The 57,671-nt window shown below is 44.5% G+C and carries 54 protein-coding genes (1 of these 54 running past the window's edge); 28 read left to right on the forward strand and 26 right to left on the reverse strand.

The window, feature by feature from the left end:
* The first annotated feature begins 22 nt into the window (after nucleotides 1-22).
* The 4 genes from JHD44_RS11995 (at nucleotide 23) to JHD44_RS12010 (ending at nucleotide 2,547) form a co-directional block, all read left to right on the forward strand.
* Nucleotides 23-868: a hypothetical protein gene (locus JHD44_RS11995; RefSeq protein WP_199462987.1), complete on the forward strand. Its 846-nt coding sequence runs from the start codon at nucleotides 23-25 to the stop codon at nucleotides 866-868.
* Nucleotides 869-889: 21 nt separating this feature from the next.
* Entirely contained in the window at nucleotides 890-1,525 is a 636-nt protein-coding gene (locus JHD44_RS12000; protein ID WP_199462988.1) for a hypothetical protein, read from the forward strand.
* Nucleotides 1,526-1,551: 26 nt separating this feature from the next.
* Complete coding sequence (locus JHD44_RS12005) at nucleotides 1,552-2,124, forward strand: NADPH-dependent FMN reductase (protein WP_233402079.1); 573 nt, start codon at nucleotides 1,552-1,554, stop codon at nucleotides 2,122-2,124.
* 147 nt (nucleotides 2,125-2,271) lie between these two features.
* On the forward strand, nucleotides 2,272-2,547 hold the full coding sequence (locus JHD44_RS12010; protein ID WP_325097096.1) for a DUF6500 family protein: 276 nt from the start codon (nucleotides 2,272-2,274) through the stop codon (nucleotides 2,545-2,547).
* A 178-nt stretch (nucleotides 2,548-2,725) separates the two neighbouring features.
* Here the strand turns inward: JHD44_RS12010 and secB are convergent, their stop codons facing one another.
* From secB to JHD44_RS12025, 3 genes are read right to left on the reverse strand one after another with little or no spacing between them, the layout of a single operon-like run.
* A complete protein-coding gene (secB, locus tag JHD44_RS12015; RefSeq protein ID WP_133561989.1) occupies nucleotides 2,726-3,187 on the reverse strand; it encodes a protein-export chaperone SecB in 462 nt (153 codons plus the stop codon).
* 17 nt (nucleotides 3,188-3,204) lie between these two features.
* Nucleotides 3,205-3,462 (reverse strand): glutaredoxin 3, encoded by a 258-nt coding sequence (gene grxC / locus JHD44_RS12020; RefSeq protein WP_199462989.1) that lies wholly within the window; start codon nucleotides 3,460-3,462, stop codon nucleotides 3,205-3,207.
* A gap of 15 nt (nucleotides 3,463-3,477) precedes the next feature.
* Nucleotides 3,478-3,894, reverse strand: coding sequence for a rhodanese-like domain-containing protein (locus tag JHD44_RS12025; RefSeq protein ID WP_199462990.1), 417 nt, complete (start codon nucleotides 3,892-3,894; stop codon nucleotides 3,478-3,480).
* 101 nt (nucleotides 3,895-3,995) lie between these two features.
* Between JHD44_RS12025 and JHD44_RS12030 the strand changes: the two genes are divergently transcribed.
* Nucleotides 3,996-4,670: a hypothetical protein gene (locus tag JHD44_RS12030; RefSeq protein WP_199462991.1), complete on the forward strand. Its 675-nt coding sequence runs from the start codon at nucleotides 3,996-3,998 to the stop codon at nucleotides 4,668-4,670.
* A 57-nt stretch (nucleotides 4,671-4,727) separates the two neighbouring features.
* On the opposite strand, the gene JHD44_RS12035 is transcribed toward JHD44_RS12030, so the two are convergent.
* Both JHD44_RS12035 and JHD44_RS12040 read right to left on the reverse strand, forming a co-directional pair.
* The gene (locus tag JHD44_RS12035; protein WP_199462992.1) at nucleotides 4,728-5,531 is read right to left on the reverse strand and encodes a DUF1338 domain-containing protein; all 804 of its coding nucleotides are present in this window, start codon (nucleotides 5,529-5,531) and stop codon (nucleotides 4,728-4,730) included.
* Nucleotides 5,532-5,683: 152 nt separating this feature from the next.
* The gene (locus JHD44_RS12040) at nucleotides 5,684-6,532 is read right to left on the reverse strand and encodes a LysR family transcriptional regulator (RefSeq protein WP_199462993.1); all 849 of its coding nucleotides are present in this window, start codon (nucleotides 6,530-6,532) and stop codon (nucleotides 5,684-5,686) included.
* Nucleotides 6,533-6,687: 155 nt separating this feature from the next.
* On the opposite strand from JHD44_RS12040, the gene JHD44_RS12045 reads away from it, so the two are divergent.
* The 12 genes from JHD44_RS12045 to JHD44_RS12100 all read left to right on the forward strand — a co-directional run bounded on the left by JHD44_RS12045 (nucleotide 6,688) and on the right by JHD44_RS12100 (nucleotide 20,986).
* Nucleotides 6,688-8,232: an aldehyde dehydrogenase family protein gene (locus JHD44_RS12045; RefSeq protein ID WP_199462994.1), complete on the forward strand. Its 1,545-nt coding sequence runs from the start codon at nucleotides 6,688-6,690 to the stop codon at nucleotides 8,230-8,232.
* Nucleotides 8,233-8,327: 95 nt separating this feature from the next.
* Complete coding sequence (locus tag JHD44_RS12050) at nucleotides 8,328-9,599, forward strand: NAD(P)/FAD-dependent oxidoreductase (protein WP_199462995.1); 1,272 nt, start codon at nucleotides 8,328-8,330, stop codon at nucleotides 9,597-9,599.
* A gap of 141 nt (nucleotides 9,600-9,740) precedes the next feature.
* Nucleotides 9,741-10,643, forward strand: coding sequence for a LysR substrate-binding domain-containing protein (locus tag JHD44_RS12055; RefSeq protein WP_199462996.1), 903 nt, complete (start codon nucleotides 9,741-9,743; stop codon nucleotides 10,641-10,643).
* Between the two features lie 92 nt (nucleotides 10,644-10,735).
* The gene (gpmI, locus tag JHD44_RS12060) at nucleotides 10,736-12,265 is read left to right on the forward strand and encodes a 2,3-bisphosphoglycerate-independent phosphoglycerate mutase (protein WP_199462997.1); all 1,530 of its coding nucleotides are present in this window, start codon (nucleotides 10,736-10,738) and stop codon (nucleotides 12,263-12,265) included.
* Nucleotides 12,266-12,286: 21 nt separating this feature from the next.
* Entirely contained in the window at nucleotides 12,287-13,420 is a 1,134-nt protein-coding gene (locus tag JHD44_RS12065; protein ID WP_199462998.1) for a murein hydrolase activator EnvC family protein, read from the forward strand.
* A 24-nt stretch (nucleotides 13,421-13,444) separates the two neighbouring features.
* On the forward strand, nucleotides 13,445-14,719 hold the full coding sequence (locus JHD44_RS12070; protein ID WP_199462999.1) for a S41 family peptidase: 1,275 nt from the start codon (nucleotides 13,445-13,447) through the stop codon (nucleotides 14,717-14,719).
* A complete protein-coding gene (locus tag JHD44_RS12075; RefSeq protein WP_199463000.1) occupies nucleotides 14,719-15,672 on the forward strand; it encodes a divergent polysaccharide deacetylase family protein in 954 nt (317 codons plus the stop codon). The genes JHD44_RS12070 and JHD44_RS12075 overlap by 1 nt, the downstream gene beginning before the upstream one ends.
* Nucleotides 15,673-16,012: 340 nt before the next feature.
* The gene (locus tag JHD44_RS12080) at nucleotides 16,013-17,128 is read left to right on the forward strand and encodes a branched-chain amino acid ABC transporter substrate-binding protein (RefSeq protein ID WP_199463001.1); all 1,116 of its coding nucleotides are present in this window, start codon (nucleotides 16,013-16,015) and stop codon (nucleotides 17,126-17,128) included.
* 81 nt (nucleotides 17,129-17,209) lie between these two features.
* Complete coding sequence (locus JHD44_RS12085) at nucleotides 17,210-18,121, forward strand: ABC transporter permease subunit (protein ID WP_199463002.1); 912 nt, start codon at nucleotides 17,210-17,212, stop codon at nucleotides 18,119-18,121.
* Nucleotides 18,121-19,398, forward strand: a complete 1,278-nt coding sequence (gene livM, locus JHD44_RS12090; protein ID WP_199463003.1) for a high-affinity branched-chain amino acid ABC transporter permease LivM — start codon at nucleotides 18,121-18,123, stop codon at nucleotides 19,396-19,398. Before JHD44_RS12085 ends, livM begins: the two co-directional genes overlap by 1 nt.
* Nucleotides 19,395-20,276, forward strand: coding sequence for an ABC transporter ATP-binding protein (locus JHD44_RS12095; protein WP_199463004.1), 882 nt, complete (start codon nucleotides 19,395-19,397; stop codon nucleotides 20,274-20,276). Before livM ends, JHD44_RS12095 begins: the two co-directional genes overlap by 4 nt.
* Nucleotides 20,273-20,986, forward strand: a complete 714-nt coding sequence (locus tag JHD44_RS12100; protein ID WP_199463005.1) for an ABC transporter ATP-binding protein — start codon at nucleotides 20,273-20,275, stop codon at nucleotides 20,984-20,986. The genes JHD44_RS12095 and JHD44_RS12100 overlap by 4 nt, the downstream gene beginning before the upstream one ends.
* Nucleotides 20,987-21,059: 73 nt before the next feature.
* On the opposite strand, the gene JHD44_RS12105 is transcribed toward JHD44_RS12100, so the two are convergent.
* The 5 genes from JHD44_RS12105 to glnA form a co-directional block, all read right to left on the reverse strand.
* On the reverse strand, nucleotides 21,060-21,617 hold the full coding sequence (locus JHD44_RS12105; protein ID WP_199463006.1) for an L-threonylcarbamoyladenylate synthase: 558 nt from the start codon (nucleotides 21,615-21,617) through the stop codon (nucleotides 21,060-21,062).
* 83 nt (nucleotides 21,618-21,700) lie between these two features.
* Nucleotides 21,701-22,081 (reverse strand): DUF3461 family protein, encoded by a 381-nt coding sequence (locus JHD44_RS12110; RefSeq protein WP_199463007.1) that lies wholly within the window; start codon nucleotides 22,079-22,081, stop codon nucleotides 21,701-21,703.
* A gap of 175 nt (nucleotides 22,082-22,256) precedes the next feature.
* Nucleotides 22,257-23,690, reverse strand: a complete 1,434-nt coding sequence (gene ntrC, locus JHD44_RS12115) for a nitrogen regulation protein NR(I) (protein WP_199463008.1) — start codon at nucleotides 23,688-23,690, stop codon at nucleotides 22,257-22,259.
* Nucleotides 23,691-23,699: 9 nt separating this feature from the next.
* Nucleotides 23,700-24,770, reverse strand: a complete 1,071-nt coding sequence (gene glnL, locus JHD44_RS12120) for a nitrogen regulation protein NR(II) (protein ID WP_199463009.1) — start codon at nucleotides 24,768-24,770, stop codon at nucleotides 23,700-23,702.
* 269 nt (nucleotides 24,771-25,039) lie between these two features.
* Entirely contained in the window at nucleotides 25,040-26,446 is a 1,407-nt protein-coding gene (glnA, locus tag JHD44_RS12125) for a glutamate--ammonia ligase (protein ID WP_199463010.1), read from the reverse strand.
* Between the two features lie 332 nt (nucleotides 26,447-26,778).
* Here glnA and thiI point away from each other — a divergent pair, with 332 nt between their 5' ends.
* The gene (gene thiI / locus JHD44_RS12130) at nucleotides 26,779-28,230 is read left to right on the forward strand and encodes a tRNA uracil 4-sulfurtransferase ThiI (RefSeq protein WP_199463011.1); all 1,452 of its coding nucleotides are present in this window, start codon (nucleotides 26,779-26,781) and stop codon (nucleotides 28,228-28,230) included.
* A gap of 60 nt (nucleotides 28,231-28,290) precedes the next feature.
* On the opposite strand, the gene JHD44_RS12135 is transcribed toward thiI, so the two are convergent.
* A complete protein-coding gene (locus JHD44_RS12135; protein WP_199463012.1) occupies nucleotides 28,291-29,694 on the reverse strand; it encodes a hypothetical protein in 1,404 nt (467 codons plus the stop codon).
* A gap of 25 nt (nucleotides 29,695-29,719) precedes the next feature.
* On the reverse strand, nucleotides 29,720-34,657 hold the full coding sequence (locus JHD44_RS12140) for a diguanylate cyclase (RefSeq protein ID WP_199463013.1): 4,938 nt from the start codon (nucleotides 34,655-34,657) through the stop codon (nucleotides 29,720-29,722).
* A gap of 237 nt (nucleotides 34,658-34,894) precedes the next feature.
* Between JHD44_RS12140 and JHD44_RS12145 the strand changes: the two genes are divergently transcribed.
* From JHD44_RS12145 to dtd, 3 genes are all read left to right on the forward strand, one after another.
* On the forward strand, nucleotides 34,895-36,481 hold the full coding sequence (locus tag JHD44_RS12145) for a PAS domain-containing methyl-accepting chemotaxis protein (RefSeq protein WP_199463014.1): 1,587 nt from the start codon (nucleotides 34,895-34,897) through the stop codon (nucleotides 36,479-36,481).
* Nucleotides 36,482-36,679: 198 nt separating this feature from the next.
* Complete coding sequence (typA, locus tag JHD44_RS12150; RefSeq protein ID WP_133562038.1) at nucleotides 36,680-38,497, forward strand: translational GTPase TypA; 1,818 nt, start codon at nucleotides 36,680-36,682, stop codon at nucleotides 38,495-38,497.
* 126 nt (nucleotides 38,498-38,623) lie between these two features.
* Nucleotides 38,624-39,058 (forward strand): D-aminoacyl-tRNA deacylase, encoded by a 435-nt coding sequence (dtd, locus tag JHD44_RS12155; RefSeq protein ID WP_199463015.1) that lies wholly within the window; start codon nucleotides 38,624-38,626, stop codon nucleotides 39,056-39,058.
* Nucleotides 39,059-39,176: 118 nt separating this feature from the next.
* Here the strand turns inward: dtd and tatC are convergent, their stop codons facing one another.
* The 9 genes from tatC to JHD44_RS12200 form a co-directional block, all read right to left on the reverse strand.
* Complete coding sequence (tatC, locus tag JHD44_RS12160) at nucleotides 39,177-39,935, reverse strand: twin-arginine translocase subunit TatC (protein WP_199463016.1); 759 nt, start codon at nucleotides 39,933-39,935, stop codon at nucleotides 39,177-39,179.
* A 21-nt stretch (nucleotides 39,936-39,956) separates the two neighbouring features.
* The gene (gene tatB, locus JHD44_RS12165) at nucleotides 39,957-40,328 is read right to left on the reverse strand and encodes a Sec-independent protein translocase protein TatB (RefSeq protein ID WP_199463017.1); all 372 of its coding nucleotides are present in this window, start codon (nucleotides 40,326-40,328) and stop codon (nucleotides 39,957-39,959) included.
* Nucleotides 40,329-40,331: 3 nt separating this feature from the next.
* On the reverse strand, nucleotides 40,332-40,544 hold the full coding sequence (gene tatA / locus JHD44_RS12170; protein ID WP_199463018.1) for a Sec-independent protein translocase subunit TatA: 213 nt from the start codon (nucleotides 40,542-40,544) through the stop codon (nucleotides 40,332-40,334).
* 11 nt (nucleotides 40,545-40,555) lie between these two features.
* Nucleotides 40,556-40,888, reverse strand: a complete 333-nt coding sequence (locus JHD44_RS12175; RefSeq protein ID WP_199463019.1) for a phosphoribosyl-ATP diphosphatase — start codon at nucleotides 40,886-40,888, stop codon at nucleotides 40,556-40,558.
* A gap of 16 nt (nucleotides 40,889-40,904) precedes the next feature.
* The gene (gene ubiB, locus JHD44_RS12180) at nucleotides 40,905-42,548 is read right to left on the reverse strand and encodes a ubiquinone biosynthesis regulatory protein kinase UbiB (RefSeq protein ID WP_199463020.1); all 1,644 of its coding nucleotides are present in this window, start codon (nucleotides 42,546-42,548) and stop codon (nucleotides 40,905-40,907) included.
* A 2-nt stretch (nucleotides 42,549-42,550) separates the two neighbouring features.
* Nucleotides 42,551-43,303, reverse strand: a complete 753-nt coding sequence (ubiE, locus tag JHD44_RS12185) for a bifunctional demethylmenaquinone methyltransferase/2-methoxy-6-polyprenyl-1,4-benzoquinol methylase UbiE (protein WP_199463021.1) — start codon at nucleotides 43,301-43,303, stop codon at nucleotides 42,551-42,553.
* Nucleotides 43,304-43,401: 98 nt separating this feature from the next.
* The gene (locus JHD44_RS12190; protein ID WP_199463022.1) at nucleotides 43,402-44,928 is read right to left on the reverse strand and encodes a GGDEF domain-containing protein; all 1,527 of its coding nucleotides are present in this window, start codon (nucleotides 44,926-44,928) and stop codon (nucleotides 43,402-43,404) included.
* Nucleotides 44,929-44,948: 20 nt separating this feature from the next.
* The gene (locus tag JHD44_RS12195) at nucleotides 44,949-45,578 is read right to left on the reverse strand and encodes a thiol:disulfide interchange protein DsbA/DsbL (protein ID WP_199463023.1); all 630 of its coding nucleotides are present in this window, start codon (nucleotides 45,576-45,578) and stop codon (nucleotides 44,949-44,951) included.
* Nucleotides 45,579-45,753: 175 nt separating this feature from the next.
* A complete protein-coding gene (locus JHD44_RS12200; RefSeq protein WP_199463024.1) occupies nucleotides 45,754-46,356 on the reverse strand; it encodes a c-type cytochrome in 603 nt (200 codons plus the stop codon).
* 197 nt (nucleotides 46,357-46,553) lie between these two features.
* Here JHD44_RS12200 and yihA point away from each other — a divergent pair, with 197 nt between their 5' ends.
* A complete protein-coding gene (gene yihA / locus JHD44_RS12205) occupies nucleotides 46,554-47,192 on the forward strand; it encodes a ribosome biogenesis GTP-binding protein YihA/YsxC (RefSeq protein ID WP_199463025.1) in 639 nt (212 codons plus the stop codon).
* Between the two features lie 109 nt (nucleotides 47,193-47,301).
* Here the strand turns inward: yihA and gshA are convergent, their stop codons facing one another.
* Nucleotides 47,302-48,897, reverse strand: coding sequence for a glutamate--cysteine ligase (gene gshA / locus JHD44_RS12210; RefSeq protein ID WP_233402081.1), 1,596 nt, complete (start codon nucleotides 48,895-48,897; stop codon nucleotides 47,302-47,304).
* A gap of 153 nt (nucleotides 48,898-49,050) precedes the next feature.
* Between gshA and JHD44_RS12215 the strand changes: the two genes are divergently transcribed.
* Both JHD44_RS12215 and JHD44_RS12220 read left to right on the forward strand, forming a co-directional pair.
* On the forward strand, nucleotides 49,051-49,494 hold the full coding sequence (locus JHD44_RS12215; protein WP_199463026.1) for a hypothetical protein: 444 nt from the start codon (nucleotides 49,051-49,053) through the stop codon (nucleotides 49,492-49,494).
* Between the two features lie 9 nt (nucleotides 49,495-49,503).
* Nucleotides 49,504-50,085, forward strand: a complete 582-nt coding sequence (locus JHD44_RS12220; protein ID WP_133562063.1) for an SCO family protein — start codon at nucleotides 49,504-49,506, stop codon at nucleotides 50,083-50,085.
* A gap of 185 nt (nucleotides 50,086-50,270) precedes the next feature.
* On the opposite strand, the gene hisF is transcribed toward JHD44_RS12220, so the two are convergent.
* The 3 genes from hisF to hisB are packed head-to-tail and all read right to left on the reverse strand — an operon-like array spanning nucleotide 50,271 to nucleotide 52,338.
* On the reverse strand, nucleotides 50,271-51,044 hold the full coding sequence (gene hisF / locus JHD44_RS12225; RefSeq protein ID WP_199463027.1) for an imidazole glycerol phosphate synthase subunit HisF: 774 nt from the start codon (nucleotides 51,042-51,044) through the stop codon (nucleotides 50,271-50,273).
* A gap of 21 nt (nucleotides 51,045-51,065) precedes the next feature.
* On the reverse strand, nucleotides 51,066-51,728 hold the full coding sequence (gene hisH / locus JHD44_RS12230) for an imidazole glycerol phosphate synthase subunit HisH (RefSeq protein ID WP_199463028.1): 663 nt from the start codon (nucleotides 51,726-51,728) through the stop codon (nucleotides 51,066-51,068).
* A gap of 16 nt (nucleotides 51,729-51,744) precedes the next feature.
* Nucleotides 51,745-52,338, reverse strand: a complete 594-nt coding sequence (gene hisB / locus JHD44_RS12235) for an imidazoleglycerol-phosphate dehydratase HisB (protein ID WP_199463029.1) — start codon at nucleotides 52,336-52,338, stop codon at nucleotides 51,745-51,747.
* A gap of 185 nt (nucleotides 52,339-52,523) precedes the next feature.
* On the opposite strand from hisB, the gene JHD44_RS12240 reads away from it, so the two are divergent.
* The 4 genes from JHD44_RS12240 to JHD44_RS12255 all read left to right on the forward strand — a co-directional run bounded on the left by JHD44_RS12240 (nucleotide 52,524) and on the right by JHD44_RS12255 (nucleotide 57,362).
* The gene (locus JHD44_RS12240; RefSeq protein ID WP_199463030.1) at nucleotides 52,524-54,731 is read left to right on the forward strand and encodes an AsmA family protein; all 2,208 of its coding nucleotides are present in this window, start codon (nucleotides 52,524-52,526) and stop codon (nucleotides 54,729-54,731) included.
* A 9-nt stretch (nucleotides 54,732-54,740) separates the two neighbouring features.
* Nucleotides 54,741-55,805, forward strand: a complete 1,065-nt coding sequence (mutY, locus tag JHD44_RS12245; protein WP_199463031.1) for an A/G-specific adenine glycosylase — start codon at nucleotides 54,741-54,743, stop codon at nucleotides 55,803-55,805.
* A gap of 44 nt (nucleotides 55,806-55,849) precedes the next feature.
* The gene (gene chrA, locus JHD44_RS12250; protein ID WP_199463032.1) at nucleotides 55,850-57,004 is read left to right on the forward strand and encodes a chromate efflux transporter; all 1,155 of its coding nucleotides are present in this window, start codon (nucleotides 55,850-55,852) and stop codon (nucleotides 57,002-57,004) included.
* Nucleotides 57,005-57,077: 73 nt separating this feature from the next.
* Nucleotides 57,078-57,362: an oxidative damage protection protein gene (locus tag JHD44_RS12255; RefSeq protein WP_199463033.1), complete on the forward strand. Its 285-nt coding sequence runs from the start codon at nucleotides 57,078-57,080 to the stop codon at nucleotides 57,360-57,362.
* Nucleotides 57,363-57,438: 76 nt separating this feature from the next.
* Here the strand turns inward: JHD44_RS12255 and JHD44_RS12260 are convergent, their stop codons facing one another.
* Nucleotides 57,439-57,671 carry the 3' portion of a flagellar basal body-associated FliL family protein gene (locus tag JHD44_RS12260; RefSeq protein WP_199463034.1) on the reverse strand. 193 nt of this gene lie beyond the right edge of the window, so only the last 233 of its 426 coding nucleotides appear in the window; its start codon lies off the right edge, out of view; its stop codon occupies nucleotides 57,439-57,441.

The following is a 57,671-nucleotide window of genomic DNA, read 5'->3' on the forward strand; positions in this document are numbered from 1 at the left end:
TGCGTGAGCTAAGGAGAAGCAATTGCTGAAAAATTTAGTTTCAAAGTGGCTCCTTCCGAAAGTGATTTCAAGGTCATGCGAATCTCGAATCCCAAGGTCGGGAGAAGAAGGTGAAAAAGTAAACTGCTTTGTTTTAGCGTTAGATCGCGACAACGAGCCTTTTTTTGTTGCCACCGGATTTGAAAAAGGTCTTCTGACTGGATTGAGGTGGAATGGCGAACGATATGCCGAAGAGCATACCGTTTCAATTGATGACCTTAATGATGGCAACTTAAGAATAACTCACTATTACGGTCTTTCTGAAGTTATCTACTCTAGCGTATATGATTTGGCTTGGAATTATCTGTCAAAAGCCGTTTATCTAAGAATACATCTTTACCGCTACATTAGCTCCGCTCATCAGTATTTCTTTAACAAGAAGAAACTCGTTACTAAAAAGCGAATGGAGCTGATTCAATTTATGATGAATGATCAATTAGATCGCGAATATAACGGAATTGGTGTCATCGATTTGATGACCAAGCTGTATTCTATTAAGTGGGTTTTGCATCCATCAGCCGATGAGCAACAGAACAGGCTAGAGCTATATCTTGACTCTCTGGTTGAGTCCGGTGAACTGAGAAAAGTAAACACAGAGTACGTGGTTACTGGTAAAGCCATAAGTACGATTGAAAAGTACGAAGAAGAAGAGAGAAGGCATACAGAAGCTGTAAAACTACAAAAGAAGATGGTGTCACTTACTATACTTATAGCTTTTGTGGCGATTGTTCAATCTGGAATAATTAAACTACCGGTGCTGCTAGATTTAGCACCAAGCAACGAATCGCATAACAATCAAATTCAGCCGACGCAAAAAACGCGCGGCTGATTTGGGCGTTAGGTGTATTAAATGATTACCAAGCTTCTACTTATTATCTCTCTGCAAATACTAGTTACCTCTTCATTTGCACACGATTTTCATGCTGGCAAGAAGCCAAAACAGTATAATTTTTCAAAAAACAGCAGTATTGAAAAATATTTTTATACAATTCCTGACAAATATCACTCCAGTTATCACGATGGTGATAGTAGTTTTACATTTTTTTTAAATTTTCCGAATAAAGGTTTCCACCTGACCAAAGTGGGCCCAACGCCTAGTAATTCTTTGCGTATTAGAGTCATCCATGAAAAACACCGCGCTGAATATACAGCCAAAAATATTTTAAGAGATGGTGAGCTCATCAGAAAAGATGGGTTTTTTAATGTCTATAAAGAATATATTGGTAAAAATGGCCGTACTGAAGTGACTAGCTATTTAACCGAACTTCACGGAAATCAAATTACTATTCGACAGGCTGGGGAGCTTAACTTACGTGTATACAGAAATGCTGGAGCTGATAGAGAAATAGACTACGTCTATTCAAAAGAAGTATCTATACAAGAATGGCTTGAGTTAGATAGCTACATTATGAAAATACTAGCCTCCTTTTCTACAAATCCACCTAACAAGTCAATTCAGCCGACCGCTAACGCGTCGGCTGATTGAAGCGTTAGGCTGTAAAAGAGAACAATATGAAAATATTAGCCGTTTCGGGCAGCTCACGCGAAGCATCCACAAATACAGCTTTGCTGAACGCCATGAAAAATTTTGCCCCCGAAGGCGTCGAGTTGGTGGTTATTCATAACCTAAGTTCACTTCCTGTTTTTTCGCCAGATTTTGAAGGAGAGTCAACACCACTTGCAGTGAACAAATTCCTAAAATCAGTCTCTGAAAGTGATGGGATCATAATTTCAAGCCCTGAATATGTTCGCGCCATCCCCGGTGGCCTCAAAAATGCAATTGACTGGATGGTCTCTCGCTTTGAAATAATAGGTAAACCCATCACTTTGGTACATGCATCTCACCGAGGTGATGATATGCTGACTTCTCTTAGGCTGGTCCTTTCGACAGTAAGTAACAATTTTCTTGAGCATCTGTTTTTGCGTATTCCTCTCATTGGAAAGTCGCCGAATGAAGTTGAAACATTGCTAACTCTTTCAGAGCATGAGTCAAAAATTAGGTCGTTCTTACTTAATTTTTCAAATGAAATTCAGCAATGCAACGAGGATAAACCTAACAATCCATTGCAACGGACAAGCCGGTGAGCGCGGCATTAGCAACCAATAAATAACTTCACATACCATCGAAGAACATAAGCACGGATATACGTCCTGGGCTGTCAGCAGGGCGTCGAGTGTAAAAGGTTGTCATTTTTTAGTCTTGCAAGGAAAAATACCACTGGAAGAGCAGGAATGAATTCTTTTGTGCATTTCAACCATAAGAAAACCACTAATTCACTAACAAAAAACACCATGACCCCAATCTTAAAATCTAAAATCATTGAAGTCTGCGACAAGAAAATCGCTACCAAAGGCGAGGGCGTTGGCATTTCGTTCTATGCATTCTTCAAAAATAAGAACGACGATCCTGAGTTACTGATGGAAGCCGCGGAGTGGTGGATTAGAACACATCAGTTAGACCATTTTGAAAAGGCTATGAAGGTTAAGGCGCTGGCGCATTCGAGCTGAGAAGCCGTTCCCGCGCGCAGCGCGGTCGTACAAGGGACGCAGTAACATCGATGCCTCAAGACAGATAGGCAGCTTCCTCGATCGGAGTCGGGTCGTACAGCCCCTAACAAACACCCACAAAAAAATCCGATTGAGTCGCCTCAATCGGATTTTTTATTAAACCTTAAAGCAGTAGCGATTACTGAGCGGTTTCAGTCGCTTGCTGTTGTTGCTGTAGGTTTTCTAGGTAAAGTGCATCGAAATTGATCGGTGCAAGCATCACTGGGTTGAAGCTGCCTTTTGCGATCACAGAGTCGATTGCTTCACGAGCGTATGGGAACAATGTGCCTGGGCAGAATGCACCCAGTGCATGGTGAAGTTGACGCTCTTCAAAACCAGCGATGGTGAATAGACCACCTTGCTGAACTTGAACTAGGTAAGCTGGCTCGTCGTTGTTTTTAACGTTAACAGTGATGTCTAGAACCACTTCGTATAGGTTCTCACCAACTTGACGGCTTTTAGTGTTTAGCTCAAGGCCTACTTCTGGCTTCCACTCTTCTTGGAAGATAAGAGGAGAACGTGGCGATTCGAAAGACACGTCTTTTAGGAAGATACGTTGAATTTGTAGTTGTGGTTGAGCTTGGTTGTTTTCTTCAGCCATGATAGTTCCTTGGTGTTTTAATTAGAGGCAAGCAGAGCATCAAGCTCGCCTGCACTTTCGAGCGCAAATAGGTCGTCACAACCACCTACATGACGGTCTCCAATCCAGATTTGCGGTACTGTGTGACGGCCGCTTTTTTGCATCATTTCTTGACGTAAAGAATGATTGCCGTCAACTAGAATCTCATTAAAGTCCGCTTGTTTGTGCTGTAACAACTGTTTTGCGCGAACACAAAAAGGACAGTAGTTACTTGAATAGATGGTTACATTCGCCATTGCGGACCCCTTAAATTATTTTTTAACCAGTGGCAGACCAGCATTTTGCCATTCGGTGATGCCGCCTTGCAGCTTGTACACATCAAACCCTGACTTAATAAGCTCTTTCGCACTAGAGCCTGCCGTCATACCAGTTTTACAAACTAAGATAATGGGGGATGATTTGTATTTTTCTAGGGTGCCAGCAGAATCTTTTAATTTCGCTGATGGGATGTTGACCGATCCTGTTAAGTGGCCAGTGCGGAATTCATTCGCTGGACGGATATCGATTACCACAGCATCTTTGTCATTAATTAAGTTTGTTGCAGAGGCCGTCGTAAGGCTGCGAGCGCCGCCACGAGTCTCAACAAAGATCAATGTCGCTGCGATGACAACAAATACCGCGACCATTTCCCAATGGTTAATAGAAAATTCAATTAGTTGGTTCATCATTTGTAATTAAGCCTTTAAAAAAACTGCAAAGCATTATACACGGTGCGTGTATTGGGTACATACTAAAGCCATTTCTAGCTACGATCAGGGTAAGTTTTGAGATGCGTTTATCATTGCTTGTTAATCGATTTCATTGGGGTCGTTACTTCTTAGCAAAGAGTTTAAAAAAGGTTTGTTGCATTCTTTTGATGGGAGCGCTGACTGCTTGTCAAACATTGCCAACACAGGAGCCATTTAAAAAGCTCCGTGAGCAGCAGCAATTAGAATTAGCAGAGCTCTTAGACCAGCTTTGGTTGCGAGCACATATTCTTCCTCAACTTGCGCAAGGCGCACCACTTGTTAGTACGGCAAGAGCAGGACAAGAGGCTATTTCTCAGCAGAATATCAGTAATATTCAGCGAGCACGTGCTTTGCTCGACGAGTTAGATACACGAGTATCAGAACGAAAGCTAATGCCGCAAACAGGAGATGTTGTAGAGCTGACACTTTCTGACATCACTGATAATCAGCATCAAAAGTATAAAGCTTCTAGGATTACGTTGTTTAGGGCTGAGCAGAAGGAGTGGTTGCTGGAAGCCGTTACTGGCGAAGTAGTGCCTTTGACCGTTATTTGGAATGAGACGGGAGCGCTTTATATAGAAGGGCAAGAGGTTGCTCTGCTTTCTTCTACTTCTTCAGAAATTCCGAGTGTCGTTGAAATTTTCTATTATGGCGATCAAGTGTTAGCGCAGGCTTCATTTGCTTTTACCTTGCAAGTCACGGTCCCTCGCTTATAAAAAAATACGACCCGTTTGGGTCGTATTAAGGGAGGCTAAAATACGGAGTAACGTATTTTATTTAGCGTTAGTTGAGTCAAAGATTTTGTCAGCATTACCTTCGATAAAGCTGTCAAACAATGTGCCATCAGGTTGTTTATGACGTAAAGCGAATTCATAGAAACAGCTTGGAATAGTGCGTGTTTCACCACCCGCAAACGTCACATCAATCTTATCTGCCATAGTAGAAGACTGTTGCAGGAACAACTCTGGTGAGCCTTTAATTAGGCCGCCTGTGTTGTTTAGAGTGTAACCTTCGTCTTGAAGCAATTGGTTTACTTCTTCAATGGTTGGGAACTTTTTCAGGTGGTTGATGCTGACCGTGAAATGGTTTGCCTGCATGCCCATTGTGCTTAACCAAGCTGCGTATTCACTGTGTTCAACAAGTGTCATGTAGTCTTCTAGTGAAGGTACATCCCATAGACGCTTCTTCCAGAATACTGCTGGGTCAGATGCAGCATCTTCTGGGATTTGCGCAACCAGTTTGGCGATGATGTCTTGGCACTCTTGTGGTAGTTCTTCGGTTAGTAGCTCTGACAAGAAGATTTTTGGAGCATCAGCTTCTGATGTGTGTTTGTAGCAACGTGCCTTAAGGTGTTTTGATTCAAAACGGAATGCACCGTAAGCTTCGTAGCCCATTTCTTCAAAGATAGGCTGAAGTTTCTCTAGAGATACTGGAGAGTGGGCAAAAGTACGAAACGCAATGTGGTCGTTGATTACTTCTTCGCCGTGGCTTTTAAACAATGCTTGGATGCGCTCAGCTTGTGGAGCTATATCAGTATAGGTATTCCAAAGTGAAGCGAAAAATTGATTAACTTGCATGATGCTCTCCTGTTTTTATTAAATTTGGCGACTGGCCGATGACGTCACTTTAGGCCGCCATTTGCTTCCGTGCAAAAGGTAAAAAAGCATTTTGTCATACCAAAAAATCATGCAATGGTAATGATGACTGCGTTTTACGCAGACTTGTGTGGCTATATATGATTGCTAAGTAGTTGTTGTTTAACACCTAAAATAGTGTTGATTAAGTGGGCGGGAAAGCTAGTTTGTTTAGAATGTGCGATACCCACAACACGTTTTAAGGAAACATCATTAATTGGGCGTATCGTAACGTCTTTCCTTTCTCGTAAAGAGTGCTCTGGGATGAGGGAAATTCCAAGACCAGCCGCAACGAGGTCTAAGGCGTATTCTTCAGTTTTCACTTGTGCGCGAACATCCATCATGACGCCTTGCTTTTGCATTAAGTAATTCCACGATTCTTGAATGTCACAAGGCTTCCTCGAAATAAAAGTCAGCTTATCGATTTGTTTGATAGATAAAGAGGGGAACTCTGTCAGCCAGTGGTCATTGTTCATAGCAATGACATAGTTATCTTCCCATAGTGGGTAAAAGACGTCGTCTTCACTGGTGTAGCTGTTGCAAGTAAAACGTAAATCAGCCTTTTCTGATTCATCCACTAAGTTAAATGTCAGTCCAGGAATTTCATCCAAGAGTGTTTTTAAAACTTGGGAGATCAGTGCTCCTGAAAGAAATGGAGCCAGTGAAATGGAAAGTTCCAACGGCGCGCTTGAATCAGAGAACATGCTACGTAGAGCATTCATGTCATTGACCATTTTACAGGCTTGCGGGTAAAGCTGGGCACCACTATCAGTGGCGGTAACCCCTTTTGAGTGACGAACAAACAATTGCGTGCCTAGATCGTCTTCTAGTTGCGCAAGGGTTGCTGAGATAGAAGGCTGGGCAACAAAGCAACGTTTTGCAGCGCCACTTAAACTGCGCTCTTCGAAAACGGCTATAAAATAGCGTAAGGAGCGAATGTCCATGATTTATCCCCTAATGAATCAATGTTTTACTCAAGTATGGTCTCTGATATAGGAAAAAGCTAGACCTAAGGTATAAAATCAATATTTCTCATCGATAGGTCATGGGAGTACTGTGAATCTCATTGAAACGAAAATGCACTTAATGAGGTTTAACCATGACATTAGCTTGTTTAGAAACTTTGGGCGTTAACACGCTAAAACAAGGCGATACTTTTTACAGCGTCCTAACGGGAAATCAAGTAGCGTTGGGTCAAGGCTCAGCCTTCTCAGCACACAGCCCAATTGATGGTGCTAAGTTATCACAATTTAACAATGCAACACCTGCACAGCTTGATGCAGTGAATGCTGAGCTTCAAGACGCATTCAAAGCTTTGCGCGTTATCCCAGCACCACGTCGTGGTGAGTTGGTTCGTCGCATCGGTGAGGAAGCTCGTAAGTACAAAAACGAGCTTGCACAAGTCATCGCGCTTGAAGCGGGTAAAATCTTACCTGAAGCATTGGGTGAGGTTCAGGAGTGGATCGATGTATGTGACTTCGCTGTCGGTCAATCACGTATGCTACATGGTCTATCTATCGTATCAGAGCGTCCTGGACACCGTATGATGGAGCAATGGCACCCACTGGGTCCAGTTGCTGTAATCACAGCTTTTAACTTCCCAATGGCGGTTTGGGCGTGGAACGCAATGCTAGGTCTAGTATGTGGTGACCCAATCCTATTGAAGCCATCTGAAAAAGCACCGCTTTGTGCTCTAGCTATGTACCAAATCGCGCAGAACGTGATTGCTGATATGCCAGACATTCCAAAAGCTTCTGTCAGTGTGATGATTGGTGGCCGTGATCTAGGTGAAGCGATTTCTTCAAGCCCTGTTTACCCACTTGTTTCTGCAACGGGTTCAACTGCAATGGGTCGTGCAGTAGCAGAGACTGTTGCGAAGCGTCTAGGTCGTTCTCTACTAGAACTTGGTGGTAACAATGCAATGATCGTGTCTGATACAGCAGACCTTGATCTTGCACTGCGTGCAATTGTATTCGCTGCGGCGGGTACAGCGGGTCAGCGTTGTACAACGCTACGTCGTCTAATTGCTCACGAATCAGTTGTTGACGGTTTAGTTGAGCGAGTTGCGAAGGCATACAGTACATTACGCATTGGTAACCCATTAGAAGAAGGCAAGTTGGTTGGACCTCTAATCGACGAAGGTAGCTTCGCACGTATGCAAAGTGCACTTGAAGAAGCCAAAGCACAAGGCGGTGAAATCGTTTGTGGTGGTGAGCGTGTGACGGAAGGCGTTCCTGCAGGTGGTTTCTATGTGAAGCCAGCGATCGTTCGTATCGCTCATGACGCGCCAATCGTTCATGAAGAAACATTTGCGCCAATCATGTACGTTCTAACGTACAGCAACTTCGAAGAAGCGCTTGAAATTCAAAACGAAGTACCACAAGGTCTATCTTCTGCGGTATTCACTGAGAGCATGCGTGAAGCGGAACTGTTCATGTCTCCTGCAGGTTCTGACTGTGGTATTGCTAACGTCAACATCGGTACTTCAGGTGCGGAAATTGGTGGTGCCTTCGGTGGTGAGAAAGAGACTGGTGGTGGTCGTGAGTCGGGTTCTGATGCATGGCGTAACTACATGCGCCGTACAACGAATACGATTAACTACGGTGGTGATCTACCACTGGCTCAAGGTATCGTTTTTGAGTAATCGAAACATCTAGCCAGTTTTGAAATAGGCGAGTCTTTGCTCGCCTATTTTGGTTTGGGTCTTTTTTTACCAGTTTTGATTAAGAGGTCATCTCTATGTCTTTGCAACCTTGTGACTCTTTGTGGCGTGCAAGTGCACCTGCAGCACCAACTCTTACTGCTTTAGAGCAAGATTTAGAAGTGGACGTTGCGATTGTTGGGGGTGGTTTTACTGGCTTATCGGCGGCGCTTCACTTGGCTAAATTTGGTGTTTCGGTTGCGTTAGTTGAAGCTGCTGAAGTGGGTTTTGGTGGCTCTGGACGAAATGTTGGGTTAGCTAACGCCGGCCTTTGGTTAGAACCAAATGATTTGGATCGTCAATTAGGGCCTGAAGCAGGGCGCGCATTATACGATGCCTTAGCGGTTGCCCCTGATTATGTCTTTGGATTGATCGAAGAATACAATATCGAGTGCGAAGCAACCCGCAATGGTACTTTACACTGTGGTGTTGGCAAAGCAGGTTTAACTCAGCTGAAGCGTCGATGTGAGCAAATGCAGCAACGAGGCGCGCCGGTGGAGCTGTTGAATACAGCGGATGCACAAGCTCGAATCGGTTCTGATAAGTTTAATTCAGCTCTGTTTGACCCTCGCGCTGGAACGATTCAACCGCTAGGTTATGCACGCGGACTGGCTCATGCTGCTGTGAAAGAAGGTGCGCAGCTATTTGATCAGTCTCCGGTCGAAAACATTACTCCTGATGGCGAAAGTTGGGTCGTTAAAACGGCGAAAGGCAGTTTAAAAGCAGAACGTGTTATCTTAGCCACCAACGCATACGGTGAGTATGGTGTCAAAAATGAAGCACGTAAGTTTGTGCCAATTTTTTACAGTCAGTTAGCGACTAAGCCTTTAACGGAAGAGCAACTGAAAGTGGTTTTGCCAAACAAAGAGGGCTGTTGGGATACCTGTACGGTCATGAGTTCCTTCCGTATGGACCAGCAAGGGCGTTTAGTGTTTGGTGGTATGGGTGGTGAAAAACATTATCATGCGAGCTGGGCGTCACAGCGCGTAAAAGAGTTATGGCCAGTCCTTAGTAAAGTGGAGTGGGAATTCAGCTGGACAGGCAAAATTGCCTACAGCGAGGATCACCTGCCTCATTGTCAGCAGCTGCAGCGTGGTCTGTTTAGTGTTGCTGGTTATAGTGGCCGCGGTATTGGTCCTGGAACGATCATGGGCAAAGAGCTTGCTGAGTGGTTCACAGGTCGACGTGATAGTTTGTCTGCGCCAATGACCACACTACGTGATATCCCGTTACGTGAAGTGAAACGTATGTTTTACGAAGTAGGGGCTCATACTTATCATGTGGGTCAGCGAACTCATGTTTTAGACTAGTAGTCTAGCCGGATGATTTCGCAATAAAAACAAAGGAATGCATAATTACAATGCATTCCTTTCCAGTCATAATAGGCGAATGCTGAGGCTTGTTGTACAGTTGCAGCCTTCCCCTAACCTCAATGTAATGATGGCAAACGAATGCGGAGATACATTCCCTCTTCCACAGCGCTGAAATGTTTTGAAGCGTCTGTTAGACACCTTAGCTTTACCCGTGCAGCGCAGGAGCTTCATTTAACTCAAAGTGCGGTCAGTCGACAGATACGTAACTTGGAAGAGTTTTTGTCCCGTGATTTGTTTATTCGTCTGAATAAGCGTCTTGTTTTGACGAGCACCGGTGCCGCCTACTACAAAGAGGTCGTGCCGTTACTGGATAGTATGGAAAACGCAAGTTTGCGAATGTTGCATCGAGAAGATGAAAAAACAACGTTAACTATTTCCGCTCTACCGACTTTTGCATCTTACTGGTTGATGCCTAAACTGGTGGCTTTCCAAAAGTTGCATCCACAGTTTCAGATCAAAGTGCGTTCCCTTGATGATGCGGCAAAAATCGACCCTGAAAGCATCGATATAATCTTGCACTATGGTGGCGACCATTGGCCAAGAGCTGTCAGTCATCATTTACTAAGTGAGCAAGTTGTCGCCGTTTGTTCACCGAGTGTGTTGAAGGGGGCTGGCGATACTAGCCTTGCCGCAGAACATGCCCTTGAATACCCTCTTTTGCATTTATCATCGCGAATTAATGGTTGGCCGGATTGGCTGGCAGCGCATGATCTGGAAAGTGACTCTTTGGCTGGTCCCGCGTTCGCACATTTTCATATGGTATTAGAAGCCGCCAAACATGGTATGGGCGTCGCGATTTTACCGACTATTATTGCTGAGCAAAGCCTCTTAGATGGTAGCCTAGTGGCACCTTTTGGAGCGCCGATCGATACCCCTCATGAATACCTCTTATCTTACCCCGGTGACAAAGCGGACTTAGAGCAGGTCGTGACCTTTCGCGATTGGCTACTTAATAGCGTAGCAGGTGTTAGTCAGAATTAATTACGTCTATAGGTAGTCCTTGGCTGTAAAGCGCTAGGACGCCTATGGTAGTATCGATGTAATGGCCAAATTACAGATCGGGATACGTAATTATGAACAAGAAAACCACGGCATTATTTATTTTAGACGGATGGGGTTACAGCGAAACCTCAACATCAAATGCGATTGCAGCTGCGAACACGCCTAACTGGGATAAGCTTTGGGGCGAGCGACCACATACCTTGATTAAAACATCAGGTATGGCGGTAGGTCTACCTGAAGGTCAAATGGGTAACTCTGAAGTAGGTCATATGAACCTAGGTGCAGGGCGTGTGGTATATCAAAACTTTACGCGTATTGGTAAAGCTATTGATGATGGCAGCTTCTTCGAAAACGAAGCGCTGCTTGAGGCCGTCAATAAAGCTGTGGCGGCGGGCAAAGCCGTCCATATTCTGGGTCTTGTTTCTCCTGGTGGTGTACACAGTCACCACGAACAAATTATGGCAATGAGTGAATTGGCTGCGCGCCAAGGGGCGAAAGCCATTTACATTCATGGCTTTACCGACGGTCGCGACACACCACCGCGTTCCGCTCAAGGCCCGCTTGCAGAGATCGAAGCTAAATTGGCAGATCTTGGGGTAGGTCGTATTGCTTCGCTAACGGGACGTTACTTTGCGATGGACCGTGATAATCGTTGGGAGCGTGTGGAGCAGGCTTACAACGCTATTGTACTCGGCCAAGCGGAGTACCAAGCTGAGTCTGCAAAAGCTGCTATTGATGCGGCGTACGAGCGTGATGAAAACGATGAATTCGTAAAAGCCACTGTGATTGGTGAGTCGGCTGCGATTGAAGATGGCGATGCGGTCATTTTTGCTAACTTCCGACCTGACCGAGCGCGTCAATTAACTCGAGCCTTTACTGACGCTGACTTTTCTGGCTTTGAACGCAAAGCTGTGCCAACGCTTGCAGGTTTTGTGACGTTTACTGAATATGCCTCAGACATCAATGCATCGGTGGCTTACCCGCCAGTGGCGTTGAGTAACACTCTAGGTGAAGTACTGTCGAAAACAGGCAAAAAGCAACTTCGTATCGCTGAGACAGAGAAGTACGCTCACGTAACCTTCTTCTTTAATGGTGGTGAAGAAGCGGTTTTTGATGGCGAAGAACGTGAGTTAATCCCATCTCCTGATGTCGCGACTTACGATCTGAAACCGGAAATGAGCGCGCCAGAAGTAACAGATAAGCTGGTAGAAGTTATTGAAGCAGGCAAATACGACACCATCATCTGTAACTTTGCCAACGGCGACATGGTTGGTCACAGTGGTATCTTTGAAGCGGCTGTTGCTGCGGTGGAAGCTGTGGATGCATGTTTAGGCCGTATTCTTGTGGCACTAGAGAAAAACGGTGGTCAATGTTTGATTACTGCCGACCATGGTAACGTAGAACAGATGTTAAGTGATGATGGTACTCAGCCGTTAACTTCACACACGCTTGAGCCAGTACCTTTAGTTCTAGTGACACCTGAATCGAGTTGGTCTTTAAGCGACGGTGCGTTATGTGATATTGCACCAACATTGCTAGAGATGATGGGCATGGATGTCCCAACAGAGATGACCGGCCACAGCCTTTTGGTACGCTCTTAATTATTGAAAAAGGGAATCATCATGGGGTTCAAATCCTGTTTGTTGATGCTCATGTTTTTGTTGTCCAGCATAAGCTGGGCAGCAGAACCACAAACACCTGAAGAGGCACGCCAGCAAATTCAGGCATTGCAGCAAGACCTGGTTAAGCTGAATGATTGGCTGAAAGATCTAAAAAGTGAACGCTCTAACGTTGAGCAACAGCTTGAGAGTAAAGAGAAAACGATACATGACCTCTCAAAACGCATATTAGATTTGCAGAAAAGCTTAGAAAAGGGCGCAGAGCAGTTACAGAATCTGCAAACGCAGCAGCGTAGTTTGCAACAAAGCATTCAACAACAATACCAACAGATAGCCGCCCAACTTCGGGCGGTTTATCGTTCTGGTAGTAGTGAGGGCATTCGCTTCTTACTCGAAGATCTTCCAGTCGATGAATCCATGCGCTTGATTCACTACAACCGCTATTTTTCCACAGCGCGCCAATCCCTTATTAATGGCTTTAGTTCAGAAGTGGATGACTTGAACTTGGTTGAAAAAAGCATTCGTAGTCAACGAGCTCAAATGGTGCAAGAGCAGTCTGACTTAGAAAAGCAGCAAGCTCGTATTCAAGACGAACAAGCGCAACGAAAAAAAATCTTAGCTAAAATTGAAACTGATTTAAGTTCTGGCGATCAAAAAGCCAAGCGCTTGCAGCAAGATCAAGCTCAAATGCAGTCGCTACTGAAACAACTAGAGCAAGCCCTTGCGGATATACAAATTCCTGACCTTGAGACGCCATTTGGAAGACAAAAAGGAAAATTGATTCCGCCACTTAACGTTATTAAGCGCTTACCAGATAATTCACAAATCAATTTAGGAGGGGCTACTCTTGCGGCAGAGACTGGAGACCAAGTGCGTGCGGTACATCACGGGCGGGTTGTGTTTTCAGATTGGATGCGAGGGTTTGGCTTTTTGATCATTTTGGATCATGGCAGTGGTTATATGTCTTTGTATGGTTACAACCAAAGCTTACTCAAAGATGTTGGTGAGTGGGTCAATGCGAATGATGTGATTGCCACAGCGGGCAGTTCAGGTGGTCGAAACACACCGGGATTATTTTTTGCGATTCGTCATAACGGTGAACCGATTAATGCTTTGTCTTGGCTTAGAAAAGGCTAGCACAAAAACACATAAGGATAAATTATGGTTGTTTACACTCGTCGCCTTCTAGTTGGGTTGGTTGGAGCAGTATGTCTAAATTCGGTATGGGCAGCATCCGAAGCAGAGGTGGCGCCGATTCCTCTGACGCAAATTCAAGCATTTGTTGAGACGTTTGAAACCATCAGTGCTGGGTATGTTGAAGCACTGGACGATGAAGCTATCCTGAATAAAGCCTTAAAAGGTATGGTTTCTTCCCTAGACCCACATTCAGAATATCTGACGAAAGATGAGGTAGAAACATTCGATGAAGAAACATCTGGTAACTATGCTGGTATCGGAGTTGAAGTGGAGATGGTTGACGGTCAGTTAACGGTGGTGTCGCCAATTGACAATTCACCTGCAGCGAAGGCTGGTATTCAGGCAGGAGATGTCATCATTCGTATTGATGACCAATTGGTTTCAGGTACAAACCTTCAAGACATCATCACCTTAATGCGAGGGAAAAAAGGTACGGCGGTACTGCTTGATATTGATCGAGATGGTGAAATTAAACAGTTCTCTGTCAAACGTGCTGAAATAGAAGATAGCAGTCTGACAAGTGAGTGGCTTGGAAGTGATATTGCGTATATTCGGGTGAGTCAGTTTCTAGGTAATTCAGCTAAAGATTTTAGAAAAGAGCTTACATCGCTTCAATCTGACCATGCGATCAAGGGCTTGATTATTGATCTTAGAAACAACCCCGGAGGGGTTCTGCAAAGTGCTGTGGGGATTGTAGATACTCTTATTGATGACGGTATGATTGTCTACACCGATGGACGTCATAATTACTCTAGAACGGAGTTTAAAGCCACTAAAGAGTCTACATTGTTACCAAAAGCGCCTTTAGTCGTTTTAGTTAATGAAGGATCAGCATCGGCATCTGAGGTGTTAGCGGGGGCTATTCAAGATCATAAGAGAGGGCTTGTTTTAGGTACGGAAACGTTTGGTAAAGGCTCTGTACAAACTGTCGTGCCTTTATCTAATGGCGCCGCAGTGAAGTTGACAACGGCTTTGTATTTCACGCCAAAAGGTCGCTCTATTCAAGCTCAAGGGATTATGCCTGATATGGTTATTCCTCAAGCTAAAATTGAAGTTGAAAAAGGTCGCTTTTTCATAAAAGAGGCCGAGCTAAAAGGTCACCTCAGTAATGGTACAGGAGGGGAAGAGCGCACTAGTTCAGATGTAGACAGCAAGCTAAACGAACTGGCTACTAATGATTTTCAACTTTTCCAAGCGTTTTCAGTGCTGCAAAGCGCTCAGCAGTTTTTGGCGAATTAATGTTTAAACGCTGTATTGTTTTTAGTGTATTGGTGGGCTTTTCTTCTTGGGGATGGAGTAGCGAGGAGAGCGTGGATGTGGCACAAAAAGATTTGCTGCCCTTTCCAAAGTTAGATCAAGTCTCCTCTGACGATCGTAGCAGAGAGATGTTTCCTTTGATGTTGCCCGCCAAAGATGCTCCCCAATCTTGGCCATCTTTACTTAAAAAACCAGCGATGCAAAACGTTTTGAGTCCCCCTGTATCAGGCTTAATAGCTCGTTCTACCCCTAGTCCTATGTCAGAAATGGATGCGTTACCTGAGCCACCTAAAATAGTCGTTATTATTGACGATGTAGGTTATAACCGAAGAGGTATGGAAGAGTCGTTATCGTTGCCTCTACCTGTTGTCTTGGCCATTCTTCCGGAAACACCTTATGCAAAGAAGGCCGCTGAAAAAGCGCGTTTACAAGAGCGTACAACTATTTTGCATGCTCCAATGGAAAATGAGCGTGAGCTAAAGCTCGGTCCTGGAGGACTTTATGTCGAAATGGATGAGCAAGCCTTTAAGACAATGCTTAGGGCTGATATAGACAGTGTCCCTGGGGTCAAAGGTGTGAACAATCATATGGGAAGCTTGCTCACCACCCATAGGCAGCATATGGAGTGGGTCATGGATGTGATGCAAGAACGATCTCTATTTTTTGTCGATAGTTTGACCAGTCCTCAAAGTGTGGCTCATGTGATTGCCAGTGAGAGAGGGGTTCTTACTGTGACTAGAGACGTTTTTCTTGATAATGTCCGTACACAGGCGGCAATTGATAAGCAGTTTAAACGCCTGTTAAAGCGAGCGCATGAAAATGGTGTTGCGGTTGCAATCGGACACCCATATCCCGAAACCACTCAGTATTTACAGCGAAGGTTAAACTCTTCTATATCTGCACAGTTAGTGAACATAAACCTTCTTCTTAATTAACTAGTTCAGTGCGATAGCAAATCATCATTTTGTATCCAAATAGTTTTCGACTGCATTTTTGTATTGATATAAGTTAAAAATATCATGCGAATGGTGCTTGTTAGACTTTTTCTCTGCTTTTCTTCATTTTTTTGTTAAATCTTCGTTCTCATTTTTGTGCCCACTTATTGACCGGTTTTTATTCAAAGGGTATGGTTTGTGTTCACTGGTAGTGCACAATTTAAAAACTATTTCCGTGTTTTTTGCATTTTTCTGGCATTTTCTAGGAGTGCAAAATTCTGGAACGCTTCTTGCTAATTCTAAAATAACGATAAAACCAAAATGAGTAGGAGTTCATAGCATGTCTAAAGCAGTTGTTAAAAAAACGCTTATTTCTTTAGCCGTCGCAAGCGCGGCTGCTGTTGCACAAGCGGATGTGGTAATTGGTGTTGCGGGTCCTCACACAGGCGCTTACGCGGCGTTTGGTGAGCAACTATGGCGTGGTGCAGAAAAAGCCGCTATGGATATCAATGCTAAAGGTGGTATCAATGGTGAAATGATCAAGCTTGTAAAAGCGGACGATGCATGTGAGCCAAAACAGGCCGTTTCGATTGCGAACCGTCTAGTAGACTCTGATGAGGCCGTTGCAGTTGTTGGTCACTTCTGTTCATCTTCTTCAATCCCAGCCTCTTCAATTTACGAGGAAGCAGGCGTTCTTATGGTAACACCTGCATCAACAAACCCTACTTTGACCGATCGTGGTCTTCCAAATGTTTTCCGTGTTTGTGGTCGTGATGATCAGCAAGGTGACGTAGCGGCAAGCTACATTGTAGGTGATTTGGGTGCTAAGAAAGTTGCCATCATTCACGATAAAGACACATACGGTAAGGGTCTAGCTGACGCAATGAAAGCTACGATGAACGCCTATGGCCTAGAAGAGGTGTTGTACGAAGGTTTGACTCGTGGTGAGAAAGACTTCAACGCACTAGTAACCAAGATTCGTTCAGTGGATGCGGATGTCGTGTACTTCGGTGGTTTACACTCTGAAGCGGGTCCATTGGTTCGCCAGATGCGTGAGCAAGGCCTAACTGCGAAATTCATTTCTGGTGATGGCATTGTATCTGACGAATTTGTTTCTGTTGCAGGTTCTCCAGAATACGTAGATGGCGTATTGATGACATTTGGTGCGGATCCAACCTCTTACCCAGCAGGTAAAGAAGTCGTTGAGCAATTCCGTTCTGAGGGTATTGAGCCAGAAGGCTATGTCATGTACTCATACACTGCAATGCAAGTTGTTGCTTCAGCTCTAGAAGCTAATGACCTTGATCCAGTGAAGGCTTCTGATTGGTTGCATGGCAACAAAGTCGACACTGTAATGGGGACAAAGCAGTTTGATGATAAAGGTGACTTGATGGTATCTGACTACGTAATGTACGAGTGGGATGCTAACGGTAAATACTCAATGATGGATAACTAATCATCACCATCGATTGATTATTAGGGGCGCTATGATGGCGCCTCTAACTCCCCCTGTTCCAATTCCCTAGAGGTTTCTTCGATGGATATCGTTCTTCAGCAGTTAGTAAACGGCCTAACACTTGGCTCTGTTTACGGGCTAATCGCAATTGGATATACCATGGTTTATGGCATCATCGGCATGATTAACTTCGCCCATGGTGATGTTTACATGGTGTCCAGTTACTTAACCGCTATTGCGATAGCTTTACTTACTTTTTTTGGTATGGAGTCGTTCCCAATAATTATTTTCGGAACGCTTATTTTTACAATTGTCGTCACCGGCGCCTATGGATGGGTTATCGAGCGAGTTGCTTACCGACCTCTTCGCAACTCTAGTCGACTATCAGTACTGATTTCTGCAATCGGTATGTCTTTAATTTTGCAAAACTATGTACAAATATCTCAAGGTGCTCGTCAGCAAGGTGTGCCAACACTTTTGACAGGCGCGATTCGCTTTGATGTAGGTGATGGCTTTGTTCAAATTACTTACATGAAACTGTTTATTTTGTTTGCTGCGTTCTTGGGTATGGGGGTTTTAACGTACGTTATCCAGAAAACTAAGCTGGGTCGTATGTGTCGTGCGACACAACAAGATCGCAAAATGGCGTCAATTTTAGGTATCAACACGGACCGCATTATTTCATCGGTGTTTGTGATTGGTGCTGCCATGGCGGCTTTGGCAGGTGTACTGATTACCTTAGATTATGGCGCGTTCGATTTCTATGTTGGTTTTATTATTGGTATCAAAGCCTTCACTGCAGCCGTGCTAGGGGGGATTGGGTCGTTGCCAGGAGCGATGCTAGGCGGCGTTATTCTAGGTCTTTCTGAAGCGTTGTTCGCAGGTCTTATATCGTCAGATTACAAAGACGTATTCTCCTTCTCTTTGTTGGTGATCATTTTGATATTCCGTCCAAGTGGTCTTCTGGGTAAACCTGAAGTGGAGAAAGTGTAATGAGCCAACAAACAAATGGAATCAATATTGGTGCAGCGATAAAAGATACCATCGTTGCCGGCTTATTAGCCTTAATCGTCTTCGGCCCTGTTGTGGGGGTTTTGCTAGATGGTTATGAATTTAGTACTCGTTCAGGTGATGTTGCCGCAATTGTTGCTGTCGTAATGGCAGGACGCTTCGTCTTGTCTGTTTTTACTCAGACAGATTTTGGTAAGGCGTTTTTATATCGTCAATCGACCAAAGATGATGGTGTAGTGGTTACGTCTCCAGATTATAAAAGCAAGATGACTTACATCTTGCCGATCGTGATCGTGATTGGTTTGATTGCGCCATTTATTGCTTCGAAGTACGTTTTAACAATCGTAATTCTAGGTTTAATTTATGTATTGTTGGGGCTGGGGCTCAATATCGTAGTGGGTTTAGCAGGACTACTTGATCTAGGTTTTGTTGGCTTCTACGCGATTGGTGCATACGGCTTGGCATTAGGTTATGAAAACCTTGGACTTGGCTTTTGGTCAATGTTGCCTCTTGCTGCGATTATGGCTGCTATAGCAGGTGCCATTCTTGGTTTCCCTGTGCTTCGAATGCATGGCGATTATCTGGCGATTGTAACCTTAGGATTTGGTGAAATTATTCGTTTGGTGCTTACTAACTGGACAGAATTCACTCATGGTCCAAATGGTGTGTCAGCGCCATTGCCAACTTTGTTCGGATTAGAGTTTAAACGTCGCTCATCGGATGGTACGCCATTCCATGAGTTCTTTGGACTTCCTTACGATTCGGCTTACAAGTACATCTTCATTTATATTGTATTATTCCTAGTGGTGTTGGCGGTTCTGTACGTTAAACACCGTCTTACTCGCATGCCAATTGGGCGCGCATGGGAAGCATTACGTGAAGATGAGATCGCTTGTCGCTCTCTAGGTCTTAACCACGTATTGGTGAAATTGTCTGCGTTCATGCTTGGTGCCTCAACAGGTGGTCTTGCTGGTGTGTTCTTTGCGACTTACCAAGGTTTTGTTAACCCGTCTTCATTTACCTTTTTCGAGTCGGCATTGATTCTTGCCATCGTGGTATTGGGGGGTATGGGGTCAACTGTTGGTGTTGTTATCGCGGCCTTTGTCTTGACGGTGATGCCTGAGATGCTACGTGAGTTTGCTGATTACCGAGTGTTGATGTTCGGTGTATTGATGGTTGTAATGATGATTTGGAAGCCTCGCGGCCTAGTACGTGTGACTCGTACTGGTTTTGCAACGAGAAAGGGGACAGTTAAATGAGCCAAGATAACATTTTAAAAGTTGAAAACTTGGTGATGCACTTTGGTGGTATCAAAGCGCTAAACGACGTTACCTTTGATATTAAGCGTGGCTCTGTGTCTGCGTTGATTGGTCCAAATGGTGCAGGTAAAACAACCGTGTTTAACTGCCTGACTGGCTTCTATAAAGCCACAGGTGGCAGCATTATGTTGAGTGCTGGTGGTAAGGAAACCAGTGTTGTAAAGGTGCTAGGTGAGAAGTTTAAAAGCAGTGATTTCACGTCGCCAGCGTCTTTCTTTGAGCGTGTGAAGTATAAGATGTTTGGCGGATCCCATTTAGTGAACCGCGCAGGTTTAGCACGTACTTTTCAGAATATTCGTTTGTTTAAAGAAATGTCAGTGGTTGAAAACCTTCTGGTTGCACAGCATATGCGTGCAAACCGTGGCATGATGTCTGGTATTCTAAATACTAAAGCCTTCCGAAAATCTGAAGAAGAAGCGCTTCAAAGGGCTTTTTATTGGCTTGAAGTTGTGCATTTAACGGAATTTGCAAACCGTTTGGCAGGTGAGCTTTCATACGGCCAACAACGCCGTTTGGAAATTGCTCGCGCTATGTGTACGAACCCGGAAATCGTATGCTTAGATGAACCGGCAGCAGGTCTTAACCCCTCTGAAACAGAAGCTCTGGCTTCGATGATTCGTGTATTAAGAGATGAGCACAATACAACTGTGCTTTTGATCGAGCACGATATGGGGATGGTTATGAACATTTCCGATTACATAGTAGTACTGGACCACGGTGAAGTGATTGCTAAAGGTGGCCCAGATGATATTAAGTCAAATCCTAAAGTTATCGCTGCATATTTAGGTGCTGAAGAAGGTGAAGAGGTGACTCTATGACCAACCTTTTAGAGTTTAAAGATGTTGATGTCCACTATGGACCTATTCAAGCGCTTAAAAAGGTGAGCTTGGAAGTAAAAGAGGGCGAAATCGCCACCATGATTGGCTCAAATGGTGCCGGTAAGTCAACGTTACTGATGTCTATATTTGGTCAGCCAAGAATTTCAGGTGGTCAAATTATCTATCGTGGCGAAGATATTTCACAAAAGTCGGCACATTATGTGGCTTCTAATGGATTAGCCCAATCACCAGAAGGTCGTCGTATTTTCCCTAGTATGTCTGTCGAAGAAAATCTTTTGATGGGAACTATTCCAATTGGTATGGAGCATTGTGATGAAGATATGCAACATATGTTTGAATTGTTCCCACGTCTGAAAGAACGTAGGAATCAGCGTGCTTCGACGATGTCTGGTGGTGAGCAGCAGATGTTAGCCATTGCGCGAGCTTTGATGAGTCGCCCCAAGCTGCTTCTACTTGATGAACCAAGCTTAGGTTTGGCTCCTATCATCGTGAAACAAATCTTTAAAATATTAGAAGATGTTGCTAGCACTGGGATGACTATTTTCTTAGTGGAACAGAATGCGAACCATGCTTTGAAACTGGCCGATCGAGGCTATGTTATGGTGAATGGTGAAATTCGATTGACAGGTACTGGTGAAGAGCTTTTGGTCAATCCAGAGGTTCGAGAAGCATACCTAGGCGGCCATTAATTTAATACTAAGTACTACCTAAAAATATTATAAAGGGGACCAAAAACCGAGCCAGCTCACTGGCTCGGTTTTTTTATGCTCGGAATTTTGTGCCGGTTAAAATGTCCAATACTTGAGAGGGTTTGCTGGCAGTACCGATGTTTTGATCAAATATCGCGTCACATTGATCACTGAAATAAGCAATGACTTCTTCTTTGGTTTTAGCGGGTTCAAGCCCCGCCGGGTTTGCGGACGTTGATACAATAGCACCACCATAGCTTCGACAAAGATTAGCGACAGGAGTGTGTTGACTCAGGCGAATGGCAACACTCTGATGCTCACCTCGTACCCAAAAAGGAGCAATTTTAACGTCAGGTACGACCCAAGAAGTCGGGGTTTCAGTAATCGAAATTAGGCGTTCAAAAGCGTCATTTGAAAGACACTCTTTCCAAGGTTCTAGATGTGTAGGGTGACCTGTGATCAAAATCAGGCCTTTCTCTATGGGGCGTGATTTTAGTGCAAGTATTTTATGAACTGCTGCTTCATTATATGGGTCGCAGCCTAAGCCCCAGACAGCTTCAGTAGGGTAAGCAACAACACCTCCTTCGCGAAGTATTGAAGCAATGTCGTCAGGATTTGATGAGATCAGCATGGTAAACTCCGTGAAAATTTAACACGGAGTTTACTTCTAACTTGCATATACGACCAGTCATTCAGATGGTCGTTGTAAAAGAATTATGACAGTTGCTCAATTTTTTCTTTTAGCTCAGCAATTTTGCTGCCTACAACGCGTTCTAGGTGATCCAGCTCTTTAACCAAATCTTCTTTAGTTAGTTTGTCTTCGAACTCTTGTCCTAGTAAACGTCCTAGTTCATCCACGGCACGAAGTACAACTAATGAAGGTTCACTAACCTCACGGTATTGTTGTTGACCGCCATCCGCTAGAACAGTACGCGTTGCTCGTCCAAATTTAAATTTCTTGCTTTTTGGCAATAAAGAGCCTTTTTCACGACGGTAATAGATTTTTAAAACATCGAATCCGCCTTCATAGCGCAGCGTGTACTTCTCGATATTTTCAAAGCTGTTAATGCCCATAGACTCAAGAGTTGGGTACATAAGTAAATCCTTATTTTTGATGTCGTTTCAGTACTCTTTATGTAAGGGGATTGTCGCTAGAAATGCAAGAAAAAACGATAGGAAAAGTCTATAAACGACACCCTTCTATGCGCTAGAGCGGGGTGTCGTTTAGAGGGCAGCGCCAATCAGCGCTTAATGGTGAACAGTAGCGAAATTAATCGTCATCACTGTCTGAGTTATCAATACCCAATTCTTTGATTTTACGTGTCAGAGTGTTGCGTCCCCAGCCTAAGAGTAAGGACGCGTCTCGGCGTCGACCTGCGGTATGGGTTAATGCTGTTTCAATCATGATTCTCTCAAACTTTGGCACAGCTTGTTCAAGAATGCCTTTTTGACCGCTTGCAAGAGCGCTATCGACCCAGTTCTTAAGAGCATCTTCCCAAGAACCAAAAGGCCGCTCAGCCGGAGGAGTATTGAGAAGCTCGGGTGGTAAGTCTTCAATAAGCACTTCACGGCCGGAAGCCATCACAATGAGCCAGCGACATGTATTCTCTAATTGACGAACGTTCCCCGGCCAATCTAGGCGACTCATATAGTTCTCAGTCTCTTTTGTGAGCACTTTCGGCTCAACATGAAGCTCTTCAGCGGCACGACTTAAGAAGTGACGTGCTAGCTTAGGAATGTCTTCACGACGCTCTGCAAGTTTTGGTAGATGAATTCGGATGACATTTAGGCGGTGGAATAAGTCTTCACGGAAGGAGCCTTTTGTCACCAGTCCTTCAAGATCTTGGTGGGTTGCAGCAATGATACGTACATCCACTTTAACCGGTGTATGACCACCGACACGATAAAACTCTCCATCGGCTAAGACACGTAATAAGCGTGTCTGAGTTTCCGCTGGCATATCACCAATTTCATCTAGAAATAGGGTGCCGCCATTCGCTTGCTCGAATCGACCGCGACGCTGTGTGTTAGCCCCTGTGAATGCTCCTTTTTCATGACCAAACAATTCAGATTCAATAAGATCATGAGGAATAGCTGCCATGTTCAGTGCAATGAAAGGGTTAGCTGCTCTTGGGCTATGGCGATGAAGGGCTTGCGCAACCAGCTCTTTACCTGTGCCTGATTCACCATTGATTAACACGGTGATATTTGAGTTAGCTAGACGGCCAATGGCGCGAAATACTTCCTGCATCGCTGGCGCTTCACCGATAATTTCTTTTTGAGCCAATTGCTCTTCGTTGTCATCGACAGCAGAAACTTCAGGCTTAGATTTATTATGGTGTAAAATAGCGCGCTTTATTAAACTAACCGCTTCTTCTACATCGAATGGCTTAGGAAGGTATTCAAATGCCCCACCCTGATATGAAGCTACTGCGCTTTCTAGATCTGAGTGCGCAGTCATAATAATCACCGGGATGTAAGGGTGATCTTTTTGTAGTTGACCTAGCAGTTCCAAGCCATCCATACCTGGCATACGAATATCACTGATAATCACAGTAGGTTGTTCTTTGCCAATCATACTTGCTAGCGCTTCGGCAGATTCAAATAGGCGGCATTGAATACCTTCTTGCTCTAGGGTTTTCTCTAATACCCAACGAATTGAACGATCATCGTCGACGATCCAAACGGTTTCTTGTTGTGACATGTGCTCCTCCTAGCCCGTCACCGATTTTTCGATCGGTATTAGGATGTTAAATTCTGTGCGCTGTGGTTGGCTGTTGCATTCGATGATGCCATTGTGTTGATGGATTACGGATTGTGCGATGGAAAGACCTAAGCCTGTGCCATCTGCTCGTCCACTTACCATGGGGTAAAACAGCGTTTTCATAATATTTTCAGGTATTCCTGGACCGTTATCGACGATACTTAAGCGGCAAACTAATCTATGCCGTTTAGCGCCAATGGTGAATTGACGTAGGGTTCGAGTCGTGATGGTTATTTGTTTCTGTTGGTTCTCTTCTTGCGATATCAGTGCCTGCATCGCATTACGCATGACATTTAGGACAGATTGTATTAATTGAGCTTCATCGCCAATAATGTCTGGAATGCTTGGGTCATAATCCCTGATTAATTTTATTTGGCCTTCTGATTCAACGGAAATAAGTTGATTCACCCGCTCTATTACTCGGTGAATATTGAGTGGCTTATATTGGGGAAGTTGACGAGGCCCAAGTAAACGATCAACTAAGTCACGTAAACGATCGGACTCTTCGATAATGACTTGTGTGTAGTCTTTCAGACCTTCATCGTCGAACACTTTGCTGATTAACTGTGCTGCTCCACGAATACCACCTAAAGGGTTTTTAATCTCATGAGCCAGGCCGCGTACCAACTCTTTACTGGTTTGGTGATTTGAAATTAGTTCATCTTCTTTTGAGATGCGCTTCATGCGATCACGAGGATGTAATTCAATCAACAAACTGTCAGTGATATTAAGAGCTCCCATAACTGGTGTAACGTTATAGTCGCATAACAGTGTTTTGCCTGTTGTGAGAGTGATTTCGGCTTCTCGTTTAGTGAAAGCATGCCCAGATTCAATGGCTGCTAATAACGCATTTCTGCTGCTCTCGTCTTCGCTAAGAGCCGAAGACAAGTCCTGACCGTAAATACGGCGACGGCTCACTTCCAGCATCATTTCCGCAGATGGGTTGAGATACTCGATACAAAGCTCTCTATTTAACTGTAAAACGGCGGTCGATAAGTGGTCGATCAGTAAACTGTACACCAGTATGGCCTCTTTAAATCGCTATAAGTGATGCATGTGAGTGTGAAGAAGTTGTCGCTCTAGTCATTGCGATCACATTGTTAATGTTTATATTGCAAAAAACGAACCAACATTGGGCGTTTCTAGAGGCCTTTATTTCTCTTGTTTAATTAAGTAATTGGCTTCTTGCTTTGCTCTAATATAGTGCGCTTTTGTTTGGTGGCAACAATTTGGAGCAAAAAAAAGCCCCAACATGGGTCGGGGCTTTCGGTTTAAAGCGTTACAAAAAATTATACGCTGTAGTAAAGATCGAACTCGATTGGGTGAGTTGTCATGTTTACTAGCTCAACTTCTTGAGACTTAAGTGCGATGTAAGCATCGATCATGTCATCAGAGAATACGCCGCCTTCTGTTAGGAATGCGCGATCTTCGCTTAGGCAGTTAAGAGCTTCTTCAAGGCTACCTGCAACTGTAGGGATAGCCAATGCTTCTTCAGCTGGTAGATCGTATAGATCTTTGTCAGCTGCATCCCCTGGGTGGATCTTGTTCTTGATACCGTCGATACCAGCCATCAACATTGCTGCGAAACATAGGTATGGGTTAGCGGTTGGATCCGCGAAACGTGCTTCGATACGCTTGCCTTTAGGAGACGCAACGTATGGGATACGGATAGATGCAGAACGGTTACGAGCAGAGTAAGCAAGCATAACTGGTGCTTCGAAACCTGGTACAAGACGCTTGTAAGAGTTAGTAGAAGCGTTTGCGAAAGCGTTGATTGCTTTAGCGTGCTTGATGATACCGCCGATGTAGTACAACGCCATGTCAGATAGGCCAGCGTACTGATCGCCTGCGAATTGGTTTTCGCCATCTTTCCAGAAAGATTGGTGAACGTGCATACCTGAACCGTTGTCACCAACGATTGGCTTAGGCATGAAAGTAGCAGTTTTGCCGTATGCGTGAGCAACGTTGTGTACGCAGTACTTCATTACCTGAACTTCGTCAGCTTTCTTAACTAGAGTGTTGAATTTAACACCGATTTCGTTCTGACCAGCGGTCGCAACTTCGTGGTGGTGTACTTCAACTTCTTGGCCCATTGCTTCGATAGCAGCACACATTGCAGTACGGATCTCATGGTGAGAATCAACTGGTGGTACTGGGAAGTAGCCGCCTTTAACGCGTGGACGGTGACCAGTGTTACCGCCTTCGAAAGATTTGTTAGTAGACCAAGCTGCTTCTTCAGAGTTGATCTGAACGCTACAGCCAGACATGTCTGCGTGCCATTTAACATCGTCAAAGATGAAGAATTCTGGCTCTGGACCGAAGAATGCAGTGTCGCCAAGACCAGTAGACTTAAGGAACTCTTCAGCGCGAAGTGCTACAGAACGTGGGTCGCGATCGTAACCTTGCATAGTTGAAGGCTCGATGATGTTACAACGGATGATCAGTGTAGATTCTTCTGTGAATGGGTCAAGAAGAGCTGTGTCGTCCTGTGGCATCATGATCATGTCAGATTCGTTGATGCCTTTCCAACCTGCGATAGAAGAACCGTCAAACATTTGACCAGTTTCGAAGAATTCTTCGTCAACACCAGCAGCTGGGATAGTTACGTGTTGTTCTTTACCTTTGAAGTCAGTGAAACGTAGGTCAATCCACTTTACGTCGTGCTCAGCGATCAAACCAAGAGTCTTGTTTGACATAATTGTTCTCCAATGTTGTGTAAACGAAATTTCTTTCGGCATTCAATACTGCTTCACAATGAAGCGTTGTTGCGGAAATACAAAGCACAAGTTGTGCCAGAATTTTGGGCGCACATTAAAGCTTAATAATATCAATAGCTTATATTTGATTGATGATTTTTAGAACATACTTCTGCACTTTATTGATCCGAAATAAAAAAGCCAATGACCTATTGTGGTGCAATTGTGTAGGGTTTTGTGTTTTTTTGGTGCAAAGATTGGGGTTGGTTTCACTGAGATATGCTTTATACTGTGCGCCCTTCAAGACTGACTGTACGAAAAACACACACCCAATGAAATTTATTGTTAAATTCTTTCCAGAAATCACCATAAAGAGCCGTCCTGTTCGCAAAGCATTCATCAAGCAACTGCGCCAAAATATTCGTCACGTGTTACGTGATCATGATGAAGATGTGACGGTGGCAGGCAACTGGGACTATATAGAAGTTCTTTCTGATCACGAATCTCAGCGAGAAGCGTTTATTGAATCGCTACGTAACATCGCAGGTATTGCGCATTTTCAGTACGTTCGTGAGTTCCCGTTGACGACTTTGGATGGCATCGTTGATGAGGCTATGGTTTCTTACGGTGAAGTACTGAAAGATTCTGTGTTTGCAGTGCGTGTGAAACGTGTCGGTCAGCATGACTTTAGTTCTGTGGAAGCAGAGCGACACATTGGCGGGTCTCTTAAGGCTCGTAGTGGCGCTTTAGCTGTACGTTTAAAAAATCCAGAAGTGTTGGTTCCTATTGATATCCGTGATGATCGTGTATGGATGATCGAACAACGTATCGAAGGTTTGGGTGGTTACCCATTAGGATCTCAGGATGCGGTGCTATCGCTGATTTCCGGTGGCTATGATTCAACAGTTAGTTCATTCATGACCATGAGTCGTGGACTTAAAACACACTTTTGTTTCTTTAACCTAGGTGGCGATGCACACGAGATTGGCGTTAAGCAAGTGTCACACTTCTTATGGGAAAAGTACGGCTCTAATTTAGGAGTGAAATTCATCACGATTCCTTTTGAGGATGTGGTGGGGGAGATCCTAAACAACGTCGATAACTCAGAGATGGGTGTTATCCTTAAGCGAATGATGTTGCGTGCGGCATCAAAAGTGATGGAAGGGGTTAGCGCTAAGGCATTGGTAACCGGTGAAAGCATTGCTCAAGTGTCTAGTCAGACATTGGTTAACCTAAAAGTCATCGACAATGTAACGGATGATTTGGTGATTCGTCCTCTAGTAACCATGAATAAGCAAGAGATCATCGATAAAGCCAAAGAAATCGGTACTGCGCCATTTGCGGCAAGTATGCCGGAATTTTGTGGTGTTATCTCTGTGAAGCCAACCACACGTGCGAAAATGCACCGAGTAGAGCGTGAGGAAGCGAAGTTCAATTTCGACGTATTGGACAATGCTGTCAACAATGCTCGAGTGATGTCGATTCAAGATGTTATTGAGGATGTGAACAAGCAATACCAAGGTGAAGTACCCGTTGTTCGCATGCCTGTAGGTGACGAGATCATTATTGATATTCGCCATCCAGATGAAGTTGAGCGTAACCCAGTTAAGGTATCGGGGCGTCCAGTACTTAATGTGCCGTTTTTTACTCTGAGTACCAAGTGGTCAACCCTAGACCAAGATGCCACCTACCTACTGTATTGTGGCAAAGGTGTGATGAGTCGCATTCACGCATCTCACCTGCTTTCGAAGGGCAATGAAAACGTAGGCGTGTATCTGCCGTAGACATTGTTAGGGTATGTAAAATAAAATAGCGCACCACATTGGTGCGCTATTTTTTAGGTTTTAATGTCTAAATTCCTTTTGTAATACTCGCCAAGCATCCCAAAACTGTTCGTACTCGACAGGAGACATATTTGTTTCGCTAAGTGGTTTTTGCGATGTGTAATTCATCAGTGACATTTCGAGAGCGGTGCTGTAATCCAAAGCAATAGCGCCAGACCTAGTAGATTGGGGCTGTGTGCCTGGGCGGTTCTGAAACCATCTATTCCAAGCATCAGATCCCGGTTTAAACATCCTTAGTGGTTCTGTAATAGGTGTTTTGGCTGGGTATAGGTAGGTTGGCATACCTTTGTCATTTTTTACGTATGACACTGTGCCATGACAAGACATACAGGAGGAGCTAGGCAAGCGATTAACCAGCTGTTCACCAATGTAGACATCATCTTTGACTGAAATATCAAACGGACCAGACAGGCGTCCCCCATAACCCAATGTCACCGTTGCATATTTGGGAGCATTAGGGTTGACATAGGTTTCTTCTAATGTGGCGTTAGGATAGTAGGTAGAGTTAATATCAGGGTCATTCCCCCACATGGCTCCTAGAGGCACCATTTTTTCCCATGGACTTGAGCCGGGTGCGTTCTTATCATAAACAAGTGTTGTAAATACCCAGCCAGTTTCAGGTGAGGCAGAATAATCTTTGACAATAATGTCAAAGATGGTGACGTAAGTATCTATTAATTCTGGCTCAGCATATTTGATAGTGCCATTTAGATCGAAGGGTTTGCGGTAGATTTGCCATTTAGCGGCGCCTTCCAAAACAGGCCACTCTTCAGGCGATGCTGAGGCCGAAGCAGCTTTTATAATCACTGATCCTTCTGGAAATTGAGCTTCATTGTTTTCAAGTGAAGGCGGGCAGTCGTTTGAACCTGGGTGACACTTTTGCCAGACCTTGTGTAGGGTAGTTGCTGCCACTTCATTAAAGTAAATCGCAGCATAATTTCGCAGATTCGTTGTAAGGTGAGAATCCGCATAAACGGATGCTGGTTGTATTTGCCCTGTGTATGTGCCATAAACCGCTTCTCTTCCTTCCCAGCCTGTTGCTTCAATGTCTTCCCCTGCCCAGAGCATACTGTACCAGCCTTTTTGAGAAGAGTTATTCCATTTCTCTGGATCTTCTACTAGTGTTTTCATGGGGGACTCGACAAATGACTTCAAAGCATAAACGTATTGGAGGGCATTGGCTTTACTGATTGGCTGACCATTAAGAACTTCTCGACCAGGGACTGTTACAACTTCAGGAAGTGATGTGGGGTAGTCAACATTTAGCTTAAAAAGAGGGCCGTCATAGATTGATTTGGGTGGGATTAAACCATTATTTATGGCGTACGGGTCTATTGTCTCGTTAGCGAGAACGCTGCTTGATATAATTAATAAACTTGAATAAATCCATTTTTGATATCTCATATACGCCCCGATTCCTGATTGATGTTTAACTGGCTGTTTCTGATATTTCTGAATACATGACAGTTTGGTTTCTGCCTTGGTGTTTGGCTTGATATAGAGCTTCATCCGCCTGTTTAAATAGTGAGTTAAATGTGTCACTGTTTTTACAGTAACTGACACCAATGCTCATAGTGACAAATGGTTTCACATCAGAAGACTCATGTGTGATTTGTTTGGCGGCCAATGTGTGGTGAATTTCATCTGTAAGCCGTTTTACTTCTTCCTGTGAATGGTTTGCTAGAACCACAATGAATTCTTCACCCCCTATCCTTGCAGCAAGATCTCGTTCAGACAGGAGCTGAGATTGAAAACAGGCTGCAACGTCTTTTAAACAGAGGTCGCCAGACTCGTGACCATAGCGGTCGTTATAACGTTTAAAGTAATCCACATCACACAAGATAATAGCGAGAGGTTGGTTGTTTTGTTGGCAAATAAGTTTTTGTGTATCAAAAAAGCTATCGAAGTAACGGCGGTTGGGTAATTGGGTCAGGACATCTGTCAATGCTAGCTTTTCCAATTGTTGGTTGGCTCGATAAAGCTCTTCTTGAATCTGGCGTCGGTCTAGATTCTCTCGCTCTAGCTCTTGATTAAGGTGCTGGATGGTCTGGTTTTGATTTTGTAGAGCCTGTTTTTGCTCTTCGATATCTTGAGTCCTCTTCGCTACTCGGTCTTCCAGTGTCTGGTAGACACGCGTATTTTCAATTGAGATGGCAATTTGCCCACGCAAAAAATAAATGAAGTCTAAATGCTGATGGTTGAAAGCCCCTGGAGTGTCGTTGTTTTCAAGGTAAATAGCGCCTTTGAGTTGTCCTTGAAGCATGAGTGGTGCGCAAAGGACAGATAGAACATTATGTTCTGAAATATAATCATCAGCTTGGAAAAGAGAGTCAATAGTAGCATTTTCGATTATCTGAGCTTCTTTTGCGGAATATATGTAATGAATAATTGGAGCAGGCAGTTTTCCTTTAAAGGGCGCCGGAGTGTTTAGAACCGGATGATGAGAGTGTTCCTCAAGGTTGGAGTCTGCTGCTATTTTCAACTCATGTTGTTCTTCGATAAGTAATACTACGCGTTTGGCCCCAGTGCTAGCCTTCATAATTTGAATGACTTGTTCCATTAATTGATCTAAGCGTCGAGTTTGTGCAATGACCTCGGTCGATTGAGCTAATTTCGTAATGGATTGGTTGAGAGAGGCATTTGGTAGTAAGATGCTTGCCCAATCTTGCTCTTCGCCAAATATCCCCCATTTACACCCCAGCTCATAGGCTCGGTTTTGATGACTGTGCGCCGCAATTCGCTGGTTGCTGTCTTCGTATTTTCTTGATAATTGAATGTGAATTAGGAACTGAATGTTGAGATGACCTTGTAACCCTGCAATGTGAGATGAATCTTGATAAAGCTTAAACGCTTTGGGTGACTCGCCGAGTAAATAAGATAATTCGGCTTTTAAAAATAACAACCGATCAAGAAAGTTATCAGAGCAACGTGCATTAAAGCGCTCAAACCGCTTAATCGCTTGGCGAAGTTTATGTATTGCTTTGGAAACCGTTACTTGTTTCTTAGCGGCTTTGCGTAAAGTAATCAGTGTTTCAAGAAATAAATGCTCGGAACTATGCAGCAGTCCTTTAGAGTCTTTGAGGCATGACTTTGCCTTGACAAGAGCGTCTTCAGCGATTGCAAGGTTATCTTGTAGAAAGCCCAATGCCATTTTGTTGATAAAGTACATGTGCGCAAAATGCTTAGCGCCTTGTGTTAATAAACGGTTTTCATGCTCAATTAGAGAGTCTTCTGACCACAGTTCCTGATGACACTCTGGGCGGAACTTTATGCGCAAAATCAGCTGTTTAATCGCCAGCAATAGTTCCTTATGATAATGCGCGTTATGGCGCTGTAGGTCGTTAATTGCAAGATGGCAGTCGGCTAGGCATTCATCCAGAGATGCACCTCTCATTAACTTATGTTGGATCAATCCAACTCTTGCACAAGCAACGTGGAACCAGTCTCCTACCAGTGTTCCTTGGCTTACAGCGTTTTTCCATAGACCTTCCGTCTCAAGGGTGGGAAAACTCCAAGAGTGACCAAAATAGCCGTAAACGAAACTGACTTCCGATACGAGTCTTTTGGCTTCGTATTTTTCTAATAGAGCTAAAGATAATTGCCCATAATCGACACCAGCTTGTCTGCGCCCTAAGATGCCGCATTGGAAAATGACACCAAATACCATATAACCAATGGCCGCTTCTGGCGTATTGCCATATTGAATAGAAAGACCGACCTGTCTTGCAGCTAAGTAGACGCATAGTTCTGGCCTAATTTGATAGGCCGCCTTTTGCATGGCCGATAGGAGACTAATAATCGCAATGATCTTTTGGTCTTCAGCTCGAGGGAGCTCGAACAAGTCGACAGTGCTTTTACCTTTCAGTTGCCAAGTTAACTTAGCAAGTGTTGGGATTAATAAAGGTGGGGTAAAGGTCGCAGGAATTTTTACACCCAGTTCTTCTAGTGCATCCCGGCCAACAGCGTAAGCTTCGTTATACTGACCAATGTCAGTATTCAGCTTGATTAGAAGGTCGAATATAACAGTGCGTTCAAGCAGGTCTTCTGAAGCTTTTAATGCGTTTTTTAGATGTTGCTCAGCCTCTTCAGTCAGACCAAACAAATGACAGCACTCACCGAGTTCTTGATGCACTTGGCTGTTTAGTAAATGGGGGGCTGCTACAGAGAAAAGTTTGGATGCACGTTTAACGCATTGATACGCTAATTCAAAATCTCCTCGCTGTTTGGCTTCCTTTGCTGCCAGCATATTGAGTTTGGCAATGTCCGCTTTCAATTTATCTGTTTTAACTAATGGCATGGATAAATGAAAATGGTGCACACATTTTAATAGAGCTTCATTAGACAGGGTGATTTTGGCGTAGTATTGAGCGATATCAAAGTGATGCTGCTGAGCGGAGGCATTACTTAACGCATTATGTGCTGCTTGTTGAAGCCTATCGTGGGCGAAGCGAACTGACTCGGTCTCCGAATCGATTGGTACTAACCATCCTGAGTTAATACTGCGCTCAATGAGGTTCGACATATCGACTTGGGGGAGTAATGCTTCCAAAATCTGGGTTGGAATGATGGCGCCAATGCAAGATGCAATAGAAAGTAGCTCTTGCTGGTCGGCTGCTAGCTCATTAAAACGTTGCGATAGAACTTCAAAGACATTATTTGAAATTGGAATTTGTTTAAGCTGATTACTTTCGAATAGCCAATCGCCATTCTTTAAATTTAAGTAAATGAACCCTTTATCTTGAGCCTGTTTTAAATATTCTTGAACAAAAAAGGGGTTACCTTGTGTTTTTAATAGAATATCTTGTGTCCATTTCTCAGCAAGATTAGCAGACAGTTGCCCTTGTTTTTCAATCGTATTGAATAGGGTGCCTTTTGAAATAGGGTCCAGCTGAATCGTGTTTTGCTGAATAGGTAAGCCTTTTAGGGAGACGATATGTTGCTTATGACGGTCTGATAAATCAGAAGACGTGTCACGATAAGCAAAAATGATACTACAGCGTTGTAGCTGATCGTAACTTTCTTCAAGCCAAGCAAAGGTACTGTTATCTGCCCATTGAATATCGTCTAGAAATAAGCAAACAGGCTTAGAGAATTTGGTGATGGCATTTAGGATGATGATAATTGAGCGCTGAAAGAAAGCTTTAGACTCTTTTGCCTGAAGCTGAGAGGTTGAGTTGCTTACGTCAATAAGGAAACTAAGTTCTGGAATTCGTTGCGCAAGAAGCCCAGAGTAAACACTCAATTCTCTGTTAAGGTATTGTTTTATTTCAAATAAACTGTCTGGTGTTTGCAATAAGACATGTTTAATTAACGTTCTTAACAAAGAGAAAAATGGCTCAAGTGGAATAACAGACTGATACTGGTCAAACTTTATAGAAGCATATAACAGCTTTTGCGATTGGGTGCTTAGCGCTGTTTTGATAAAGCTTGATTTCCCTATACCAGATGGCCCGTGAACGTAAATATATTGACTATTGTGAGTGCCTTTATCCATTTCAAGGAGTTGGCAGAGCTCATTTAGCTGTGGTTGTCTGTCAGCTAACAAATAATGAAACACCTTAGTCGAGAAGCTACATTGATCAATTTCAAAGTCAGGTAATGGGGTGCTATCTTGGAGAGCTTCATAACAAATTTTTAAATCGACCATGACAGAGCTTAGATCTTGGTAACGTTCACTCTGTGTGTTTGCCTTCATACGAGCTGTAATATTCCCCAGTTTCTCCAAAATCTTATCTGTGGAGATCGAAGTGCCTTGCTGGCCTTGCAAGATATCGCGAGAGGATTTGATTAAACGATCGAATACCTGCCCTAATGCATATATATCAATTTGTTCGTTTGCAAAGACGGACTCTCCGACTTTTGTCTCTGGTGCTAAAAAGTCACTATTTTGAGATGGGAAAGTTCTTTGGTTCTTAACAAGTCTGTCGTTATGCGCTACGGCGTAGCTAAGGCGACAAATACGAACTTGTGTTGGTTGTAACGAAAGTAATATGGAATCGGTCGATAGGTTATAATGAATATAGCCCGAGTTGTGTATGAAGTTTACTGCTTCGGTGATTTGAATCGCTGCGTTTAGTGCCTCGTTTAATGGAATTTGCTTAGATTGAATCCAGGCATCTAATGGCTCCCCTTCGAAATACTCGAGTTCTAATAAAGTAATGTTATCTATGCTTGTGATGCCAATAGCTTTTTCAATAAAGGGGTGGCGTATACGATTCAGCAAGATGTGCTCGTGCCTTAGAGCTTCTAGTAGTGGGAGGCCATGCTGAAGATGTGTTAATTGCTTATAAAAACGAGTTTTATTAGTCGACTTTACTCGGTAAAACTTTGCGTATTTATTCGCAGTGAAAAATAAGTTTGAATCCATATGCGATTCCGTAACAACTTTATGCATGTCTAATAGAACACTTCATCACTCATCAGACAAAAGCGGGGTCTATTAATAACTCATATTTAGTAGAAGAAATCTAGAACTAATTGATCCGATCAAGTAGTTTGGGAATGTAATGTTATGTATCTATTGATCAAACTATGATGTTTATCAAATTTACGTCTTTATGAAGCGATACACTCCTCGTCTTAAATTCTAAAGGGTGGAGAGGGTATGGCTTACACGCAAAATGGAACAGAGCGTCTCTTAGATAAATCTTCAAATATACTATCGCTCACAAAGTTAGATAGTACCATTACATATGTTAACGAAGAGTTTGAGTGCATTAGCGGTTATTCGAGCGTGGAATTAACAAACCACCCTCATAATGTCATTCGTCACCCAGATATGCCCAAGCTTGCTTTTGCCGACATGTGGCAGCACTTACAGTCAAACCAGTCATGGATGGGGGTTGTAAAAAATCATTGTAAAGATGGTAGCTATTATTGGGTCGATGCCTATGCAAGCCCAGTGACTCGAGATGGCGCAGTGGTTGAATATCAATCTGTGCGCCGTTCACCAGATCCAGTAGTGAAGCAAAGAGCAGAAAGGTTGTATGACTCTTTGAACCGCTCAGAATCCCCTGAAAAGAAACTTCCGAAAAGACCAAGATTGTCTTTTTTGGTGCGTTGTCTGATGATCTTAGTACTGTCTTTCATTTTATTTAATCTGATTTCTTGGCAGATTTCAGGCAGTTTAGCTTTGTTGTTAAACACTGCTCTGTTCATTGTCATGATCAGTGTGCTGTGGTGGAGCTTTAGACCTTTGGAGCAAGCCATCAAACAGGCCCACGATATTTGTGACTCTGACTTAGCTGCTTACGTGTACACAGGGCGAACTGATGAAGCAGGTTTCATTCGTCTGGCTTTTGCCAAATTGAGGGGGGAGACAGCTGCTGTTGTGGGGCGCATTAGTAATTTCTCTAATTTATTACGTGATAAACAGAGCGATGTCTTTAGCAGTGTTCAGTCAAGTGAGCAAGCGTTGCAAGAACTGTCTTTAGACTTTCGTTCTATTGAACAAGCTACGGATGAAATGGTCGCTGCAGTAGAGCAAGTGGCGCAAACGACACAAGATGGTAGTCGTGTTACTGAGAAAGCGTTTACAACTATGTCTAATGGACAGCAGGCAATTTCCACCGCGCGTCATGCGATGGATTCTGTTCGTGAACATATTCGTCAAGCAAATCATGAGCTGGCGCAATTGCGTAATGACAGCGAAGCCATTAGCTCAGTGGTTGAAGTCATTCAAGAAGTGGCTGAACAAACCAATTTATTAGCATTGAATGCTGCGATTGAGGCCGCGCGGGCCGGTGAGCAAGGCCGAGGCTTTGCGGTGGTCGCAGATGAAGTTAGAAGTTTGGCTACGCGTACTTATCAGTCTACCGAAGATATTATTCAGGCCATTGCTCGTGTTCAAAGTGGGTCTCTATCGGCCTGTGAAAAAATGGATGCGGCAGTGACTTCGGTTGAGCGTCATTACGAAGAGTCCACGCGAGCGGATTCTGCTGTGTCTGAAGTAAGAGAAGGCTTGGAACAGATCCATCATCAAGCCTTGCAAACTGCCGAAGCCATGAATCAACAAAGCGAAGCCGCGGTACAAATTAATCAGCGCATCGCGAATGCAGTGACGGTCGCCGCTGGTATCGTAGAGACTTGTCGCGAAAATTCTGGGGCTTGCGATGAACTCCATCAATTGTCTGAGAATATGGAAAGTATAGCTCAGCAATTTTGGCGTCAGGTCACCGTTCCTAAAAACTAGTTATGGACAATCGAGGCTGATGAAGCGATTTGGACTTTTTTTGTATTTTTTCGGGAACTTCATAGGAAGTTCACAAAGATAAGGGTACAATTGCGCGAATTTTACTCCGAATGAAGATTCGAGGCCGCATTGTAGCGCACCGTTCCCGCTAAGCCTCGTTCGCCCTCATTCCCTGTCGCATAATGCAGAGAAATTTTAATGTCTATTGATATCAGTAAGTTACGTAACGTCGCGATCATCGCGCACGTTGACCATGGTAAAACAACGCTGGTTGACCAGCTTCTTAGTCAATCCGGTACGCTAGACCGTAAAGAAATGGGTTCTGAGCGTATCATGGACTCAAACGACCAAGAAAAAGAGCGTGGTATCACCATCTTAGCGAAAAACACCGCTATTAAATGGAATGATTACCGCATCAACATCGTGGACACACCTGGACACGCCGACTTCGGTGGTGAAGTAGAGCGTGTAATGTCGATGGTTGACTCTGTATTGCTATTGGTTGACGCAGTAGATGGCCCTATGCCTCAAACTCGCTTCGTAACTTCTAAAGCCTTCGAGCGTGGTCTTAAGCCAATCGTTGTTATCAACAAGATTGATCGCCCAGGTTCGCGCCCTGATTGGGTAATGGATCAAGTATTTGACCTATTTGACTCTCTTGGTGCGACAGAAGAGCAGTTAGATTTCCCTGTTATCTATGCGTCAGCATTGAACGGTTTGTCTGGTAACGATCCAGAAGCGCTAGAAGACAGCATGGAACCACTTTACCAAATGATCGTTGATAACGTGCCTGTGCCTGAAGTTGACCCAGAAGCACCGTTCCAAATGCAGGTATCAGCATTGGATTACGACAGCTACGTAGGTGTTATCGGTATTGGTCGTATTACACGCGGTAAACTGTCTCCAAACCAGCAAGTAGTCGTTAAATCTGCTGACGGTAAAGAGCGTAAAGGTAAAGTGCTTAACGTTAAGGGTTACCACGGTCTACAACGTGTTGATACTGATCAAGCGGCGGCAGGTGATATCGTATGTATCACAGGTATCGATGGTCTAAGTATCTCTGACACGCTGTGTGATCCTGAGTGCGTTGAGGCATTGCCAGTACTAACGGTTGATGAGCCAACAGTAAGCATGACGTTCATGGTTAACGACTCACCTTTTGCCGGTAAAGAAGGTAAGTTCGTAACGTCTCGTAACATCAAAGACCGTTTAGACCAAGAATTGATCCATAACGTAGCGCTACGTGTGGTACAAGGTGATTCTCCAGACAAATTTATCGTATCAGGCCGTGGTGAGCTTCACTTATCGGTATTGATCGAAAACATGCGTCGTGAAGGTTTTGAGCTAGGTGTGTCTCGTCCTGAAGTAGTTCAGAAAGAGATCGACGGTGTGATTCAAGAACCATTTGAGCAAGTGGTTATCGACGTTGAGGAGCAGCACCAAGGTTCAATCATGGAAGAGCTTGGTCTGCGTAAAGCTGAGCTAACTAACATGGAGCCAGATGGTAAAGGTCGTGTTCGCCTTGAGTTCATCGTTCCTTCTCGTGGTTTGATTGGTTTCCGTGGTCTGTTCCTAACACTGACTTCTGGTTCTGGTATCATGACAAGTGTCTTTGATCACTACGGTCCAGTGAAAGATGGCGAAGTATCTAGCCGTCAGAACGGTGTATTGATCAGTATGGTGAAAGGTAAGACATTGTCTTACGGTCTCTTCAACCTTCAAGATCGTGGTCGTCTATTTAAAGGTCACGGTGAAGAAGTATACGAAGGTCAAATCATCGGTATTCACTCACGTTCAAATGACCTAACAGTGAACCCAACTAAGGCGAAGCAGCTAACTAACGTTCGTGCTTCTGGTACAGACGAAGCGTTGACGCTTACTCCACCAATTCGTCACACGCTTGAGCAAGCGCTTGAGTTCATCGAAGATGACGAGCTAGTGGAAGTAACACCAGAAAGCATCCGTCTACGTAAGAAGTTGTTGACTGAAAACGAGCGTAAGCGCGCTAGCCGCTAATACGTTATCGAGCAGCAGCAAATAGACCGCAAGGTCTTGAGCGGAATGAAAGCGCCTTAGGGCGCTTTTATTTTGTCTGCGATTTGTGTAGAACAAAATCACTGAACACATAATAGGAGCAAATGGATGAAAGTCTTAGTGCAGCGCTCTTCAGCTGCGAAAGTCGAAGTAGATGGCGAGATCGTTGGTGCAATCGATCATGGGCAAGTGGTGTTGGTTGGAATCGAGAAAGGGGATACGGAAGCCGATACTCAGCGCCTAGCGGACAAGCTTCTAAAGTATCGAATGTTCAGTGACGATGATGGCAAAATGAACCTAAATGTTCAGCAAGTAGGTGGTGGGGTTTTATTGGTTTCGCAATTTACCCTAGCTGCAGAAACCAAAAAAGGCCTGCGTCCGGGCTTCTCTACGGCTGCTATTCCAGAAGAAGGCGAGCGCCTATTTAATGATTTTGTTGCGAAAGTGCGCGCTCAATATGACAAGGTTGCAACAGGGCGCTTTGGTGCGGATATGAAAGTGCAGTTTACCAACGATGGGCCTGTGACCTTTATGTTGGATTAAAGTTTTTGTAGGGCCGCGGTTCCAGCGGGTTTTGGTTTGTGTTTGCAGTGCTGCTCCCTCGCGCAGCGAGGTCCTACAGAAGCTTGGTTCTTGTAGGACCGCGGTTCCCGCGGGAAATTTAAGCCTTACTTGCCTCTGTTTCTTCTTCGTCTTCCTCGACTGGTACACTTCGTCCTGCAAATAGACCCACTTCGAATAGTAGCCACATAGGGATTGCCAATAATGTCTGAGAGAAGATGTCTGGTGGTGTGATCAACATACCTACAACAAAACAGCCTAAAAACACATAAGGACGTTTTTTTGATAGGCTGGCAACTGTTGTGACACCTGCTTTGATCAGTAGATAAGTTGCCACTGGAATTTCAAATGTCACGCCAAATGCAAAGAATAGCTTAAGAACAAAGTTTAAGTAGTTGTTTATATCTGTCATGACTGTGACTTCGCCAGGACCAACAGATGTGAAGAAGCCAAAAATTAAAGGCAGCACTATGAAGTAGGCAAAGGCGATACCGCAGTAAAACAAGATCACACTAGAGATAAGCAAAGGGATTGCGACGGTTTTTTCTTCTTTATATAAAGCTGGGGCGATAAAAGACCAAGCTTGATAAAGAATGTAGGGGATGCCGACTAGTACAGCAAGCGCAAAGGTCAACTTCAACGGAGCTAAGAACGGAGAAGCAACTTCGGTCGCAATCAGTGAGCTTCCTTCAGGCAATAAAGCTCTTAATGGCTCAGAAATAAACAAATACAGTTCATTTGCAAGAGAGTAAAGACCTGCAAAAATGATCAGTACAACTAAAACAGATTTTAGTAAGCGATTTCTAAGCTCAATAAGGTGTGTTACCAAAGGGGCTTGCGTAGGTTCTTCGTGACTCATTTGGGGATTCCCAATGTAAAACTAAGTGCGAGACGCTGTCTCGTCCGTAGATTTCGTGACGACAGGCTCATTCGGAGCAGCTTTAGGCGTTTCGCTAGAAGCGTTAGCTGCGCCAGATGAGGAGCTGGATTCAGTATTGTTTGGCGCTTGAGTTTGTTGCTCAAATTGAGCCGTTTCGCGCATAATTCGTTCGTTGGTTTCTTTGATAGAGCGTTGTAACTCTTCTTGATCCAGCTGAGCATTAATTTCTCTCTGTACAGACTGGATGCTTCGACGAATTTTACGAATCCATAAGCCAGCTGTTTTCGCTGCAGTAGGAAGTCTTTCTGGTCCCAGAATGAGCAACCCTACGACGAAAACAACCAGTAATTCAGAAAAGCCGATGTCGAACACAGGTTAGGCGCTCTTATCGTCTTGCTTCTTGTCGTCTTGGATGGCCTTAGCTTGGTTTTGGCTATCCTTTGCTTCCTCATCATTGTTAACAGCTTCTTTGAAGCCTTTAACTGCACCACCCAGATCTGAACCTAAGCTTTTTAGCTTTTTAGTGCCAAAAATTAAGATAAGAATAGCTAGGACGATTAATAACTGCCAAATACTGATGCCACCCATGTGTGGAACTCCTACTTCGTTCGGTTGGCTTTTTCTTCTAAGCCAGACAAATTAAAACGGCGAGCTAACTCATCTAAAATATCTTGGGGTTCAAGTTCCAGATGAGAGAGCATTACAAGTGTATGGAACCAAAGGTCTGCCGTTTCGTAGATTACGTCTTTTTTGTCTCCGGATATCATTGCATCTTTCGCAGCAAGAATCGTTTCAACACTTTCCTCACCAACTTTCTCAAGGATTTTATTTAATCCTTTCGCATGTAAGCTGGCAACATAAGACGAATCAGCAGTAGCAGACTTTCGTTCTTCTAACGTTGTGGCTAATTCGGCCAAAACATCAATTTTCATTATAATCTCTCAAATGTTACGGTTTTAATACTAGCAGGTATATGCCGCCTAAAAACAGAGCTAAACTTAAAATATCAGCATCAGCTAGATGCTCCAGAGCAATGTTATCAGTTGTTACCCAAGCCGCGCCTAAAGCTAATAAGCCAAGTAATTTGAATGGCTGATTATGGCGCGAACGTCGAAGCTCTTTGCGAATCTGATTGAGTGCTTCTGTTTGCTCTTGAATTCGGTTTTCTTGTTGTGACAAATGGGTCATTGTCGAAAACACTAGGTTAGGTATCTGTGGCAGATGTCCAGCCCACTCAGGTGCTTGTTTCTTAACCTCGTCTAATAAGCGTCGTGGTCCTACTTGTTCGCTCATCCATCGCTCTAAGAATGGCTTCGCTGTGATCCATAAATCCAGGTCAGGGTAAAGTTGGCGCCCTAGACCTTCGATGTTAAGCAGTGTTTTTTCAAGCAGCACAAGCTGCGGCTGAACTTCCATATTAAAGCGTCGCGCCGTTTGGAACAGCCCAAGCAGTACCTGCCCGAAAGAAATCTCCTTCAGCGGCTTGGCAAACATGGGTTCACAAACACTGCGAATTGCAGACTCAAAGGCATGAACAGGCGTGCCTTTAGGGACCCAGCCACTTTCAACATGCAGTTCCGCTACCATGCGGTAATCACGTTTAAAGAATGCGAGTAGATTGCGAGCTAAGTAGTTTTTGTCGGCATCATCCAAACTACCCATGATGGCACAGTCAATGGCTATGTACTTGGGCTTCTCAGGATTGGAAGGGTCGACAAAAATATTGCCTGGGTGCATGTCCGCATGAAAGAAACTGTGTGAGAACACTTGGGTGAAAAAAATCTCAACGCCACGTTCTGCCAGTACTTTCATATTGACGTTCTGGGCGCGCAATGCCGCTATGTCGGCAACAGGAATACCTGAAATGCGTTCCATCACCATTACGTTGCGGCGGCTATAATCCCAATAGATTTGCGGCACATACAGTAAATCAGAGTTGTCGAAATTACGCTGTAAAAGGCCAGTATTAGCGGCTTCTTTGGCAAGGTCTAACTCATCAAGGATGGTGTACTCGTAGTCCTGAACCACCTCGACTGGGCGTAAGCGACGCCCATCAGTACTGGTTTTGGCGATAAAATATGCCAACATGTAGAGCAGACGAATATCTTGCTTGATGGTTTTTTCAATGTTTGGGCGAATAACTTTCACTACAACGCTTTCACCTGTTTTGAGCGTTGCAGTATGAACTTGGGCAATAGAAGCTGAAGCTAAAGGTTTGCGATCAAACTCATTGAAAATCGTATCGACACTTTCACCCAAGTCTTTTTCAATAATTTGACAGGCAATATCACCCGAGAACGGCGGAACTCGATCTTGTAGTCGTGCCAGCTCATCAGCGATATCATCTGGCAAGAGATCTCTTCGGGTGGATAGAATTTGACCGAATTTAACAAAAATAGGTCCAAGAGATTCCAGCGCTAAGCGCAGGCGCTCACCGCGATTACGTTCACGACCTTTTCGGCCAATAGACAATAATATGCCGACGGTATATTTAAGATACCAAGGCAACAAATGAATCGGGATGAAAGTATCTAAACGATAACGCAATACGGTGGTAACGATACGCAAGAAACGAATGCTACTGTTCCACATGATTAAAATTTAAACCCTTTGTGTAAGGCGACAATCCCGCCTGTCAAATTCTGATAGCTTACTCGTTCAAATCCAACTTCTTCCATCATGCCTTTAAGTGTTTCTTGGTCAGGGTGCATGCGGATTGACTCGGCTAAGTAGCGATAACTTTCTGAGTCATTAGCAATGATTTTGCCCATAAAGGGTAGTAATCGGAAAGAATACTGATCGTAAATAGTACTCAGGCATTCTGTCTCAGGTTTTGAAAACTCAAGTACTAAAAGACGACCGCCAGGCTTCAAAACTCGCTGCATAGACGCCAACGCTTTTGACTTATCGGTGACATTTCGAAGACCAAAGGCAATGGTGATGCAGTCAAAGGTGTTATCCGGAAATGGTAACTCTTCCGCGTTTGCTTGGACATATTGTACGTTACCAACAACCCCTAAGTTTGCTAGCTTATCGCGTCCAACTTTTAACATAGAGTCATTAATGTCAGCTAAAATGACTTGACCAGACGCTCCAACAAGACGAGAAAACTTCGCGGTTAGATCTCCTGTACCACCAGCAATATCTAGTACTTTTTGGCCTGCTCGCACACCAGATTGGCTAATAGTATGTCGCTTCCATAAACGGTGAATGCCTCCAGACATCAGATCATTCATAATGTCGTATTTTGCAGCCACTGAGTGGAAAACTTGGGCCACAGCGTCCACTTTTTGATCCGTTGGGATTTCTTTAAAGCCAAAATGGGTGGTGTTGTCTTTATCTTGCATAACAGTTCGTTCCTAATACATCTTTAGGCGGGCAAATTAAATAATCATTAGTTTGGTATTGTAACCGTGTCCGGTCATAGGTTGCACGATAAAGCCAACTAATTATCTCGAATAACAGTATTTCGCCCTTTTTCTTTTGCTTGGTATAAAAGCTTATCCGTACGAGCAAAGAGTTCGTCATGAGACTCTTTGCCATTAAAAATACTAACACCAATGGATATGGTGACGGAAACAGGGTCGCCACTCATATTAAAAGGTGTTTTCGCTACAATTTCGCGAACTTTTTGGCAGTAATCGAATGCCTGATCCAATGAGGTCATTGGGAAGACAATCAGAAACTCTTCACCACCATACCGGAACATTAAATGCTCTTTCTTTAGGACGCTGTGCATCTGTTTTGGGATCAGCTTAAGAACTTTATCACCCGCTAAGTGGCCCCAAGTATCATTGATTTTTTTGAAATGATCGACATCACAAATGGCGATACACAAAGGGCTACCCGTTTGCGCTGAGGATGTCAGAAGGGGAAAGATTGTCTCTTGATAAGCTGCCCGGTTGGGTAAGCCTGTTAAGGCATCGGATAAGGCTTGGGCAATTTTATCCTGCATATTTGAGCGTAACTGGTTGGCGTCTTGCTCCATTCTACTAACTTTATTTTTAAGCTGAGTAATGGATTGAGCTGCTTGCTTTTCTTGAGCATGCATCTTGTCCTGGAATGTTGCCATTGCTTCGGTAATGGTATGCATGCGCTCATCAATCAACGTTTTAAGAGAGTTCAAATCCGTTGCATTACGAACGTCAGTTTGTGTGTTATCAACATGCTGCTTAAATGTATCACTGAAGTCCTTTCTGCTGGAGGACATGTTTTTTTGCGCTTTATAATTGGTAAGTATCGAAGCGTTAATGCTTGCCAATTGCTGATTGAGCTGACTTAGATAAGAGGTTAAATCTTCTTGGGTTTTGCCAACGGCAACCATTATCAGATTGATAACTTCGTCTAGTAGAGCTGGTAGATGGTTTAAATCACTGTTACCTGTGAGCGCTTTTTGGATATCAAGGAGTTGATCTCGGTATACATCCGGCAAAGTAATGTTGGTTAATAGTGCCGCCAGTGTATGACTAACATGAGACATGATTTCAGAGTGAGAACTGGCCGGCTTTTCATCACCAGACTTTCGACGAAACAAACGTCCTAGCAAAGATTTGCTTTTGGGAGATGCTGTCGGGTTTTGTAAGGTTTCAGAGACAGCTTGAACCACTTTTTTGAGAAGTTCTGGCCATGTAGATGTGGTCTGCCAGTGTCTTCGTATCTCGGTCTCTAATTCTTTTTTTAGCAGTACCGAAAATTGCGTACTCGGTAACTCTTCAACTGTATCAATAAGTTGCAAAAGTTGTGCTCGAAACACTTGGGCTCGGGCTAGGCGCTCCTCATCGTATTTTAAAACCAGAGGTTCTAAGGTTTGCAAGGTTTGCTGGAGTACTTCTGGCTCTTGTGATTTACCAAGATTAGCGCGAATGCTTTGCAGCGTGGCATCCAGCTCTGGATCATTACCCTCTGCCAACATACTGGTTCGGGAAATCGCTTTTAATAAGCTTTCAATTACTATGTCCTGAGCTGGAGCCATGAATATATCCTAAATCATTCTTACTGCTTTGCTTGGCGTTCTTGTTCGATCAAGTAATCAACCACAGAGTAAATGTTATTATTGCCGCCTGCCGTTGCAGCGGTGACTAAGTACTTACCGTTGACGATCAATCCTGGGACGCCACGAGCACCATAGGCTCTTATTTTAGCATCTGCTTGAGAAAGACGGCTGTTTACAGCAAAAGAATTGTATTGTTTTCGAAATTCATCTTCTGAAACGCCGTAATTCGTGAAGAATTCAGCCAATGCATCTTCGCTGTTCATAGGCTTATGGTCTTGGTGTATGGCGTTGAAAAGATCTGCATGAAGTTTTTCTTCGACTCCAAGGATATCTGCAACATGGAATGCTTTCGCATGAGCAAGCCAGTTACGACCAAATACCGCTGGCATGTATTTGAAGTCAACATCATCAGCGATGGTTTTTTTCCAAGCTTGAGTAATTGGGTCTAGACTGTAACAGTGCGGGCATCCATACCAGAAAATTTCAACGACTTCGACTTTATCTGGGTTAGCGGTACGAACTGGATTTTTGATTGTAGTGTAGCCATTGCCATCGCTGTATTCCTGTGCCCAAGCACTTGCGAAGGGTAATAATAACGTGACCATTAAGGCTGTAAAAAGCTTTTTCATCTAATGCTCCTAAAATTGTGATGACTTCTGTGCACCCACTGGGAATGGATAAAGGTAGGATGCTTCAGTACACATAAAGTTCGATTTACAGCATAAGTTTACATGTAATAAACAACAAAAATCCCCCTAAAAGGAGGATTTTATTTCAACTAAAAGCAAACATTTGTATCGTTAATTAATACAAGCCCTGAATGTAGCTTGATACCGCTTGGATTTCGCGCTCATTCATTTTGAAAGCAATGTTTTGCATGATTTTAGCTGCGTCGTTATTACGTTCACCAGATTGGAAAGTTCTTAGCTGCGTTGCAGTGTAGTCTGCGTGTTGCCCGCTAAGTTGCGGGAAGCTCGCAGAATTAAGTCCTTTACCTGCTGGTCCATGACACGCCATGCAAGCTGGAACACCTGTCGCAGGGTTACCATTACGGTATAAACTTTTACCTGCTTCAACGAGTTCTGCATCCGCTTGGCCGACCATAACATTCTGACTTGCAAAATAGGCAGCAATGTCTGCCATATTTTGATCTGACAAGCCGTCTAATAGCCCCGTCATTTGCGCTACATTGCGGGCCCCTGATTTGATATCAGACATTTGTTTGAGTAAGTAGGATTCGTTTTGTCCTGCAAGCTTGGGCCAAGTTGGGGCTAAACTGTTACCATCCGCTCCATGGCAGGCGCTACACACCGCAGTGAGTGGTTTTCCTGCATCAGGGTTGCCTTCAGCAATCGCAACGGATGTTGCTCCAACTGTTACTAACAGACCGATAAGAACTTTTTTCATTCGCTGCCTCTGAATGTGCTTAAACTGAAGTAACTGAACATCTTATTTCTGGCATCAAGATGTTTCGATTTCTGTTATGCTTACCAGTATGAACCGGGCACAGCCTCGTTGAGCCAGTAAGCAGAATGGCTCGCATTATATACAACTGTGCAAAAACTTATAACGCGATACAATTTCTCATTGACTGATATCAATCTATGACGCCATTCGACTCCGTATTTCAATCCGCTTACTTTATTAAAAGTGCGGAAAAGCTTTCTCAATGTCCTTTAGACCAAGGTTTAGAGGTGGCTTTTGCTGGCCGTTCAAACGCCGGTAAATCTACATCGCTTAATACTCTGGCAAACCAGCGTAAACTTGCACGTACTTCAAAAACCCCTGGTCGCACTCAGTTAATCAACTGCTTTGGACTTAATGTAGAAGACCGTCGCTTGGTGGATTTACCAGGTTATGGCTTTGCTAAAGTTCCTGTTGCCATGAAAGAAAATTGGCAAGCACACATGCAGGACTACCTTATGAACCGCCGCTCGTTGGTGGGCGTGGTGTTGGTCATGGATATTCGCCATCCACTTAAAGAGTTCGATGACATGATGTTGGAGTGGGCAGCGGCCAATGGCGTTAAGGTACACGCACTGTTAACCAAATCCGATAAGCTTAAACGTGGACCAGCAAAATCAACCATGTTGAAGGTTAGACAGGAAATGAAAAAGCGGGGTGTAGAAGGATCGGCGCAGACATTCTCAGGCCTTAATAACGATGGTGTGGATGAATTGCGACTGAAACTTGCCGAGTGGTTGGACCTTGAGAACCCGACAGAAATTCCTGTGAATCTATAACATCACTATTTTAGGCTTTACCTAAATATGAAAATGGCTTCCGTACCTAAGGTAGGGAAGCCATTTTTTTTATGCCGTTTTAATCGCTAAATACGAGTGCAAATGTGCCTTACTGCGGCTGCATGTACTGCTTTAGGAAGGTATCAAAATCCACTTGATCGCTGCTTTCGATTTTAGCTTGTTCCGCGATGGAGTGTTCCGCCCATTGTTTAAATTTCTGCTGTAATTCTGGCGACACTTCTTGTGCGAGCCATGCTTGCTGCTGAGCTTTACCGATTGACAGCATGGCTTCTTGGTAGCTGCCGTATTGCTCACACTGTTGTAAAACTTGTGCTGCCGGTAAGGTATCTAGATTGGCTAGCTTATTTTGTTGATGCACCAAGCTGTCTAGGTAGGCAGAATTTCCGGTTTGATCACTTAAGAACTTGGCGATCTCGTGCATGTGAGATAGAAGCTCAGACGCCTTATCGCGTAGTGGAATCGGACCAAAACCAAAATCAAACGGTGTGTCCAACTCACGGCCATGAGTAGCAATTTCTTGTTGTGTCTTACGTAGCTGCTGACACTCATCCATCCCAAGACGGTCGTCTCCATGTAGCATGCAACACATTAAAAACGTATCCAAGAAATATAATGTTTCGGGCTTCATGCCAATCGGTGACGTTGGATCAAGGTCCATAATGCGGACTTCGATGTATTCAACCCCACGCTTTTGTAAGGCTGCACTAGGATGTTCACCGGATTGCGTGACTCGTTTTGGGCGAATGTCACTGTAGTATTCGTTCTCTATCTGCAGAATATTGTGGCTCAGTTGTTTGTAATCGCCGTCTACTTTTACGCCAATCTTTTCATAAGCCGGATAAGGGGTTTTTAGGGCCCCTTTGATCGTGTTGATATAGGTATCAACTTCGTTGTAACACACGAATAAACCGTCTTGGGCTTTATTTTGATAGCCAATATCACTCATTCGTAGTGATGTGGCGTTAAGTCCCGCCCAAGTCCGATCACCTAGCGTGGTTAACTTTTCTGGTTTATGAGGTAGAAAGCTGGAGTCAATCGCAGGAGAGGCCCCAAATAGCAAAGACAGCACCCATGACTTGCGGCGGAAGTTTCGAATTAACGCGAAGTACTGTTGCGACTTAAACTCTTTTAATGCTTTTTCGCTGCTAATGTCGACGCCGCGATAATCTGCTAAAAATGTCCAAAAGCTATCGCTGAAAGAAAAGTTGTAATGCATGCCTGCGATGCACTGCATGATGCGGCCATAACGATTAGACAGGCCTTCTCGGTAAACCCGCTTAAGCTTGCCCGAATTTGACTCACCGTAATAAGCAATTGGCACTTCGGCGTTGCTTGATAAAGCACAAGGCATACTACCAGGCCATAGGCATTCGTCTTGCTGGTCCAGCACGCGATTGGTCATTAAATGAATATCTCGTAGCTCGCTGATCACACCTTCTACTGAGTCATGAACGCCAGTAATAAACTCCATCAATGCTTCAGAGTAATCTGTCGTGATTGAAGAATGTGTAAGAGGTGACCCCAATGCAGTAGGGTGTGGCAACTGAGAGATTTTTCCATCCTGTCGTGACACGCGAAGTGCTTCACGTTCTACGCCTCGATGAAAAGTGATAGCGGACAGATCGCCACTTTGAGTCATGCTCTGGTCAAGTTTTGCCAGAGCGTCATGTATGTTGCGCAACAAGAGGAATTGTCCTAATTCGAATGATAAGATGATTGGATTGTACAAGGCATTTCTTTCACACGGCAAGAAAACCACAGAACAGTTGCGCAAAGATTACAGAATTGACGTTATGTGGCATCATAGCCCGTCAAATACAAAGGAACTTTTTGGTGTATGCATACTCCATTAATCAAATTGTTTAGCATTGCCTTTCTTTTGGCCGGTTTGGTTGCCTTCAGCTGGTACTCCGTCGATGACGCTGCTTCTTCAGATGCCATACAATGTGACGTGAATACGGGGGCTTGCGATAAAATTGCCGACATTGAACTGATGTTTGAATCTGCGATTGTTGCAAATAAGCCCTTGCTGGTGAGCTTTCGTTTACCTGAAAATGCGCAGCAGCAAGTGCCGTATTTTAATGCGACATTGACCGGACAAGAAATGTATATGGGGATAACGCAAATCCAATTAGAACGCGTTGCTCAAACGAGTCTTTATCAAGGTGAATTGCGTATACCCGTTTGCACTACCTCAGCGATGTCATGGCAATTAGCGATCTCTGTGCCTGATGCTGACGTTGAGCCATTACATTATCAATTTACTCTCATGCAACCTTAGGATTTCGTTATGAAGCTAAAACCCATAGTGCTGTTTGCTATGTTGGCCATTCTGGCAGTTGTTGGAACCTTATTAGCTTTCCAAAAAAGCAATGACTCCAATCCAACACCAGGAAAAATAGGTGGAGACTTTACTTTGTCTTCGGCAACGGGAGCAGCTTCCTTAAGTGATTACGAAGGCAAGTTGAAACTGTTGTTTTTTGGCTACACTCACTGTCCAGATGTGTGCCCGCTCACCTTGGCCAACGTCAAAGTCGGTCTAAAACAACTACCTGAAGAACTGAAACAACAGGTTCAAGTAGTATTTGTCAGTGTTGACCCTGAGCGTGACACGCCAGATCACCTAGAAGAGTATGTCCACTTCTTTGATCCAAGCTTTGTCGGTCTAACAGGCACAAAAGAAGAGATTGACCGGGTGGTACGTCAGTATGGCGCGTTCTACCGTATTGAAAAGGGTGATGCGAAAAACTACACAGTCAGCCACAGTGCGCGTCTATACGTGATTGGCAAAGATAACGAGATTAAGCAATATCTTTACCACGACTCGAAATCCGAAGAAATCGCCGAAGCCATTAAAAAGCAGCTTTTATAGGGTAAGTCTATTTCCCGCGGAAACCGCGGTCCTACGATTTGTTAAAACCGAGTTTTGTAGGACTGCGCTGTGCGCAGGAACAAGCTTTTGCTGGCACGGAAAGTCTATTTCCCGCGGAAACCGCGGTCCTACAGTAGAAATAAAAATGGCCGCATTATGCGGCCATTTTTGTAGAAAGCTGAAGCTTAAAGGCGCATCTCAATACCTGCAGCTTGCATGGTTTCTTTCGCTTCTTGGATCGAGTATTCGCCAAAGTGGAAGATACTCGCCGCCAATACTGCGTCAGCTTTACCTTCAGTAACACCCTCTACTAAGTGTTGTAGGTTACCTACACCACCGGATGCGATGACAGGCACGTGAACCGCTTCACTGATGGCGCGTGTTACGCCAAGATCGAAGCCGTTTTTAGTACCGTCACGGTCCATACTGGTCAGCAGGATTTCACCTGCGCCTAGATCAACCATTTTCTTCGCCCATTCAACCGCGTCTAAACCGGTTGGCTTACGACCGCCATGGGTAAAGATTTCCCATTTGTCAGGCTCGCCTTCAGCGCTCACTTTCTTCGCATCAATTGCCACAACGATACATTGTGAACCAAAACGTTCTGCGGCTTCACGAACAAACTCAGGATTAAAAACCGCAGCGGTATTGATGCCCACTTTGTCTGCGCCAGCGTTTAGCATGCGACGAATGTCTTCGCAGGTACGGATACCGCCACCTACTGTCAGAGGAATAAATACCTCAGCAGCAATGGCTTCTACCATGTGTACCGTTGTTTCGCGGTCATCAGAGCTTGCCGTGATGTCCAAGAACGTGATCTCGTCAGCGCCTTGCTCGTTGTAGCGCTTAGCAACCTCAACCGGGTCGCCAGCATCACGGATATCAACGAATTGAACACCTTTAACAACGCGGCCATTGTCCACGTCTAGGCACGGAATAATACGTTTAGCTAATCCCATTTTACTTTCCTATGCAGTGGACTAAGGCTTGCCATCCCAGTGGATGAAGTTTTTATACAGTTGCAAACCGTCTTTGTGGCTCTTCTCAGGGTGGAATTGCACGGCAAATACGTTATCGCGTGCCAGTGCCACACAGAAGTCATGGCCGTAGTTACATGTGCCTGCTACTTCGTCTTTGTTACCCGCTACCACATAGTAGCTGTGTACAAAGTAGAAGCGCGCGCCGCTTTCGATGCCTTCCCAAAGAGGGTGGTTCATCGTTTGTGTTACTTGGTTCCAGCCCATGTGCGGTACTTTTAATTTCGTACCGTCCACGTCTTTGTGGTTGTTGCCAAAGAATAGAGCATTGCCATCAAAGTGGTTTAAACAATCCACGCCGCCGTTTTCTTCACTGTGTGCCATCAAAGATTGAATGCCAACACAGATCGCCATAAAGGGCTTTTCCGCCATGGCTTTTTGAATCGCTGGCACCAGACCTTGTGCTTTCATTTCAGCGATACAGTCACGAATCGCGCCAACGCCAGGCAGCAAAACACGGTCAGCCGCATCAATCACGGCGGGGTCGCTGGTGACAACGATTTCAGTATTTTCATCTGCTGCGTGCTCAAGGGCTTTGGCAACAGAGTGAAGGTTGCCCATGCCATAATCAATCACAGCAACAATAGACTTTGTTTGTGTACTCATGAGTAGGTGGATCCTATTACAAGCAGCCTTTAGTCGATGGCATTTGGCCTGCCATACGCTCATCCAATTCTAGTGCCATACGTAAAGCACGACCGAACGCTTTAAAAATCGTTTCTGCTTGGTGGTGAGTGTTTTTTCCGCGCAGGTTATCTAAGTGTAAAGTTACCTTTGCATGGTTAATGAAACCGTGGAAAAACTCTGAAAATAGATCAACGTCAAAACCGCCAACAGAAGCACGAGTGAAGGGGACGTGCATCTCAAGGCCTGGACGACCAGAGAAGTCGATTACTACGCGTGAAAGGGCTTCATCTAGTGGTACATAAGCATGGCCGTAACGGCGAATGCCTTTCTTGTCGCCCACTGCTTTATCGAAGGCCTGACCGAGGGTAATCCCTAAATCTTCAACCGTATGGTGTGCGTCGATATGTAGGTCGCCAACAGCATGAATATCAAGGTCTATAAGGCCATGACGAGCAACTTGATCTAGCATGTGATCAAGAAAAGGAACGCCAGTTTCGCAGTTAAACTTACCTGTGCCATCAAGGTTCACAGTGACTTTAATTTGCGTTTCAAGCGTATTGCGTTCGACGGTTGCAATCCGGTTGGACATGTAGGGAACTCTCCGCTTTTTAAATCAGGTTTTCAACCCAGTGAATGTGATTTGAACGCTATTATAAAACGTGCACGGCTTTGCTTCTATGCTTTTCCTACCTATTAGGTGGATCGAAAAAGACAATTAAGATGCTATGATTTGAAAAGTTATCAAATTCTCGATTACCAAGGGTGGGAATCAATATGGTTTGGGTTAAGCGTTTAGGTTTGTTGCTGGCGGCGCTCGTTGTACTGATCGTGGCGGCCATTGTCTATGTACTTGTGTTTGTCGATCCGAATCAGTTCAAAGATGAGCTGAAAACCATCGCTAAAGAAAAAGCCAATATGACGTTACGGATGGATGGCGATATTGATTGGTCAATCTATCCGCGAGTAGGGCTTAGTCTTGAAAATTTTGGTGTCGCACTAGGTAATGACCCTGAATTAATGAGCTTTTCTAAAGCAGAATTTGGCGTTCAGTTAATGCCTCTATTTCAACAGAAAATTGAAGTGGATACGGTACGCCTTGAAAACCTCACCGCTAACCTAAAAGTCGACAAAAACGGCCATCCAAATTGGCAAGTGGAAACTGCTGGAACCAGCACAGCAGACGCTTCAAGTGACACCGCTGCTGACAGCAGTGGCGACAGTAGTTTTACCATGCCTGAGATCGCATTGGATGAACTGGCTTTGGTCAATGCACACATCATCTATGAAGATGAACGTACTGGCATGCGCTCTGATGTGGTGTCGAATGTGACCTTCAAAAACGTACGCTTGGATGAGTCTTGGCCGATGGAGTTTGATGCTAAAATCACGCAGTCTAACTTGGATGGTTCTAATCCTTTGACTGCAGAAGTGGATTTCGGTGCAGACTTCACTCTTTTTGCAGAGCGTCAAAGTGTCTCATTGGCCAATCTAGCGCTTAACGGCTCTGTCAGTGGAGCCACTCTGCCAGTATCACCATTGGATATGAAACTGAATGTGGCACAACTGGATTTTGATTTGCCACAAGAAAACGCGTCCATTGAAGGGCTGGCAATCAATACACTGGGCATGAACATCACAGGGCAAGTGAATGCTTACCAAGTGCTTAGCGCTCCAGAGTTTAATGCAGTGGTGGATGTGGAGCAGTTTTCACCAAAAGCGGTGCTGTCGAAGTTAAAGATTTCGCTACCTGAGATGGCTGACGATTCCGTGCTTGAGAAAGCTAGCTTAAATATTGTCGCGGAAGGCACGGCACAACGAATTAAGGCGCAGCCAATCTCGATTATGTTTGATGACACGGCCATAGAAGCCAATGCGTTAGTGAATCTTGACCCACTTAATTGGGACATTGCCATAGCGGGTAAAAACTTAGATGTAGACCGCTATTTACCACCTATTAAAGACCCTGAGCAAAATGCAGAAGAAGCCACTGCGCCAGCGGACGCGTCGACTGGCACTGAGCAAGATCTGATTCCAGTGGAATTGGTACGCTCATTAAACGGCCACATTGGTGTGGCGTTTGATAACATCAAAATAAAGAATCTACAGTTAGATAAACTGGAGCTGGACTCTACCCAAGCCAATGGTAAAGTACGCGTCGCGCCAGCCCGAGTGAGTCTTTATGATGGTCAAGCGACTGTGCAAGCCCTGTTAGATGTAACGGGGAAAACGCCTCGGATTAACGTGTCACCAAGCATTGATAGCGTGCAAATTCTGCCGCTGCTTAACGACTTTATGGCGCTTGAGAAAATACGTGGTGCGACCAATCTAAGTGGTGATCTGACCACTAAAGGTAACCGTATTGATGACCTGATCAGCAACTTGAATGGCGACTTGTTAGTGAACATTGCTGACGGTGCTTTGATCGGTACTAACTACACCCAGATGGTATGTAAAGGCATTGCATTGGCTCGTACTGAATCTTTGAATGACGACTCATTCCAAGACGATACGCCTTTTGAAACCATGCGTATTCCAGCGAAAATCGTCAATGGTCAAGTGTCGACACCAGGACTCACCATGCAGTCGCTGACCCTAGGAGTGACGGGCGATGGTACTATCTCGCTACCGACAAACAGTCTGAAGTATGAAACGTACGTGGCGCTGGTTGGCAGTGGTCTGGATGAAAGCTGTGCTGTGAGTGAAAGCATCGCCAATGTTAAATTCCCGATTGTTTGTGAAGGCAACTATTTTGAGGATGCAGCGAGTCTTTGTCGACCAGATGTGAAAGGCTTTGTAAAAGCGTTTGCAGCAGAAGACATTGCCAAAGCGAAGGCTAAGCTTGAAGCAGAAAAAGCTCGCGCCCAAGAAAAACTGGACGCAGAAAAAGCGCGTGCTCAAGAGAAATTGGATGAGAAAAAGCAGGAAGCAAAACAAGAGCTTGAGGATAAGCTAAAGAACAAACTTAATAACTTCTTTAATTAACGGTAGTCGATGATTCCGAAACAAAACTTTGCGCCAAGAGTGCTGGAGTGGTTTGACCAGCACGGGCGCAAACACCTTCCTTGGCAACAAAATAAAACCCCATACCGTGTCTGGATTTCTGAAATCATGCTTCAGCAAACCCAAGTCACTACTGTGATTCCCTATTACGAGCGTTTTATGGAATCCTTCCCTGATGTGTACGCGTTGGCCAAAGCACCTCAAGACGAAGTGCTGTCTCATTGGAGTGGGCTTGGGTACTACGCCCGCGCCCGTAATATGCACAAAGCGGCGCAAAAACTAGTGGACGATTGGCAAGGTGAGTTTCCCATGACCCAAGAGGGTGTATGCGAGTTACCAGGCATTGGTCGTTCAACGGCAGCAGCGATCTTATCGATTTCTCGAAACGAGTCATTGGCGATTTTAGATGGCAACGTAAAGCGTGTATTGGCGCGTTATCATGCAGTGCCCACTTGGCCTGGCGAACGTAAAACGGAAGCCGCCATGTGGGAACTGGCTGAGCATTACATGCCCGATGATCGTTGCGGTGAATATACCCAAGCGATGATGGACTTGGGAGCGACGCTTTGTACTCGTTCTAAACCCCGTTGTGGTGAATGTCCCCTGCAGGAAGATTGTGATGGCTTGGCAACTGGCGTGCCCACAGACTTCCCGAAATCTAAACCGAAAAAAGCAGCGAAGCCTGTAAAAACGACCCAGATGCTGGTGTTATTAGCAGACGATCAAGTATTGCTTGAGAAGCGCCCAGCTACTGGTATTTGGGGTGGTTTATGGAGCCTGCCGGAAGTCGCTCAGGACGAGGACATTATTCAAGCAGCGGAGCAGCGGCTCAAGGTAAGCGTGAAGGATGTCATCAGTCTGTCATCGTTCCGTCATACCTTTAGCCACTATCATTTAGATATCGTGCCATCAGAACTTTGGGTAACGGCTTCTACTACAATTCAAGAGCAAAGTAAGTATCAGTGGTTTTCTCGCGATCAAGCTTTGGCGCTCGGGCTGCCAGCGCCCGTCAGGACGATACTGGAAACTCACCAAAGCATGCGCCAGTTAATTTAGCTTAACTTAATTCAATGCAAATTAAATAGAGACATCAAGCGACCATGTTTTTCAGCGTATTTTGGAAATTCTTTTTGCTTGGTTGCACCAGCTTTGGTGGGCCAGCAGCCCATATTGGCTATTTCCGAAAAGAGTTTGTCGAGCGCCTCGGTTGGGCAACTGAGACGGAATACGCTCAGTGGGTGGCGCTGAGTCAGATTATGCCAGGGCCAGGTTCCAGCCAAGTCGGATTTGCCATGGGCTATCACCGAGGTGGTATTTTGGGTGCCGTGGCGGCATTTGTTGGCTTTACCTTACCTTCCGTTGTCTTGATGTGCTTATTTGCCGCGCTGGACAGTCAATTTGCCGATGATGTGGTGTTTCAAGGAATATTGGCCGCATTAAAACTGATGGCAGTCGTTGTGATTTTAGATGCCATTTGGGGCATGGGGCGTTCGTTTTGTCAAAGCTACCGTACTCGCCTAGTCGCTTTGCTTGGTATGGTGTTTGTTTTACTTTGGCCTCTTGGCTTGAGTGGTTTGCTGTTGGTATTAATAGCGGGAGCTGTGGGCGCTGTTTGGCTTGCTGATACGCCGACCAAAACCTTCACTACACCTGTGTCACGATCTATTGCTTATGCGAGTTTAGGGCTCTTTGTTGCTCTGTTTGTTATGGCAGCATTAATAAACGGTAACGGCGCTGCAGCGCTTATGGCGCAACTATTCCAGGCTGGAAGTCTTGTGTTTGGTGGTGGTCATGTGGTGTTGCCCTTGATGTCAGAGCAACTGGCCAACTTTGTCTCAACCACTCATTTGTTAACGGCTTACTCCGCTGCGCAGGCTGTTCCAGGTCCAATGTTTACCTTGGCAACTTATATTGGTGCGATACTCGCCCCTGACGGTGGCTTAGTGCTATGGGCAGTGCTGGCGACCTTGGCAATTTTCTTACCGGGCTTATTGCTCATGCTAGTAGGTCAGCATTTTTGGCAACGAGTAGGGTATTATCCACGGGTGCAAGGTGCCGTGAACGCGATCAATGCTGCCGTTGTGGGACTATTAGCCGCGACATTAATTTTCCCAATTTTGCCTGCTAGTGTGACTGGGATTTGGCAAGCTATCATCGTGCTACTTGCGTTCGCATGGCTACGAGCAAAACAACCCGCTATTTGGCAAGTGGTTACTGTCTTTGTTGTAGGCGGCGTGGTTAGCGCATTGTTCTAGTCGCTTGAAATCTGTAAGGTTAGCGCCATTAAGCTAGTAATAGAATCAGCTATTAAACGAATGAGAGAGAGGCATGGCGAATATCGTATTTTGTAAAAAGTATCAGAAAGAATTAGAGGGCCTAGAGCGTGCGCCGCTTCCAGGTGCTAAAGGTCAAGAGATCTTAGCGCATGTTTCAAAGCAAGCCTGGCTTGAGTGGCAAGCTCTGCAAACCATGATCATCAATGAAAAGCACTTAAATTTGATGCAACCGGATACGCGTAAATATTTGCTAGAGCAGATGGATAAATTTTTCAACAACGAACCGACTGATCGTTTACAGGGTTATGTTGACCCGAATGATATCCAAGAACTTTAAGAAAAGCCGAATCTTTGAGCAGGTTGAACCCGCGATTAAATGCTTGTCCCCCCGCGAAGCCGGGGGGCAAACAATATTATTGCGTGACGAAGCTGGCAAATAAAACGTCCATAACAGGTTCCGTGCCCGTTTCCTCTTTTAGCGCTTCATTCACTGCCACTTTTGCTTGCTCTCGAGTTTCTTCTCGAGCAATTGCACCAGTCACTTGTTCTTTTGTGCGAGCGCTTAAAAACATTACTAGAGCATCTCTAACTAATGGCATATTCGCAAGGATCACTCCCTCGCGAGTGCTGTCCGTACGTAGGCTGA

It is taken from the genome of Marinomonas ostreistagni (assembly GCF_016461785.1).
Lineage (GTDB): Bacteria > Pseudomonadota > Gammaproteobacteria > Pseudomonadales > Marinomonadaceae > Marinomonas > Marinomonas ostreistagni_A.

Coding starts and splice junctions, on each gene's coding strand:
- JHD44_RS12000 (WP_199462988.1), top strand. CDS start 890: ATGATTACCAAGCTTCTACTTATTATCTCTCTGCAAATACTAGTTACC.
- JHD44_RS12005 (WP_233402079.1), top strand. CDS start 1,552: ATGAAAATATTAGCCGTTTCGGGCAGCTCACGCGAAGCATCCACAAAT.
- JHD44_RS12010 (WP_325097096.1), top strand. CDS start 2,272: ATGAATTCTTTTGTGCATTTCAACCATAAGAAAACCACTAATTCACTA.
- secB (WP_133561989.1), bottom strand. CDS start 3,187: ATGGCTGAAGAAAACAACCAAGCTCAACCACAACTACAAATTCAACGT.
- grxC (WP_199462989.1), bottom strand. CDS start 3,462: ATGGCGAATGTAACCATCTATTCAAGTAACTACTGTCCTTTTTGTGTT.
- JHD44_RS12025 (WP_199462990.1), bottom strand. CDS start 3,894: ATGATGAACCAACTAATTGAATTTTCTATTAACCATTGGGAAATGGTC.
- JHD44_RS12030 (WP_199462991.1), top strand. CDS start 3,996: ATGCGTTTATCATTGCTTGTTAATCGATTTCATTGGGGTCGTTACTTC.
- JHD44_RS12035 (WP_199462992.1), bottom strand. CDS start 5,531: ATGCAAGTTAATCAATTTTTCGCTTCACTTTGGAATACCTATACTGAT.
- JHD44_RS12040 (WP_199462993.1), bottom strand. CDS start 6,532: ATGGACATTCGCTCCTTACGCTATTTTATAGCCGTTTTCGAAGAGCGC.
- JHD44_RS12045 (WP_199462994.1), top strand. CDS start 6,688: ATGACATTAGCTTGTTTAGAAACTTTGGGCGTTAACACGCTAAAACAA.
- JHD44_RS12050 (WP_199462995.1), top strand. CDS start 8,328: ATGTCTTTGCAACCTTGTGACTCTTTGTGGCGTGCAAGTGCACCTGCA.
- JHD44_RS12055 (WP_199462996.1), top strand. CDS start 9,741: ATGCGGAGATACATTCCCTCTTCCACAGCGCTGAAATGTTTTGAAGCG.
- gpmI (WP_199462997.1), top strand. CDS start 10,736: ATGAACAAGAAAACCACGGCATTATTTATTTTAGACGGATGGGGTTAC.
- JHD44_RS12065 (WP_199462998.1), top strand. CDS start 12,287: ATGGGGTTCAAATCCTGTTTGTTGATGCTCATGTTTTTGTTGTCCAGC.
- JHD44_RS12070 (WP_199462999.1), top strand. CDS start 13,445: ATGGTTGTTTACACTCGTCGCCTTCTAGTTGGGTTGGTTGGAGCAGTA.
- JHD44_RS12075 (WP_199463000.1), top strand. CDS start 14,719: ATGTTTAAACGCTGTATTGTTTTTAGTGTATTGGTGGGCTTTTCTTCT.
- JHD44_RS12080 (WP_199463001.1), top strand. CDS start 16,013: ATGTCTAAAGCAGTTGTTAAAAAAACGCTTATTTCTTTAGCCGTCGCA.
- JHD44_RS12085 (WP_199463002.1), top strand. CDS start 17,210: ATGGATATCGTTCTTCAGCAGTTAGTAAACGGCCTAACACTTGGCTCT.
- livM (WP_199463003.1), top strand. CDS start 18,121: ATGAGCCAACAAACAAATGGAATCAATATTGGTGCAGCGATAAAAGAT.
- JHD44_RS12095 (WP_199463004.1), top strand. CDS start 19,395: ATGAGCCAAGATAACATTTTAAAAGTTGAAAACTTGGTGATGCACTTT.
- JHD44_RS12100 (WP_199463005.1), top strand. CDS start 20,273: ATGACCAACCTTTTAGAGTTTAAAGATGTTGATGTCCACTATGGACCT.
- JHD44_RS12105 (WP_199463006.1), bottom strand. CDS start 21,617: ATGCTGATCTCATCAAATCCTGACGACATTGCTTCAATACTTCGCGAA.
- JHD44_RS12110 (WP_199463007.1), bottom strand. CDS start 22,081: ATGTACCCAACTCTTGAGTCTATGGGCATTAACAGCTTTGAAAATATC.
- ntrC (WP_199463008.1), bottom strand. CDS start 23,690: ATGTCACAACAAGAAACCGTTTGGATCGTCGACGATGATCGTTCAATT.
- glnA (WP_199463010.1), bottom strand. CDS start 26,446: ATGTCAAACAAGACTCTTGGTTTGATCGCTGAGCACGACGTAAAGTGG.
- thiI (WP_199463011.1), top strand. CDS start 26,779: ATGAAATTTATTGTTAAATTCTTTCCAGAAATCACCATAAAGAGCCGT.
- JHD44_RS12135 (WP_199463012.1), bottom strand. CDS start 29,694: ATGAGATATCAAAAATGGATTTATTCAAGTTTATTAATTATATCAAGC.
- JHD44_RS12140 (WP_199463013.1), bottom strand. CDS start 34,657: ATGGATTCAAACTTATTTTTCACTGCGAATAAATACGCAAAGTTTTAC.
- JHD44_RS12145 (WP_199463014.1), top strand. CDS start 34,895: ATGGCTTACACGCAAAATGGAACAGAGCGTCTCTTAGATAAATCTTCA.
- typA (WP_133562038.1), top strand. CDS start 36,680: ATGTCTATTGATATCAGTAAGTTACGTAACGTCGCGATCATCGCGCAC.
- dtd (WP_199463015.1), top strand. CDS start 38,624: ATGAAAGTCTTAGTGCAGCGCTCTTCAGCTGCGAAAGTCGAAGTAGAT.
- tatC (WP_199463016.1), bottom strand. CDS start 39,935: ATGAGTCACGAAGAACCTACGCAAGCCCCTTTGGTAACACACCTTATT.
- tatA (WP_199463018.1), bottom strand. CDS start 40,544: ATGGGTGGCATCAGTATTTGGCAGTTATTAATCGTCCTAGCTATTCTT.
- JHD44_RS12175 (WP_199463019.1), bottom strand. CDS start 40,888: ATGAAAATTGATGTTTTGGCCGAATTAGCCACAACGTTAGAAGAACGA.
- ubiB (WP_199463020.1), bottom strand. CDS start 42,548: ATGTGGAACAGTAGCATTCGTTTCTTGCGTATCGTTACCACCGTATTG.
- ubiE (WP_199463021.1), bottom strand. CDS start 43,303: ATGCAAGATAAAGACAACACCACCCATTTTGGCTTTAAAGAAATCCCA.
- JHD44_RS12190 (WP_199463022.1), bottom strand. CDS start 44,928: ATGGCTCCAGCTCAGGACATAGTAATTGAAAGCTTATTAAAAGCGATT.
- JHD44_RS12195 (WP_199463023.1), bottom strand. CDS start 45,578: ATGAAAAAGCTTTTTACAGCCTTAATGGTCACGTTATTATTACCCTTC.
- JHD44_RS12200 (WP_199463024.1), bottom strand. CDS start 46,356: ATGAAAAAAGTTCTTATCGGTCTGTTAGTAACAGTTGGAGCAACATCC.
- yihA (WP_199463025.1), top strand. CDS start 46,554: ATGACGCCATTCGACTCCGTATTTCAATCCGCTTACTTTATTAAAAGT.
- JHD44_RS12215 (WP_199463026.1), top strand. CDS start 49,051: ATGCATACTCCATTAATCAAATTGTTTAGCATTGCCTTTCTTTTGGCC.
- JHD44_RS12220 (WP_133562063.1), top strand. CDS start 49,504: ATGAAGCTAAAACCCATAGTGCTGTTTGCTATGTTGGCCATTCTGGCA.
- hisF (WP_199463027.1), bottom strand. CDS start 51,044: ATGGGATTAGCTAAACGTATTATTCCGTGCCTAGACGTGGACAATGGC.
- hisH (WP_199463028.1), bottom strand. CDS start 51,728: ATGAGTACACAAACAAAGTCTATTGTTGCTGTGATTGATTATGGCATG.
- hisB (WP_199463029.1), bottom strand. CDS start 52,338: ATGTCCAACCGGATTGCAACCGTCGAACGCAATACGCTTGAAACGCAA.
- JHD44_RS12240 (WP_199463030.1), top strand. CDS start 52,524: ATGGTTTGGGTTAAGCGTTTAGGTTTGTTGCTGGCGGCGCTCGTTGTA.
- mutY (WP_199463031.1), top strand. CDS start 54,741: ATGATTCCGAAACAAAACTTTGCGCCAAGAGTGCTGGAGTGGTTTGAC.
- chrA (WP_199463032.1), top strand. CDS start 55,850: ATGTTTTTCAGCGTATTTTGGAAATTCTTTTTGCTTGGTTGCACCAGC.
- JHD44_RS12255 (WP_199463033.1), top strand. CDS start 57,078: ATGGCGAATATCGTATTTTGTAAAAAGTATCAGAAAGAATTAGAGGGC.